51 protein-coding genes and 1 tRNA gene (2 of these 52 cut by a window edge) are annotated in these 57671 nt (G+C 64.1%); 25 read left to right on the top strand and 27 right to left on the bottom strand.

From position 1 onward, the window contains the following. On the top strand, positions 1-132 hold the end of the coding sequence (locus RS897_RS04790; protein ID WP_315835451.1) for a hypothetical protein. Its footprint begins 159 nt before the window's first position; 132 of the gene's 291 nt are visible here — the last part of the coding sequence; the start codon falls outside the window, past its left edge; its stop codon occupies positions 130-132. 172 nt (positions 133-304) lie between these two features. Here RS897_RS04790 and RS897_RS04795 read toward each other — a convergent pair whose 3' ends face one another. Further along, positions 305-2020 (bottom strand): acyl-CoA dehydrogenase family protein, encoded by a 1716-nt coding sequence (locus RS897_RS04795; RefSeq protein ID WP_315835452.1) that lies wholly within the window; start codon positions 2018-2020, stop codon positions 305-307. A 243-nt stretch (positions 2021-2263) separates the two neighbouring features. Here RS897_RS04795 and RS897_RS04800 point away from each other — a divergent pair, with 243 nt between their 5' ends. Both RS897_RS04800 and RS897_RS04805 read left to right on the top strand, forming a co-directional pair. Beyond that, on the top strand, positions 2264-3172 hold the full coding sequence (locus RS897_RS04800; RefSeq protein ID WP_315835453.1) for a LysR substrate-binding domain-containing protein: 909 nt from the start codon (positions 2264-2266) through the stop codon (positions 3170-3172). A gap of 341 nt (positions 3173-3513) precedes the next feature. Further along, entirely contained in the window at positions 3514-3834 is a 321-nt protein-coding gene (locus tag RS897_RS04805; RefSeq protein WP_315835454.1) for a hypothetical protein, read from the top strand. Between the two features lie 4 nt (positions 3835-3838). On the opposite strand, the gene RS897_RS04810 is transcribed toward RS897_RS04805, so the two are convergent. The 4 genes from RS897_RS04810 to RS897_RS04825 all read right to left on the bottom strand — a co-directional run bounded on the left by RS897_RS04810 (position 3839) and on the right by RS897_RS04825 (position 9505). Further along, positions 3839-5167 carry a cytochrome-c peroxidase gene (locus RS897_RS04810; protein ID WP_315835455.1) on the bottom strand — a complete coding sequence of 443 codons (1329 nt, stop codon included), beginning with the start codon at positions 5165-5167 and terminating at the stop codon, positions 3839-3841. A gap of 16 nt (positions 5168-5183) precedes the next feature. Then, on the bottom strand, positions 5184-6908 hold the full coding sequence (locus RS897_RS04815; protein WP_315835456.1) for a phospholipase C: 1725 nt from the start codon (positions 6906-6908) through the stop codon (positions 5184-5186). Between the two features lie 123 nt (positions 6909-7031). Next, on the bottom strand, positions 7032-8609 hold the full coding sequence (locus RS897_RS04820; protein WP_315835457.1) for a gamma-glutamyltransferase family protein: 1578 nt from the start codon (positions 8607-8609) through the stop codon (positions 7032-7034). 56 nt (positions 8610-8665) lie between these two features. After that, on the bottom strand, positions 8666-9505 hold the full coding sequence (locus RS897_RS04825; protein ID WP_315838522.1) for an aldo/keto reductase: 840 nt from the start codon (positions 9503-9505) through the stop codon (positions 8666-8668). A gap of 246 nt (positions 9506-9751) precedes the next feature. Here RS897_RS04825 and hydA point away from each other — a divergent pair, with 246 nt between their 5' ends. From hydA to RS897_RS04845, 4 genes are all read left to right on the top strand, one after another. Next, positions 9752-11206, top strand: coding sequence for a dihydropyrimidinase (gene hydA, locus RS897_RS04830; RefSeq protein WP_315835458.1), 1455 nt, complete (start codon positions 9752-9754; stop codon positions 11204-11206). A 421-nt stretch (positions 11207-11627) separates the two neighbouring features. After that, on the top strand, positions 11628-12260 hold the full coding sequence (locus RS897_RS04835) for a class I SAM-dependent methyltransferase (protein WP_315835459.1): 633 nt from the start codon (positions 11628-11630) through the stop codon (positions 12258-12260). 91 nt (positions 12261-12351) lie between these two features. Beyond that, positions 12352-12987: a TetR family transcriptional regulator gene (locus RS897_RS04840; protein ID WP_315835460.1), complete on the top strand. Its 636-nt coding sequence runs from the start codon at positions 12352-12354 to the stop codon at positions 12985-12987. A gap of 156 nt (positions 12988-13143) precedes the next feature. After that, complete coding sequence (locus RS897_RS04845) at positions 13144-13638, top strand: LysR substrate-binding domain-containing protein (protein WP_315838523.1); 495 nt, start codon at positions 13144-13146, stop codon at positions 13636-13638. 24 nt (positions 13639-13662) lie between these two features. Here the strand turns inward: RS897_RS04845 and RS897_RS04850 are convergent, their stop codons facing one another. The 4 genes from RS897_RS04850 to RS897_RS04865 all read right to left on the bottom strand — a co-directional run bounded on the left by RS897_RS04850 (position 13663) and on the right by RS897_RS04865 (position 17053). Further along, positions 13663-14682: a glycosyltransferase family 4 protein gene (locus tag RS897_RS04850; RefSeq protein WP_315835461.1), complete on the bottom strand. Its 1020-nt coding sequence runs from the start codon at positions 14680-14682 to the stop codon at positions 13663-13665. Next, positions 14682-15500 carry a UDP-2,3-diacylglucosamine diphosphatase gene (locus RS897_RS04855; protein WP_315838524.1) on the bottom strand — a complete coding sequence of 273 codons (819 nt, stop codon included), beginning with the start codon at positions 15498-15500 and terminating at the stop codon, positions 14682-14684. The genes RS897_RS04850 and RS897_RS04855 overlap by 1 nt, the downstream gene beginning before the upstream one ends. A 332-nt stretch (positions 15501-15832) precedes the next feature. Next, positions 15833-16465: a DedA family protein gene (locus RS897_RS04860; RefSeq protein ID WP_315835462.1), complete on the bottom strand. Its 633-nt coding sequence runs from the start codon at positions 16463-16465 to the stop codon at positions 15833-15835. 6 nt (positions 16466-16471) lie between these two features. Then, entirely contained in the window at positions 16472-17053 is a 582-nt protein-coding gene (locus tag RS897_RS04865) for a class I SAM-dependent methyltransferase (protein WP_315835463.1), read from the bottom strand. 208 nt (positions 17054-17261) lie between these two features. On the opposite strand from RS897_RS04865, the gene RS897_RS04870 reads away from it, so the two are divergent. From RS897_RS04870 to RS897_RS04880, 3 genes are read left to right on the top strand one after another with little or no spacing between them, the layout of a single operon-like run. After that, entirely contained in the window at positions 17262-17936 is a 675-nt protein-coding gene (locus tag RS897_RS04870; protein WP_315835464.1) for a response regulator transcription factor, read from the top strand. 5 nt (positions 17937-17941) lie between these two features. Continuing rightward, entirely contained in the window at positions 17942-19339 is a 1398-nt protein-coding gene (locus RS897_RS04875; protein WP_407654529.1) for a sensor histidine kinase, read from the top strand. A 16-nt stretch (positions 19340-19355) separates the two neighbouring features. Next, positions 19356-19487, top strand: coding sequence for a hypothetical protein (locus tag RS897_RS04880; protein ID WP_315835466.1), 132 nt, complete (start codon positions 19356-19358; stop codon positions 19485-19487). A 140-nt stretch (positions 19488-19627) separates the two neighbouring features. Here the strand turns inward: RS897_RS04880 and RS897_RS04885 are convergent. Then, positions 19628-19702 (bottom strand) — tRNA-Val (locus RS897_RS04885). 134 nt (positions 19703-19836) lie between these two features. Next, positions 19837-20196 (bottom strand): cell cycle two-component system response regulator CpdR, encoded by a 360-nt coding sequence (cpdR, locus tag RS897_RS04890; protein ID WP_044410648.1) that lies wholly within the window; start codon positions 20194-20196, stop codon positions 19837-19839. Positions 20197-20432: 236 nt separating this feature from the next. Between cpdR and RS897_RS04895 the strand changes: the two genes are divergently transcribed. Beyond that, the gene (locus RS897_RS04895) at positions 20433-21320 is read left to right on the top strand and encodes an N-formylglutamate amidohydrolase (protein ID WP_315835467.1); all 888 of its coding nucleotides are present in this window, start codon (positions 20433-20435) and stop codon (positions 21318-21320) included. Positions 21321-21914: 594 nt separating this feature from the next. Beyond that, positions 21915-22697: a histidinol-phosphatase gene (gene hisN, locus RS897_RS04900; protein WP_315835468.1), complete on the top strand. Its 783-nt coding sequence runs from the start codon at positions 21915-21917 to the stop codon at positions 22695-22697. A 20-nt stretch (positions 22698-22717) separates the two neighbouring features. Here hisN and RS897_RS04905 read toward each other — a convergent pair whose 3' ends face one another. Both RS897_RS04905 and RS897_RS04910 read right to left on the bottom strand, forming a co-directional pair. Further along, entirely contained in the window at positions 22718-23596 is an 879-nt protein-coding gene (locus RS897_RS04905) for an NAD(P)-dependent oxidoreductase (RefSeq protein WP_315835469.1), read from the bottom strand. Positions 23597-23731: 135 nt separating this feature from the next. After that, positions 23732-24625: a LysR family transcriptional regulator gene (locus RS897_RS04910; protein WP_315835470.1), complete on the bottom strand. Its 894-nt coding sequence runs from the start codon at positions 24623-24625 to the stop codon at positions 23732-23734. Positions 24626-24823: 198 nt separating this feature from the next. On the opposite strand from RS897_RS04910, the gene RS897_RS04915 reads away from it, so the two are divergent. Beyond that, positions 24824-25582, top strand: coding sequence for a sulfite exporter TauE/SafE family protein (locus RS897_RS04915; protein WP_315835471.1), 759 nt, complete (start codon positions 24824-24826; stop codon positions 25580-25582). Positions 25583-25702: 120 nt separating this feature from the next. On the opposite strand, the gene RS897_RS04920 is transcribed toward RS897_RS04915, so the two are convergent. Both RS897_RS04920 and RS897_RS04925 read right to left on the bottom strand, forming a co-directional pair. Further along, positions 25703-26341, bottom strand: coding sequence for a LysE family translocator (locus RS897_RS04920; protein WP_315835472.1), 639 nt, complete (start codon positions 26339-26341; stop codon positions 25703-25705). A 42-nt stretch (positions 26342-26383) separates the two neighbouring features. Next, complete coding sequence (locus RS897_RS04925; protein WP_315835473.1) at positions 26384-27331, bottom strand: alpha/beta fold hydrolase; 948 nt, start codon at positions 27329-27331, stop codon at positions 26384-26386. A gap of 195 nt (positions 27332-27526) precedes the next feature. Between RS897_RS04925 and RS897_RS04930 the strand changes: the two genes are divergently transcribed. After that, the gene (locus RS897_RS04930) at positions 27527-27991 is read left to right on the top strand and encodes an Hsp20 family protein (RefSeq protein ID WP_315835474.1); all 465 of its coding nucleotides are present in this window, start codon (positions 27527-27529) and stop codon (positions 27989-27991) included. Between the two features lie 82 nt (positions 27992-28073). On the opposite strand, the gene RS897_RS04935 is transcribed toward RS897_RS04930, so the two are convergent. Continuing rightward, positions 28074-28805, bottom strand: a complete 732-nt coding sequence (locus RS897_RS04935; RefSeq protein ID WP_315835475.1) for a hypothetical protein — start codon at positions 28803-28805, stop codon at positions 28074-28076. Between the two features lie 458 nt (positions 28806-29263). Between RS897_RS04935 and gltB the strand changes: the two genes are divergently transcribed. The 3 genes from gltB to RS897_RS04950 all read left to right on the top strand — a co-directional run bounded on the left by gltB (position 29264) and on the right by RS897_RS04950 (position 36325). Beyond that, positions 29264-33997, top strand: a complete 4734-nt coding sequence (gltB, locus tag RS897_RS04940; protein ID WP_315835476.1) for a glutamate synthase large subunit — start codon at positions 29264-29266, stop codon at positions 33995-33997. A gap of 21 nt (positions 33998-34018) precedes the next feature. Then, positions 34019-35470: a glutamate synthase subunit beta gene (locus RS897_RS04945; RefSeq protein ID WP_315835477.1), complete on the top strand. Its 1452-nt coding sequence runs from the start codon at positions 34019-34021 to the stop codon at positions 35468-35470. A 99-nt stretch (positions 35471-35569) separates the two neighbouring features. Beyond that, positions 35570-36325 (top strand): COG3904 family protein, encoded by a 756-nt coding sequence (locus RS897_RS04950; RefSeq protein WP_315835478.1) that lies wholly within the window; start codon positions 35570-35572, stop codon positions 36323-36325. Positions 36326-36381: 56 nt separating this feature from the next. Here RS897_RS04950 and RS897_RS04955 read toward each other — a convergent pair whose 3' ends face one another. The 5 genes from RS897_RS04955 to RS897_RS04975 all read right to left on the bottom strand — a co-directional run bounded on the left by RS897_RS04955 (position 36382) and on the right by RS897_RS04975 (position 42545). Then, a complete protein-coding gene (locus RS897_RS04955) occupies positions 36382-37386 on the bottom strand; it encodes a phosphotransferase enzyme family protein (protein WP_315835479.1) in 1005 nt (334 codons plus the stop codon). A 256-nt stretch (positions 37387-37642) separates the two neighbouring features. Then, the gene (locus RS897_RS04960; RefSeq protein WP_315835480.1) at positions 37643-38530 is read right to left on the bottom strand and encodes a TauD/TfdA dioxygenase family protein; all 888 of its coding nucleotides are present in this window, start codon (positions 38528-38530) and stop codon (positions 37643-37645) included. 209 nt (positions 38531-38739) lie between these two features. Then, positions 38740-39126: a DUF1236 domain-containing protein gene (locus RS897_RS04965; protein WP_315835481.1), complete on the bottom strand. Its 387-nt coding sequence runs from the start codon at positions 39124-39126 to the stop codon at positions 38740-38742. 133 nt (positions 39127-39259) lie between these two features. Next, positions 39260-40612: a sulfatase-like hydrolase/transferase gene (locus RS897_RS04970; RefSeq protein ID WP_315835482.1), complete on the bottom strand. Its 1353-nt coding sequence runs from the start codon at positions 40610-40612 to the stop codon at positions 39260-39262. Positions 40613-40838: 226 nt separating this feature from the next. After that, a complete protein-coding gene (locus RS897_RS04975) occupies positions 40839-42545 on the bottom strand; it encodes an SGNH/GDSL hydrolase family protein (RefSeq protein WP_407654436.1) in 1707 nt (568 codons plus the stop codon). A 253-nt stretch (positions 42546-42798) separates the two neighbouring features. Here RS897_RS04975 and RS897_RS04980 point away from each other — a divergent pair, with 253 nt between their 5' ends. Then, positions 42799-43935, top strand: a complete 1137-nt coding sequence (locus RS897_RS04980; protein ID WP_315835483.1) for a threonine synthase — start codon at positions 42799-42801, stop codon at positions 43933-43935. A gap of 30 nt (positions 43936-43965) precedes the next feature. Here RS897_RS04980 and RS897_RS04985 read toward each other — a convergent pair whose 3' ends face one another. Together RS897_RS04985 and RS897_RS04990 are read right to left on the bottom strand one after the other, a co-directional pair. Next, a complete protein-coding gene (locus tag RS897_RS04985) occupies positions 43966-45435 on the bottom strand; it encodes a lytic murein transglycosylase (RefSeq protein ID WP_315835484.1) in 1470 nt (489 codons plus the stop codon). 212 nt (positions 45436-45647) lie between these two features. Continuing rightward, a complete protein-coding gene (locus RS897_RS04990; protein WP_315835485.1) occupies positions 45648-46676 on the bottom strand; it encodes an aldo/keto reductase in 1029 nt (342 codons plus the stop codon). Positions 46677-47020: 344 nt separating this feature from the next. Between RS897_RS04990 and galU the strand changes: the two genes are divergently transcribed. After that, on the top strand, positions 47021-47893 hold the full coding sequence (galU, locus tag RS897_RS04995; RefSeq protein WP_315835486.1) for a UTP--glucose-1-phosphate uridylyltransferase GalU: 873 nt from the start codon (positions 47021-47023) through the stop codon (positions 47891-47893). Positions 47894-48003: 110 nt separating this feature from the next. Here galU and RS897_RS05000 read toward each other — a convergent pair whose 3' ends face one another. Continuing rightward, positions 48004-49503 (bottom strand): sensor domain-containing diguanylate cyclase, encoded by a 1500-nt coding sequence (locus RS897_RS05000; protein WP_315835487.1) that lies wholly within the window; start codon positions 49501-49503, stop codon positions 48004-48006. 56 nt (positions 49504-49559) lie between these two features. On the opposite strand from RS897_RS05000, the gene RS897_RS05005 reads away from it, so the two are divergent. Beyond that, entirely contained in the window at positions 49560-49778 is a 219-nt protein-coding gene (locus RS897_RS05005) for a hypothetical protein (protein WP_315835488.1), read from the top strand. A gap of 75 nt (positions 49779-49853) precedes the next feature. Then, entirely contained in the window at positions 49854-50123 is a 270-nt protein-coding gene (locus RS897_RS05010) for a hypothetical protein (RefSeq protein WP_315835489.1), read from the top strand. Positions 50124-50144: 21 nt separating this feature from the next. On the opposite strand, the gene RS897_RS05015 is transcribed toward RS897_RS05010, so the two are convergent. Then, positions 50145-51905 (bottom strand): outer membrane beta-barrel protein, encoded by a 1761-nt coding sequence (locus tag RS897_RS05015; RefSeq protein ID WP_315835490.1) that lies wholly within the window; start codon positions 51903-51905, stop codon positions 50145-50147. A 230-nt stretch (positions 51906-52135) separates the two neighbouring features. Between RS897_RS05015 and RS897_RS05020 the strand changes: the two genes are divergently transcribed. Beyond that, positions 52136-53149 carry a KpsF/GutQ family sugar-phosphate isomerase gene (locus tag RS897_RS05020; RefSeq protein WP_315835491.1) on the top strand — a complete coding sequence of 338 codons (1014 nt, stop codon included), beginning with the start codon at positions 52136-52138 and terminating at the stop codon, positions 53147-53149. A 105-nt stretch (positions 53150-53254) separates the two neighbouring features. On the opposite strand, the gene ubiA is transcribed toward RS897_RS05020, so the two are convergent. Beyond that, positions 53255-54193: a 4-hydroxybenzoate octaprenyltransferase gene (gene ubiA, locus RS897_RS05025; protein WP_315835492.1), complete on the bottom strand. Its 939-nt coding sequence runs from the start codon at positions 54191-54193 to the stop codon at positions 53255-53257. A gap of 10 nt (positions 54194-54203) precedes the next feature. Then, positions 54204-54881, bottom strand: coding sequence for a hypothetical protein (locus RS897_RS05030; RefSeq protein WP_315838527.1), 678 nt, complete (start codon positions 54879-54881; stop codon positions 54204-54206). 349 nt (positions 54882-55230) lie between these two features. Here RS897_RS05030 and RS897_RS05035 point away from each other — a divergent pair, with 349 nt between their 5' ends. From RS897_RS05035 to hisG, 3 genes are all read left to right on the top strand, one after another. Further along, the gene (locus RS897_RS05035) at positions 55231-55980 is read left to right on the top strand and encodes a 16S rRNA (uracil(1498)-N(3))-methyltransferase (RefSeq protein WP_315835493.1); all 750 of its coding nucleotides are present in this window, start codon (positions 55231-55233) and stop codon (positions 55978-55980) included. A gap of 212 nt (positions 55981-56192) precedes the next feature. Continuing rightward, a complete protein-coding gene (locus RS897_RS05040; protein ID WP_315835494.1) occupies positions 56193-57344 on the top strand; it encodes an ATP phosphoribosyltransferase regulatory subunit in 1152 nt (383 codons plus the stop codon). Then, a protein-coding gene (gene hisG, locus RS897_RS05045; protein ID WP_315835495.1) for an ATP phosphoribosyltransferase crosses the window boundary here: on the top strand, positions 57341-57671 show its beginning. It continues 647 nt past the right edge of the window; 331 of the gene's 978 nt are visible here — the first part of the coding sequence; it begins with the start codon at positions 57341-57343; the stop codon falls past the right edge of the window. The genes RS897_RS05040 and hisG overlap by 4 nt, the downstream gene beginning before the upstream one ends.

The following is a 57671-nucleotide window of genomic DNA, read 5'->3' on the forward strand; positions in this document are numbered from 1 at the left end:
GCGGCCGCCGCATACAAGGCGACGCAGGCCGGCCTGCCGGCTGCCCCGCTTCACGCCAGGACACCGCCCGTGACGGCGGAGAAACCGTGGACTGGGGTTTATGTCGGCGTCAATGCGGGGGCCGCCAAATAATTCATCGATGTCGCGCGACCGAGCCTGAACACTTGAAGCTTTTGTTTCCGATAGAATCGGAACGAAAACTTCAGCTCGTAGCCCGGATGAGCGGAGCGATATCCGGGTTTGACGTCTGACGATAGTCCCGGATGTCGCTTCGCTCATCCGGGCTACGGCTCTCAACGCGGAGTTAGCCCGCCAGCACGCTGTCGATATCAGCCCCATCGTCCGCGCCGCTAAGCGGATCGCGCTGTAACAGCCGGTGTGTCAGGACCATCCGCGCCAACGCCAGGCGATGCGGAGCGGCAATCTTCGTCGCTTCGCGGGCGAGCCCGATCGCTGACGTGATGTGATAAAGGCCGGACGCGGCCTGCCGCGCCAAGACATCGGATCTCCCGGCGGCGACCTCCGCCGCAAAGCTGCAGGCGCGATCGAGCGTCGATGCAAACAGCGCATGGGCCGGCGCGTCCAGCGCGGCCTCGCGCAACAACTCTTCATTCCATGCCTTCAGCGCCGGCAACGCATCGTCACGCGCAATCGCACGCGAGACATCGAGCGCGACGATGTTGGAGGTGCCCTCCCAGATCGAGCCGAGATGGGAATCGCGCAAGAGCCGCGCATCCGCCCATTCCTCGATGTAGCCGCAGCCGCCGCGCACCTCCATGGCGTCGCCGGTCACCTTGCGAGCGTCGCGGCAGGCGCGGAATTTCATCAGCGGCGTCATGATGCGGGCGAGCTTGAGACCGGTGGGATCGTTGCGGTTGGCGCGGTCCAGCGCGTCCGATGTCAGGAACATCATGCTGCGGGCCTGCTCCGTCCACACCAGCATCTTGGCCAACTGGCGGCGCATCAGCGGCAGCTCGATCAGCCGTTTGCCGAAGGCTTGGCGGCGGCGGGCAATGAACAGCGCTTCGGTGACCGCGCGGCGCATCATGCCGGCGGCGCGCACGCCGTTCGACAGCCTGGAGCTGTTGACCATGTCGGCGATCTGATGGAAGCCGCGTCCGCGCTCGCCGACCAGATAGGCCTCCGCCCCCTCGATGCGGATTTCGCCACTCGCCATCGAGCGGGTGCCGAGCTTGTCCTTCAGCCGCAGGATCCGGTACTCGTTCGGCAGGCCGTCACCCCTGACCTTGGGCATCAGGAACAGTGAAATCCCCTTCATGCCGGGATTGTCCTCGCTGCGCGCCAGCACGAAGGCGAGATCCGCATCGGCATTCGAGCAGAACCATTTATCCCCGGTCAGCTTCCAGATACCGTCCGGCTGCAGCGCGGCGCGGGTCGAGGTGGCGGCGACATCGGAGCCCGCGCCCTGCTCGGTCATGAACATGGCGCCCTGGGTCAGGTCGTCGAAATCGAGCGTGGTCAGCCGCTCAATGAAACGGCCGACCAGATTGGGATCGCCATAACGCTTCAATGTGCGGGTCAGCGAGTCCGTCATGTTGACGGGGCACAGCAGGCCAAACTCGGCCTGCACGAACAGATAGGTCAGCGCATACTTCGCAACCGGCGGCATCGGCTCCGACCAGCCCAGTGCGCCGCGATGCGAGATCGCAGCGAGCCCGAGTTCGGAAAACGCCAGCCGCTCCATCTCCACATAGGCGGGATGTTTCTCCACCACATTGCAATCCTCGCCGGTGCGCCGGCGCACGGAGAGAACAGGCGGATTGTGGTCGGCGATCCCTGCGAGTTCGTCCAGCCGGCCGCCGGCGAGACCCCCGAGCCGGTCGAAGGTCGGCGCCAAGTGGCGAAACAGCGCGTCGGGCAGATAGTGGGCGAACAGCGCCGCGGCGTCGCGGTCGGCGCGATACAGGTTGATCCCGCGGGAGTCGGGGATGGAGCTCGTGTGCTGAACGCGAAGTTCCCCTGCGGGTGCGGCAAGCTCTTTCGGGAACTTCGCGTTCATAAAGCACACGAGAAATATGAAGTGGCTAGTGTCCTTATCGCTTCGCAAGTTCGTACGGAGATTGCTGAAAATGCAGCGAACTTGCGAAGCGGGACACTAGCGAGATCGATATCAGCCTTCATGGCATGGCCTCGGATGAGCGGAATAGACCGCCATCGTCGCCCATCCCATTGATACCGTCCAATATTAAGTCCTGATCGATCAATATATGATATGTATCGATCCGTTTTCCGGAGCCACACCATGGACCTTCGCAAGCTGCGTTATTTCTCCGTGCTGGCCGAGGAAAAGCATTTCGGCCGCGCCGCGCAACGGCTGGCGTTGTCGCAGCCGCCGCTGAGCCTCGCCATCCGCCAACTCGAGGAGGAGATCGGCGCCAAACTGTTCGATCGCACCAGCCGCAATGTCGACCTCACCGCGGCTGGGGTCGCACTGCAGCGCGAAGCGCAGGTGCTGCTGCGCCGGGCCGAGGAAACCCGTGCCCTGGTGAGGGCGGTCGCCGAGGGCAAGGGTGGCCGGCTGCGCGTTGGATTTGCCGGTTCGATGCTCTATCGCGGTCTGCCGAAGATCCTTGATGCGTTTCGTGCCGCCTCGTCCGACATCACGCTCACACTGCAGGAGCTGAACTCAACCGAACAGGTCGAGGCGCTGCATCGCGACGAGATCGACCTCGGCTTCATCCACGGCCGCGGCACGCCGGAGCATCTCGACGGCTTCCGTTATCACGCCGAACCTTTCGTGGCCTGCGTGCCGGCGAACCATCCCTGCGCCAGCGCACGGACATTGCGGCTGTCCCGGCTCGCCCACGAAGACTTCGTGCTGTTCTCCCGCAATGTCTCGCCGGACTATTTCCAATCGATCATCGCGACCTGCCTCGCTGCTGGCTTCATGCCGACCGTGCGCCATGAAGTGCGGCACTGGCTCAGTGTGGTGTCGTTTGTCGCCAATGGGCTCGGCGTCGCACTGGTGCCGCGCACGCTGAAATCATCTGACATGGCCGGCGCCGCGTTCGTGCCGATCCAGCAATCGAACATCCTGTCGGAGACCTGGTGCGTGTGGAAACCTGGCAAGACGCAACGACCCGCGCTCGACAAGCTGATCGAGGTCGCGCAAACACAGTCTCGCGCAACGAGCCGATCAGGCCGAGGCTGACAACATACAACAGCAGATGAGTCGCGCGAAGCCGCTCGCACTGGATGCCGGGCGCCGATGATGGCGAACTCGTGGCTTTTCCGGAACTGACTCTTTTTCATGCAGCGGCTGCAAGCTGTCAGAGCATGACGCGAGACTGCGGATCGCATGAACAGCAAATTTGAATCCGATCTTCCGGAAACCACGCCCAAATACAACGACAAGCGAAGATTGTGATCACGGCTCCGACAACCAGAGATCAACAACGCTGTGCAAAACCCGCAGGGCTGATCAGCAGCGGCGGCCCAAGACCAGTGATTGGCATGATTGCTGCTTAGCATCGACCTCAAGGAGGTGATGTGATGCGCTCAATCATTTTCTTGTTGCTGATCGGACTGAGTGTTCCCCGCATGGCGCTCGCGCACGACGCCGCGGGCCGGCCGAACTGGATCGCGGAAGGTTCCTACAAGGGCAAGGACGGGGTGCACTGCTGCGGCCCTGCCGATTGCGAGATGCTGGATTCCGCCGAAGTGCAGGTGCGTCCCGACGGCGTCTGGCTCACCCGCTTCAAGGAGCTGGTGCCCTTCGATCAGGCCACGCCAAGCGAAGACGGCAAGGTCTGGCGCTGCCACGCCATGAGCGGCGAGCGGCGCTGCTTCTTCATGGGGTACGGGACCATGTAGCCTCTCATCGCTCCGGCTGGTAACCGTCCGTCAACGTCTGCAGGAAGGCGATGATGTCGGCTTCGTCCTGCGCCGTCATCGCCGGCGTATCGCCTGGATGGCGATCGAAGGGAGGATCGATGACGTCGACGTTGGCGTGATACGTCGCCGGCAGGTCGTCGTATTTCCGCACCGTTCCGTCCGCTGCGCGCGGATAGACCTTCTCGGGATTCGTATCGCGGAAATTGTAGAAATCGAGCACCTGCTGCAGGCTGCTGAAGGCGCCGTTGTGGAAGAACGCGCGGCGGGTCGCCGTGTTGCGCAAGGTCGGCGTCTGGAACATGCCACAGTATTGCGTCTGCTCGGCAATGTCGGTGCGTTGCGGACCACAGGCGCCAAGGTCGAAGTAACCGGGGTCGCGATTGCCAGCGAGCGCGACATTGCGCGGCGCGCCGAGCGCCTCGTACTGGTGGTCGGTGAAGAGCGGCGGCAGACCATCGCGAGTCGGCGCCGCCGGATGGCAGCCGCCGCAATTGGCCTTGTCGGGGTCGTTGAACACTTGCAGGCCGTGCAACTCGCTCTCGCTCAGCCGCGCCTTGCCTTCCAGCCAATAGTCATACTTGCTGGTGTAGGGATGGAAGCTCGGCTCTTCCACCTGATAACGCGCGACCGCGAACATCGCCTCCGCGACCAGCAGTCGTCGATTGTCGAAGACGCCACCGCCGAACAGCTCGGCGAACCGCTGGGCATAGGGCGCGTGGCGCAGCTTATCCGCCACCACGTCGACGCTGCCGCCATCCATCTCGTTGGGGTCAAGCAGTGGAAAAATCGCCTGCTCCTGCAGCGTGTCGGCGCGGCCGTCCCAGAACAGGCCGCCCTGGGGCACGATATTCGCCGCCGACGCGGCGCTTCCGGCGGCCTTCCGCGCACGCGCGGTCTGCTGGCCGAGCGCGGCCATCTGCGCGAGATCAATGACGTTGTCGTCGTCGCCCTTGTCGGGGCCGATGCTGAAGTTCGGCTGGCGTTCGAGATAGGTCAGCGACGGGACGGAGCGCGCGCCCGGCCGCGACACGGAGGGACCGCCGAGCATGACCGGGCCATCATTGGGCGGCCCGTAAGCGTGGTCCGGGCTGTGACAGGACGCGCATGACAGCGCTCCGGACGATGAAAGCGATGCGTCGTAGAAAATCTGCCGGCCGAGTTGCGCCATGGCGGAGAGCGGCGCGACGCGCGGGCGCACGAGCTTGATCGGGTGCAAATTGGCTCCCGGAAGTTCCTGCACCTCGACGGCGGAAACGGCGCCGGCCATGCAGAGCAGGCCGGCGCCGAGGAGCCACACAATGCGGCTGTTCATTTGGTGTCCGGTGATCTTAGTGGTGGTGGCCGTCCGGCGCGCCGGCGACGACCGTGCCAGCGTCCGGATCGAGGAACAGCGCGTCCCGCCGATCGTCGTAGCCGTGATCGTGGTCATGATCGAAATCGAACAGGTCCATGATCGATCCCGCGCTCTCGTCGAACGAGCCGCCGCCCAGACGCTGGCCGTGCAGCCAGTTGTCTTCGATGAAGCGCACCACGGAGGCCTGCGAAATGCGCGTGTGGCTGACGAAGTTCGTCCTGGCAAAGGGCGAGATGACCAGGAACGGGATGCGTGTGCCCGGGCCGCAGCGGCCGTTTACCGGCTGGCCGTCGAGGCCCTTCGGTTGCGGCTGCCTGGCGACGCCCGCGCCGCACAAGCCGGGGCCGTTGACCTGATCAGCGGTCGCATCGTAGGAGGCGCTGGTCGGTCTGGCATAAGCGTGGTCATACCAGCCGTCGGAGTCGTCATAGGTGACGATGACCGCGGTCTCCCGCCACTCCGGCTGCTTCTGCAGGAAGTTGATGAGCTCGACGTTGCCCACCTGCTCGTCGAGCGGGTCGGAATTGCCGGCATGACCGTCCTGATAGGCCGGCATCTTGATGTAGGAGACGGCCGGGAAATTGCCGGCCTTCACCGCCGCATAGAAATCCTCGAGATCGTAGGCGTGGTTGGCAGGATCCACGGTCCTGCTGTTTTTCACGAAGGTGTGGCCAACGGCCTCGATCGAGCTGGGACGCGCATGGGTCGGGTTCGCGGTCGACTTGTAGTACTGGAACCAGGCGTGATGCGGGATGTAGTCCACGATGGTGCCGTTCACGTTGCTCGAAAAGGTGCTGCGCGCGCAGTTGGTGGTGCCGTTGGCGTTCTTGAGCGTGAGGTCGAAGCCGCCCATGAAGCTGCCCCAGCTGATCTGCTCGGCATTGAGCATGTCGCCGATGTTCTTGCCCGACATCAACATCGTGCTTGTCGTGCTCGAGCACTGGTCGTAGCCCGGGTCGGTGTCGCCGATCAGCGTCAGACCGCCGTGGCCGTCAGCGACAGACGATGAGGTGCCGATGATGTTCTGCACGCCATTGGTCTGGCCGGAGATCACCTCGATCGCGCCCGGCGTCGACGGCCCATAGGTGTCGGTATAAGCATTGTCGTTCATGGCGAAATGCTGGGCGTAATTCCACATCGCGGTGACGGTGTTGCCGTCGAAATAGCCCATCACCTGCCCGTTGGTGCCGAAGGCGCCGACGCCGCCGGCGGTGCCGCGGCCGGTGTAGAGCGGAAACAGGTCGGACTTGCCGTTGTCGTAGGCCTGCTGCTCAGGCGTGTAGGCGTGGTTCTGCGAACGCGTGTTGGCCTGGGTGCGGTCGAGGCGGAACGGGTTCGTCGCCCCGGTGCCGTTGGCCGGATTGGTATTCGGATTGTTGACCAAGAGATTGGCGTTGGCGAGGTTGTTCACCTCAGGCGTATGCGGCTTGGCAATGAAGCGAAGCGACCCCGGCGGATTGGCCGCGTTCGGATAGGTCGCGAAATAATGGTCGAACGAGCGGTTCTCGTTGAAGATGACCACGATATGCTTGATCGGCGTCTGCGTATGGGCGTGATGCGGATCGCGATGATCGCGGTCATGGTCGTGATCGCGATCGTCCTGACCGGCGAGGACCTGACCGCCGAAGATCTGTGTGCTACACACAAGTACCGTCGCGACCGCGAACATCGCGGCCGTAGCAAGAAGCCTGGCTTTCATTGATTGCCCCAGATTTATGACGTCGACGTGCGACAATTCGACGTACGACCATTAATCGTGGCAGATGACATGCCTGTGTCAGTTTGACGCGGCCACCAAGAGAAGATGACCGCGGACCTCGCCTTAGTATCCCAGCGCCATACCGTCCTTGCGGTGGTCGCTGGCGCCGAGCAGGACACCGCGGGCGTGATCGATATAGATCGCCTGACAGCCGCCGAGCGGGGCATCGACCCAGTCGAGCTTGTGGCCGCGCTGCGCCAGATCGTCGCCGAGCGCGCGACCAAAGGTCGGCTCCAGCTGCAGCGCACCGCCAAAGGCAAAAGACCGCGGCGCGTCGGATGCGGACTGGATGTCCATGCCGAGATCGAACACGTTGGACAGGAAATTGGCGTGGCCAGTGGCCTGATAGTGGCCGCCCATCACGCCGAACGGCATCACCGCGCGGCCACCCTTCATCACCAGGCCGGGAATGATGGTGTGCATGGGGCGTTTGCGCGGCGCCAGCGCATTGGGATGCGCCGCATCGAGCTGGAAACCCCAGCCGCGGTTGTGCAGCAACACGCCGGATTTCGGCGCATAGATCGCACTGCCGAAGGCGGCGAACAGCGAATTGATAAACGACACGGTGTTGAGATCGCGGTCGACCACGGTGAGATAGACCGTGTCGCGATGCTCGATCATGTCCCAGTCCACCGCCGCGGTGGCGCGCGGCAGCGTGATGTTGCCGCGCAGGCGCGCGATGTAATCATCGCCGGTGAAATGCGAGGCATCGAGCGGCCCGAATGCGGGATCGCAGAAATAGGCGTCGCGGGCGCGATAGGCCGCCTTGGTGGCCTCCGCCAGCACGTGGACGCGATCCGCATCCGACAGCGCCTTGATGTCATATCCCGCCAGCATCCGCAGGATCATCAGCGCCGCCAGCCCCTGCCCGTTCGGCGGACACTGATAGACGTCGTGATCGCGATAGGGTGCCGTGATCGGCGTCACCACCTCGCCACGATGGGCGGCGAAATCCTCGGCCGTATGGCTGCCGCCGAGCCGCTGCAATTCGCCGGCGATTTCCTGCGGTACCTCGCCTTCGTAGAAGGCGGAGCGCCCCTCGCGCGCGATCCGGCGCAGTGTCTTGCCGAGCGCCGGCTGCGACCGCAGTTCGCCAATCTCGGGGGCACGGCCACCGGGCAGGAATTGCGCCGCGGCGGCAGCATTGGTCTCCAGCTTGGTCTTGAAGCGGCCCCAGTCAAACGCGACGCGCGGCGTGACGCGAAAGCCGTTCTCGGCGGCATCGATCGCCGGCTGCAGAACCCGCTCCAGCGGCAGCGAGCCATGGGTCGCGTTGAGAAAACACCAGGCATCGATGGCGCCGGGGATGGTCACCGCAGTCGTCGAGGTCGGCGCGATCTGGGTCAACCCTTCGCGCTTGAGTTTGTCGAGATCGGTGCCGGCCGGCGCGCGGCCGGATCCATTATAGGCCACCGGCGCGCCACCCTTGGGCGAATACAGCACGAAACAATCGCCGCCGATCCCGGTCATCGCCGGTTCGACCACGCATTGCACCGCCACCGCGGCCAGCGCCGCATCCATGGCGTTGCCGCCGGCCTGCAGCACACCAAGCGCCGCCAGCGTTGCCTGCGGATGGGAGGTCGCGGCCATGCCGCGTTCGCCGACCGCCATCGACCGTCCCGGAACCATGAAATCGCGCATTGGAAGTGTCTCGCTTTCTTGTTGTTCTTGAGTTGCTGTTTTTGAGTTCTGTGCTGTCAGAGCATCGGCAGATGGCGCGGTTTTGGGCCGCGTGGAAATGCCTTGTCGAGCTCGGCGATATCTTCAGCGCTCAGCGTCAGCCGGCCGGCGCCGGCATTGTCGGCGGCGTGATCGGCGGAGGACGCCTTCGGAATCGGAAACACCTGGGGGCGTCGCGCCAGGAACGCGAGCGCCACCTGCCGCGGCGTGGCGCCGTGACGCGATGCGATCCCGGCCAGCACTTTGCCGCCAGCGGAGCGCGCCTCCGGAAACTCGTTATGACCGAACGGCGAATAGGCGACCACGGCCACCTTGTGGCGCTCGCACCAGGGAATCACCGCGTGCTCGATGGCGCGCTCCTGCAGATGGTACAGCACCTGATTGCAGGCGATGCGGCCCTCGCCCGCCACCGCAAGCAGCTCATCGAGATCGTCGACATCGAAATTGCTGACGCCCCAGGAACGGAGTTTTCCGGCGCTCATCAGTTGCTCGAACGCGGCGACGGTGTCCTCCAGCGCAAAGCCGCCACGCCAGTGCAACAGGTAACAATCCAGCCGGTCCGTCCCGAGCCGCTTGAGCGAACGCTCGCAGGCGGTGATGGTGCCGCGCCGCGAGGCGTTGCTCGGCAACACCTTGGATACCAGGAAGCAGTCGTCGCGCCGACCGGCGATCGCCTCCGCCACCACCAGTTCGGCGTCGCCATACATCTCGGCGGTGTCGATGTGGGTCATACCGAGATCGAGCCCGCGCTGCAGGCTCGCCACCGCCCGCTTGCGATCGCCATGGTCGATGTACCAGGTGCCCTGCCCGATCACGGACACGTCATGTCCTGTGGGACCAAACGGACGTTGCATCATCTGGGTCATGAGCATTCACTCGCGGGCACGCTGGATCGCCTTATCGGCCCCCCATTCGTGGGAACCCATGGCGGAGTTTGACAGGCAGCTTCGCGATGTATCGCATGGACGGGGACGTTCACAAGGAATCTTCAGCCGGCCGATTGTTTTTCTGAATTTGCCGCCTTTTCTGCCCGTTCTTCCCGCAATAATGGCCTGCAATTTGCCTTGTACTTGCTCAAAAACCGTCCTTCTCAGGAGTTTGTGATGGCAACCCTCATCCGCGGCGGCACCGTCGTCAACCATGATCATTCCCGCCGGGCCGACGTGCTCATCGATGGTGAAACCATCGTCGCCATCAGTCCCAGGCTCGAAACACCCACCGGCGCCGAGATCATCGACGCCGGCGGCTGTTATGTGCTGCCGGGCGGCATCGATCCGCACACCCATCTGGAATTCTCATTCATGGGCACGGTCACGGCCGATGATTTCGAGTGGGGCACCAGGGCGGCCGTGAGTGGCGGCACCACCATGGTGGTGGATCACTGCATTCCCGAACCGGGACAGTCGATGCTCGCCGCCTATCAGGACTGGCGGCGCAAGTCCGAGAAGGCCGTGACCGACTACGGCTTCCACATGGCGGTGACCTCCTGGTCGAAACAGGTGTTCGACGAGATGGAAACCGTGGTGAAGACCTACGGCATCAACACCTTCAAGCATTTCCTCGCCTACAAGGGCGCGCTGATGGTGAATGACGACGAGATGTACAACTCGTTCGCGCGCTGCGCCCATCTCGGCGCCATGCCGCTGGTCCATGCGGAGAACGGCGACGTGATCGCCCGCATGCAGGAGGCGATCCTGGCGCGCGGCGTCACCGGCCCCGAGGGCCACGCCTATTCGCGCCCGCCGGAGGTGGAGGGCGAAGCCACCAACCGCGCCATCATGATCGCCGACATGACGGGCGCGCCGCTCTATGTGGTGCACACCTCGAGCCGCGAAGCCCATGAGGCGATCGCCCGCGCCCGCGCCGCCGGCCAGCGTGTCTATGGCGAACCGCTGATCCAGCATCTGACGCTGGACGCGCAGGAATACGCGAACGCGGACTGGAATCATGCCGCGCAGCGCGTGATGTCGCCGCCGTTCCGCGCCAAGGCGCACCAGGACAGCCTGTGGGCCGGGCTGCAATCGGGATCGCTGCAGGTGGTCGCGACCGATCACTGCGCGTTCACCACGGCGCAGAAACGATTGGGTATCGACGATTTCCGCAAGATCCCGAATGGCACCGGCGGGCTGGAAGACCGTTTGCCGGTGCTGTGGACCGCCGGTGTGACGACGGGGCGGCTCACGAAGGAGGAATTCGTCGCGGTGACCTCGGCGAATATCGCGCGCATCCTCAACATCTATCCGCGCAAGGGCGCGGTCGCCGTCGGCTCGGACGCCGATCTCGTGGTGTGGGATCCGGCCGCGACCAAAACCATCTCGGCCAAGACGCAAACCAGCCGCATCGACTACAATGTGTTCGAAGGCTACGCCTGCACCGGCTTGCCCGCGGCGACGCTGTCCCGCGGCAAACTGGTGTGGAGCCGTGGCGACCTGCGCGCGGAGGCCGGCGACGGACATTATGTCGAACGCCCGCCGTTTCCCTCGGTGCACATCGCCAACGCCACCTGGAAAGAGCTGACTGCGCCGCAGGGCGTGCCGCGAGGTGCGGTGACGCCCTGAGGTAGATCAGCTTGCGGAGCGGCCGATGCAGGGATGGCCGCACGTCAGCCCTGGCTGTGCGTGCGCGCTCGACATCAGGATGATCAGATCAGGACGCGCTCGAATACGTTTTCGCTGTCACCTCTTGTGTCGCCACCTGTCGCTCCGCGTGGCGCGCGCCCATCGCGCGTCACACCGATCCGCGGATTCGAACGCCGCCGGTATCTCGCATCGCGGGCCGCCCTGACCCACGCCACCTGAAAGCAGATCCCGTAGAGCCCTCGTGAGGTCATCTCCTGCGACACACTCGCGCGCGCCCGGTCGTTCGTAGTTTCACCATCCATGCTTCGGCTCCCTGATCATCCGCCGCCAGCCCTTGCTTTCGCATCCCCAATGGCTATATCTGCACTTAGTGCAATATTGCAATGGGTCCGGAGCAAAAATGACTGCGGCTGAATGTGCGTCTTCCGACTTCTTCCAGTTCTTCCGCTCATGGATCAGCGATCCGTTGCGGGTGGCGGCCATTGCGCCGTCCGGCGAGTCGCTGGCGCGGGTGATGACCCAGGCGATCGGTCCGTCTGACGGGCCGGTCCTCGAGCTCGGCGCCGGCACCGGCGCCTTCACCAAGGCGCTGCTCGCCCGCGGCGTGCGCGAGAACGACATGACACTGGTGGAATACGGCTCGGACTTCATGCGGATGCTGCAGTTCCGCTATCCGCACGCGCGGGTGCTGTGGATGGATGCATCGCAGCTCGCACAACACGAGCTGTTCGACGGCGCGCCGGTCGGCGCCGTGGTCAGCGGCCTGCCGCTGCTGTCGATGTCGCCGCGCAAGGTGATGGCGATCCTGTCCGGCGCGTTCAAATATCTGCGCGCCGGCGGCGCCTTCTATCAGTTCACCTATGGGCCGCGCTGTCCGGTGCCGCGTCCGATCCTCGATCGGCTCGGTCTCAAGGCCGTCCGTGTCGGCGGCACGGTGCGCAACCTGCCGCCGGCGTCGGTGTACCGGATCACCCGCCGTCCTCCGATCGGGCGATCACGCCCCCTCTCCGAAACCAGTGATGAGCCCTCCTGACCCCACAGCAATCCGGCGACAAAAGCGCTTGCCTCGGCCGGCGGTGGATGATGTATCTGCAGCAGATGCACATTTGCACCCGGTCGACACGATGCCCAGCGCGAAACCGAAAGACAGCAAGACGCCGGAGGGGCTGCGCGCGCGCAAGCGCCGGCAGACCCGCGAGCGGATTTCGAAGGCGGCGATGACGCTGTTTCTGGAACGCGGTTTTGAGGCGACCACCGTCGACGACATCGCAACGCTCGCGGATGTCTCCAAGCGCGGCTTCTTCGATTATTTTCCGACCAAGGAAGATGTGGTCGCCGCCTGGCAGGACGAGTTCAGCGAGCGGCTCGCCACAGCCGTCGCGGCCCGCCCGGCCAAGGAACCGATGACCAAGGTGGTCGAGGAGGCTTTGACCGCCACCATCCTCGGCGCGGTGAGCCCGCAATCGCTCGCCATCGGCCAGCTCATTCACACCACGCCGGCGTTGCGGGCGCGGGACCAGCTCAAATACGCCAAGCTTGAGCAGAAGCTCGCGGACGCGCTTACGGCCCGCGCAAAGGGAAAAGCCGATCCGTTGCGCATTCGCCTGCTGGCGATGACCGCGATCGGCGCACTACGTGTCGCGAGCCAGGTGTGGAGCGTCGACCAGCTCGGCAAACGCCCGGAAGTCATGGTCAGGAAAATCGCCCACTCGCTGTGGGCGGCGCTGCGCGAATTCGGCGACGCCGGCAGCGAGTCGTAGGCGGATTCAGGGCTAACGCTGCTCCGCCACCGGCAAGCCGCGGCGCGCTTTCACAATCGTCCGCTATCAGCGCCGCCGCTCGACAGACCGATATCCGGCGCAGCCGCCACCAGCTCCGCAGCCCGGACTGCTTGCAGCATCCGCCGTCTCGCCAGCATCACCCGCGGCGTCTACGCCAGCCCATCATTTCTCGCGCGCAATGACGTTCCCGAGAATGTCGACGACTTCGCGCGATTCGACTGCGTCGTCACTGGGCATCAGCGCGCCGAGGGCGTGTGGAATTTTCGCAGCAGCCATAGCGCCAACAGTCCTGGCGCCAACAGCCACGGCGCCAAACTCATCGACGTGACCGGCCGCATCACCGTCAATCACATCGGGGTTGCGCGCGAACTGGTGATCGGCGGCGTCGGCCTTGGCATCCTGCCGAATATCATGTGCCAGAACGATATCAGGGCGAAACGGCTGGTGCGGGTGCTGACCGATTGGGAAAGCCCGTCGCTGCAGGTCAGCGCCACGTTCCTCGGCAAGCGCAAGGAGTCGCAGCGGCTGCGCGCGTTTCTCGATTTCATGGAGCGGCATCTGAAGATCGAGGGAGCCCCCGGGCGTCCGCTTGCGGCGGCGTCGCACATCTCTGCGACCGGGAAAATCTGACGCATATTCGTCTGCGGCGATTTGTCAGGCACCGGCGCGTACGCTGGGCGACGCCGTTGCAACGTTGTCAAGAAACTGCCGTACGCTGTGCTGCCAGCTGAACGTCAGGGCGTGGGCGCGGCACCTGTCGCGGGGAATGCACAGAGCCTGGAGCGCGGCACGACGCAGATCCCGGTCAAGACAGCCGCATTCCGATTCGCCAATCACGTCGCGCGGCCCCATCACCGGAAATGCGGCGATCGGCAGTCCGCAAGCCAAGGCTTCAAGAAGCACGATCCCGAAGGTATCGGTCAGGCTTGGAAACACGAACACGTCGGCCGATGCATAGACATCGGCCAGCGCCGCCCCGGTCCGCACGCCGAGAAAATGCACATCCGGGAATTTCGCAGTGAGAGCCCCGCGCAGCGGCCCGTCACCGACGACAACTTTCGACCCCGGCAGATCAAGCCGCAGGAAACTTTCGAGATTCTTTTCGACCGCGAGACGCCCGACAAACAGGAATACCGGGTTGGAAAACGCAAGCGGCCGATCGGGGCGAGGACAGAACACGTTGGCGTCGACGCCGCGCGTCCATGGCAGCAGATTGCGGAAACCATGCGCCTTCAGATCCCGTTCCAGCGTCGGTGAACTGACCATAGTCCCCATCCCGCCATTGTGAAACCGGCGCAGCACGGCATAGCTCCAGCTCAGCGGGACCGGAAACCGGGCTGCCAGATATTCGGGAAAGCGCGTGTGGTAGCTCGTCGTAAACGGGTAGCTTTCATCGCGGCAGACACGCCGCGTGATCCATCCAATCGGACCTTCGGTCGCGATGTGCACCGCATCGGGTCTCACGCGCGCGATCGCCCGCCTGACCGCGGCGGGCCGGGCCAGCGCAAGCCGAATTTCCCGGTATCCCGGCAACGGCATCGTCCGGAAGTCGTTCGGCGAGAGGAAGACCACCTCTGCGCCGAGCGACGGCGCCTCGCGGGCAAGGTGCTCCAGAGAGCGCACGACCCCGTTGATCTGCGGGTGCCAGGCGTCGGTCGCGATCAGCACACGCATCAGGCGGCCGCCTCGGCCAGCGGCCGCTGCGTTTCGACTGGCGCCGGCCGCGACCGCGCGCCCATCCACTGGATCAGTTCGAATCGGCCATCGTAGTGCTCGACCACGCCGGAGCAGGATTCCACCCAATCGCCGGTGTTGATGTAGCGCACCCCGAAATCGTCGTGCATGATCGCGTGGTGAATGTGGCCGCAGATCACACCCTGAACGTCGTAACGCTTCGCTTCGTCGGACAGCACCTCCTCGAAACAACCGATGTGATTGACGGCCCTCTTGACGCCCGATTTTGCCCACGCCGAGAACGACCAGTAGGCTAGCCCCAGTCGCCGTCGAATGCCGTTGAGGCCGGCGTTGGACATGAGCGCGGCTCGATAGGCCAGGTCGCCAACCAGAGCAAGCCAGCGGGCATGGCGCACCACCACATCGAAATGGTCTCCGTGAATGATCAGATAATCGCGTCCGTCAATGCCGGTATGGATCGCGCGATCCACCACCTCCACGCCGCCGACATACGAAGCCGCATAGCTGCGGAGACATTCGTCGTGATTGCCGGCCACATAGACCAGGCGTTTGCCGCTGCGCGCCTGATGCACCAGTTCCAACACAACGTCATTGTGATCCTTCGGCCAATACCAGCCCGAATTCAGGCGCCATCCGTCGATGATGTCGCCGACCAGGAATAGCGTTTCCGCGTCGTGACAACGCAGGAACTCGAGTAACCGCTCTGCCTGGCATCCTCTGGTTCCCAGATGTGCGTCGGAAATGAAGAGGGTTTTCACCTTGACGACATCGCTTTGCGGCGCCACGGATGCCTGCATTTGATCACCGCGGATTTGCTTTGAATGTCCGCCCGCAGAGCGCTCTGGAGCGACCGTATCGCGCTTGAGCAGCATCGCCGCCATGACCGCGAAGCCGGCAACAGCCTGAGTCGCGTCGCGGCCGGCTCGCCGTCTGACGACGGAACGCTGCCAATAGATGGTCGCGACAAAAATCAGAAACGCGATCGCCGTGCCGCGACGATCCCCCGCGGTGACCGATGCTCCAAACTGGATACTGGAAACAAGGATGATCGCGGCCGTCGCGGTCTGCTCGATAACACCGACGTTGCGTTTAAGGCGGGACAACAGGACCCTCATGCGAACTCCAGCTTTCAATGATGATTGCCTGCAATCGCGCGGGTCGACTGCGAGATGAATTTCCGCCAGAATCGAAGCCCGACCAGCAGTGCGAGCTCCGCGCCGACGAGCGCCATCGCCACCCAGAAGCCGACGCCAACCGGATCGTGGCCGCTGTCGCGCAGTGCGTATCCCAGACTGAGGAACGGCATGTTCCAGATCAGCGTGCCCAGGGATGTCGCCGCCAGAAACGCCCACGGCTCGAGCCTGAGCACCCCGGCGGGCAGAGCCAGATACACGCGCGCGGTCGGCAACGTCTGGCCGATCAGCGTGACCCAGAAATGATTGTTGCGGTAGGCGTTGACCAACCGGGCATACAGCGACGGTCGAAGGAAGACATACTTTCCGAAACGCGCGACCAGATCCTCGATTCGCCGCGACCCCAGCATGCTGCCGAGACCGTACCAACCAAGAGCTCCGATGACGGAGCCGGCCGTGGTCGCCAGGATCGTCAGGATGAGCGTCACGCCATCGGGCACTGCCATGCCAAGACACATCAGCAGCACATAGGACGGGATCAGCGGCACGAACTTCTCGACGATGGCCAGACAGCCGATGCCGACGAGGCCGAAACTCAACAGGATCGTGATGGTGTTCGACGTTTCCATGCGCCCTCACCCCACCGCCGGCTTGCGCCGGGCAATGCGGTACACCGATGCCGGAGGCACGTTGCGGAACGTCTGTCCTATGCGAACGGCTTCAAGATCAAGGCGCTCAAGGATCGCGTCCGGGACCGGGCAGCGCGGACCATAGGTGATCTGGTAGAATGCAGCCCCGGGACGCAGATAATCGAACGCTGCCTTGAGAATTGCGAAGACCTTGGGGTGCGGCATCGTGAGCATCCCGAGCCCGCTGATCACTGCGCCAACCGAAGCCTCCTCGAACAACTGGTATCTGCCGAGCCACGCCGCATCCATCCAGAGCACGCGGGCCCGCGGAAACCGCGTTTGCAGCAGCGGCAGGAAATCCGAACCGTATTCGACCAACGTCAGATCCTGCTCGCGCACCCCGCGCTCCAGCAGCGCGGTGGTGAAAGGCCCCGTTCCCGGACCAAGCTCGATGACAGGACCGGTTCGCGCGCTGATCTCCTGGGTCATCAGGGCCGAAACAGCTGGCCCCGACGGCGCAACCGCCGCGACACCCAGCGGACTGCGCACCCAGGCAAAGAAGAACGGCAAGACGTCGGCGAGAGGCATATCGATTGGTCCCCGATGACAGGAGCGGATCTGAGTTGCGAGCAGACACGGTGTCCCACGCGTAACTTGCGCGAAGTTGTCGTGAACGAGCGCCTCGCAGATAATAATCGTCCACTCGTCGGCGAGCGTCGCCGCAAGGCTGCCGCAATGAAGTGCGGATAGATCAATGAAGGCAAAACTGTGCACGACAGAAATGGGGAGACGATCGATGCGGATATTGCTGGTGGAGGATCAGCCGGACATGGCCTCAGCGCTGCGGGTCGCCCTCACCCACCACGACATGATCATCGACCACGCCCCCGATCTGTCCGAGGCGGAAATCATCGCTGCAGACGGCAATTATGATGCCGTTGTGCTCGACCGCCGGCTGCCGGACGGCGACGGCCTGTCCATCATTCCCAAGCTGCGCGCCAGCGGCAATACCGTGCCGATCCTGGTGCTCACTGCGCGCGGCGATCTGGAAGATCGAATCGCCGGCCTCAACAGCGGCGCCGACGATTACCTCGCGAAGCCATTTTCCTTCGAGGAATTGCTGGCCAGGCTGCGCGCCATCTTGCGCCGCCCGGCCAGTGTCCAATCCGACATCGTCCGGATCGGACGTCTCTCATTCGACCTGACCCATCGCGAAGCCAGCGTCGATGGCAAGCCTCTGGAATTCCCGCGCCGCGAATTGCTGGTGCTGGAAACGCTGATACGCCGCATGGGGCGCATGGTGCAGCGCTCATCCATGATGGAAGCGGTCTATGGCATCGACGACGACGTCCAGCCCAACGCCCTGGACACGCATGTCTCGCGGTTGCGTCGCAAGCTTGCGGAGGCTGAAGCCGGCGTGACCATCAATGGCGTCCGCGGGCTCGGATATCTGTTGCGTGAAACACCGTGAGCTTGCTGCAACCGCGCTCGCTGAAGTGGCGCCTCGTCGGACGACTGGCAAGCCTGCAGGCGATCATTCTGACGCTGCTCATTCTGCTGGTTATCCTGATTGCAGCGGGGTTGTGGCGAAGCGGCTTGCTGGTCGATGATTATGAGGGCAGCACCCTTGATGTTCTCAGAGACGCAATCGAGCGCGATGCAGGAGGCGGGCTGGCCCTGCGCCAGACACCAGAGCTTTCGAGCCTGCGATCGGAGTTCTCCGATCTCTGGTTCGTGATCCGGGACCAGCAAGGACATCATCTGTCGGAAGGCGCGGTACCGCCGGACTTTGTGCCGATCGCAGCGGCGCTCGACCACATCAGCGACGCCCGGCTCGGGTGGAAGGCGGGAGAAGCTTCGCCACCCGCCGGGCTTGTCAAATGGGTCGATACCGCCGCAGGGAAGGTCCAGATCCTGACCGGCACACAAGGGCGGATGTCTGTGCGCAAGGTCATCGCCACCGCGCCGCTGCTGTTTCTCAATGTGATTCTGCCGATCGTCGTGTTGATGACCCTTGCTACTCTGGTCGCGACACCATTCGTTGTTCGCCGGACCTTGGCGGGGCTTGGGCAAACCGCGGCGCAGGCGGAGCGGATCGATATCGACCGGCGTGGCGTGCAATTGTCGATCGAACAGGTTCCGGTCGAAATCGTCCCCCTGGTCAAGGCGATCAATGACGCCCTCGCTCGGCTCGATAAGGGCTATGAGCGCCACAAGCGCTTTCTGGCCGATGCAGCGCACGAGCTTCGGACACCGATCGCCATTCTGTCGACCCGTGTCGCCTCACTTCAACCGGGGCCCGAGAAAACGCGCCTGCTGGAAGACGCCACCCGTCTGTCGGTCATGACCGGCCAACTTCTCGACCTGCAGCGCCTCGAGCAGAAAACCGACCAGTTCGTTCCGATCGATCTCGTCGGCATCGCACGGCGGGTCGTCCTTGACCTTGCTCCCCTGGCCTTCGCCGCGGGCTACGAGATGTCCTTCGAACCGGGCGATGAGGAGATTGTCGTGAATGGCGACCAGATGTCGCTGGAACGCGCGTTGACCAATCTCGTTCAGAACGCCATCGATCATGGCGGTCGCCGCGGCACGATCTCGGTTCGCGTGGAGCACGCCGGTTCGATCGAGGTTTGCGACGAAGGCGACGGCATTCCGCTCGAACAACGCGAACAGGTGTTCGAGCCCTTCTATCGGCTTCATCAGGGCGGCCAGGGTGCGGGTCTCGGCCTTGATCTCGTGCAGAAGATCATGCACGTGCATACCGGCACTATCGAGGTCCGCAGCGGCCCCTCTGGGGGCGCCTGCCTGAAAATGATATTCCCGCGGCGCTCAGCGCCACCGGTCACAGCTCCACACCAGCCCACACCGGTATGAATGCGATGGCACGCTCATGAAAATCAAACGGATCGCCCTGCTGTGTCTGCTGATGGCTTTGGCTTTCATAGGCCTGCCACCGCCCAGCATAACGCGGATCAAGCCCAACCAGCAGCAACAGGAACAGACGCTGGAGAAGACAAGCTAGTGTCCACACGCTGAGGAGCCGCCAATCCGGCTGGGTCGCCGGCCAGACCCTTGCGTCCGGCCTGGTCATGGAAGCGATTGCGGAACCCGGTGAATCCACCCGACCCGTCCACGGTAATGTGACAAAGAGACGGGAATGAATGGTGGGCGCGACAGGGATCGAACCTGTGACCCCTACGATGTCAACGTAGTGCTCTCCCGCTGAGCTACGCGCCCGGAACCGCAAATTGGGGTTGCGTCCCTATATCGGCTCAAGCCGGCGCAGGCAAGGACGCCCTGGAGCTTTTTCCGTTCCGATTTTGAGGCCTTTTGGGCCTGTTCCGGCAATGTTTCGCGGAAAACCGCCCCGATCAGGCCGCCAGCATCTTGTTCACTTCGCTCACCAGCTCGCGCAGGTGGACCGGCTTCGACAGCACCTTGGCGTTTTTCGGGGCTTCCGAATCGGAATTCAGCGCCACCGCGGCAAAACCCGTGATGAACATGATCTTGATGTCCGGATCGAGCTCCGAGGCGCGCCGCGCCAGTTCGATCCCGTCCATTTCCGGCATCACGATGTCGGTTAGAAGCATTTCAAAAGGCTCTTCGCGCAGCCTCTGGTAGGCTGACAGGCCGTTGTCGTAGGACGAGACCTGAAAACCCGCGTTTTCCAGGGCCTTGACCAAAAACCGGCGCATATCGTTGTCATCTTCGGCGAGGAGAATCTTGTGCATGGCGCTGGTCATGGGATCCCGAAAAGAGTTCGATTCACTCGCTCTATTAGCCAGCCAGACGGTAAATTTCGGGTGAAGGTAACGCTTCGGCAAGTGGCGGGACAGCAAACAATCGCCGCTGTTCCGAATAAAACATGCAACTTTCTCGCCGAAATATGCTGTCATCGGCTCAGCGGAGGGTTCGAAGAATCCCCAACGAATGTGGAAACGAGCAAGCACGAGAGCGGCGCAGCGTCATGACCCGGCTTGACGACGAACTGTCGTCCCCCTTCGAGATCGTCGAGCCCGCAAGCTGGCGGGCACCGATCATTTTCAATTCGCCGCACTCCGGCGCCGTGTATCCGCGCGAGTTCCTGAGCGCCTCGCGAATCGATCTTGTTGCGCTGCGGCGCTCGGAAGATTCGTTCATGGACGACATGATCGAAAATCTGAGCGGGGACGGTTTCGCCGTGGTGCGCGTGAATTTTCCGCGCTCCTATGTGGACGTCAACCGTGAACCCTACGAGCTCGATCCGCGCATGTTCAATGGACGGCTGCCGAGCTTCGCCAACACCCGCTCGATGCGGGTCGCGGGCGGCCTCGGCACCATCCCGCGTGTGGTCGGCGACGGGCAGGAGATCTACCGGGAACGCCTGAGTGTCGAGGACGGCCTGAGCCGGATCGAAGCGCTGTACAAGCCCTATCACCGCGCGCTGCGCCGGCTGATCGGCAAGGTGCATGAAACCTTCGGCACGGCGATCCTGGTCGATTGCCATTCGATGCCGTCGGTCGGCATCTCGCGCGACGAACCCCGCCGCCCGGATGTGGTGATCGGCGATCGTTACGGCACCAGTTGCGCCTCCCAGCTCCCCAATGTGGTGGAGGATACGCTGGTGGCGCTCGGTTATTCTGTCGGGCGCAACAAGCCCTATGCGGGCGGCTTCATCACCGAGCACTACGGCAATCCGGCAAGCGGGCTGCACACCATCCAGATCGAACTCAATCGCGCGATCTACATGGATGAGCGCAAGCGCGAACGCAGCGAACGCTTCGCCCAGGTCGCCGCTGACTTCACCACACTGGCCCATGCTCTTGCCGCCGTGCCGATCGGCAATCTCGGACCGTTCGAAGCCGCAGCCGAATAACGGCGCCGCCTGCGCTGCGATCACACATCAAGCTCACACGCGAGAGCGTCGAGCAAAATCAAGACAAGAAAAAAGGGCCACCTGCGAAAGCAAGCGGCCCAAGTCTAGGGAGGAAACGCCCAAGGAGGGCAGCGATAACGCGAAGCGCTATCGCACCGCAACAATATGCAGCTGCGACGCACAAAACGCAAGTGTAATCGAAAGATTACTTATGCTTTGTCCGCATATCTGATCTGTTGCGACGGCAACTAATGTCATAAATGTCTTCAAGTAATTTCAAATACTTATCCCGGAACCGCTCTCGCCATGGGATGCAAAATCGGCAGAAGCGGCCGCCAAGAAATGAATTTTAATATCAATCCTTAGTGCTCGCGACTTCAAAGATGTGAATTCTTCCTCCCGATATCGCGGTGTGCAGCTTCATATCTTGGGATGAAATCTGCACACAGGTCGGCATGCACGCTGGTCTTTTCCGCGATCCCCCAACCACCCCACGATCAAATCCTAAAGAACGTGGTGCCGGCAGTTGCCCGACAGCGCGGGGTGGGATACGGCCAAGCCCTGTGCGCCCGTTCGTAACGTCGAGGATGACACGTGACAGTTATCGACTTCACCGCCTTCCTCGATCGTCTCGCCTCCGCATCCGGCGAAACCATTCTTCCGTTCTTCCGCACCTCGCTGGGCATCGAGAACAAGAACGCCGGACACGATCTCGATCCCGTCACGGAGGCCGACCGCGCCGCGGAAGCGGTGATGCGGCGGCTGATCAAGGCCAATTTCCCCCAGCATGGCATTGTCGGCGAGGAATTCGGCGACGAGCGTGCTGACGCGGAATATGTCTGGGTGCTCGATCCGATCGACGGCACCAAATCTTTCATTTCGGGGTTGCCGATCTGGGGCACCCTTATCGCCCTGATGCGCCATGGCGTGCCGGCATTCGGCATGATGCACCAGCCGTATATCGGCGAGCGGTTTACCGGCGATGGTGGGGCGGCGACCTACACCGGCCCGTCCGGCAAACGCAAGCTGGCGGTTCGCCGCTGCGCGTCGCTGGCCGACGCGACGCTGTTCACCACCAGCCCGCGGCTGATGAACGCAAGCGATCGCGCCCTCTTTGAAAGCGTGGAAGCGACCACCCGGCTCTCGCGTTATGGCGGCGACTGCTATGCCTATTGCATGCTGGCAGCTGGACATCTCGATCTGGTGGTCGAAACCGAGCTGAAATCATACGATATCGCTGCCCTGATCCCGATCATCACCGGCGCCGGCGGCATCGTCACCACCTGGGACGGCAAGCCCGCCCAGAGCGGCGGACGCATCGTGGCCGCCGGCGATCGCCGCGTTCATGACGCCGCGCTGAAACTGCTCAATCCCTGACGCCAAGAGTTATCTAAAGATTATCCAAGGCTCGCCGTGCGTCGCTCGATCGCGCGAATCACGGCGATCATGTCGTCGCGTCCGAGGCCGAGCGACAGCGTCTCTCCGAACAGCGCATGGCAGACGTCGAGCAATGGCGAGGCGATCTCGGCCTGCCGCGCCGCATCGGCAATCAGCTGATTGTTCTTGAGCACATCGGCGATCGACGCCTGCATGCTGAAATCCTGTGTCGCAAGCTTGGCCAGCTTCATCCGCGAGACATTGCTGGCCATCGGGCCGGCATCGAGCACCGCCGCGAACACATCCCTCTCAAGACCGTGCCTGTCGGCGAAATGGGCCGCCTCGGCAAGCCCCGTGACCATGGTGATCAGGAACAGGTTGACCGCGAGTTTCATCACCAGCGCGCCCGGCACCGCTCCACACATGAAGGTGTCCTTGCAGACCGGCTGCAGCAGCGGGCGAACCTCCGCGACCGCCGACGGCTCGCCGGCCAGCATGCCCACCAGTTGCCCGGCTTCCGCGGGCTTGCGCGAGCCGGAGACGGGCGCTTCGACATAGCGGCCGCCGGCCAGCCGAATCTCGGCCTCGAGCCGGCGCGAATAGTCAGGCGAAGACGTCCCCATATGGACGACGAGATGCCACGCGACATTGGCCGCGAACTGCTGCGTTCCCCGCTCCAGCACCGCATCGAGCGCGGCGTCATCGACCAGCATCAGGATGACGATGCGGGTTTGCGCGAAAACATCGCGGGCTGAGCCTGCAACCCGGGCACCCGCCGCGCGCAGCAGCTCCGCCTTGTCCGCCGAGCGATTCCAGACCACCAGCGGCGCACCCGCACGAGCCATGTTGAGTGCCATGGGCTGCCCCATGACCCCGAGACCAATAAAACCGATATCCACCAGGCTCCTCCGGCTGATGCGCCTGCGCGCGGTGGCCGGAAGCTAAGCGGCGCCGGCGCCCAGCGTCTTGAACGATCGTGCAGGCCGCTTCGCCGTGGCGGCTCTTGCTTCAGACCCTTACTTCAGACCCTTGCGTCAGATCGAGGCGCTGGCGCGCAGATGCTGCACCAGCTGCTGGGCCGGCCGCGGCAGGGCCTTGAAGCTGCGCATGCAGACCACGAGCTGGCGCTGGGTCCAGGCATCGCGGATCCGCACCAGCCCGACCTTCATGGTCTTCATGGCCCGCCGCGCGGCGACCTCCGGCATCATCGCCACGCCGACGCCCGCCTCCACCATCTGGCACACCGCGTCGAACGTCCGCACCCGCGCCCGCAGCCGGATCCGCTTTCCCTGCCGCGCGGCATGGCTGGCGATATGGTCCTGCAACGCGCTGCCTTCCGACAGGCCGACGAAATCGCGGTCCAGCACCTCGCGATAATCGATCTGGCGGCGGCCGTTGAATGGATCGGCCGGCGGTGTCACCAGGATCAGGCGGTCGTCGCAAAACGCGAAGCGCTCCAGATTGTCCGGCACCACGTGCCCGGCGGCGAGCCCGATGTCGGCAACGCCGGAGGCGATTGCCTGGCCGATATGCGGGCTCTCGCGCTCCTCCACATTGATGCTGATGTTGGGGTTCTGGACCAGATACGCCGAGAGCACCTTGGGCAGGTGCTCCGACATGCCGGCGGTGTTGGACAGCATGTGGATGTGGGCCTTCATCCCGCGCGCATAGGCGGCGAGGTCGCCCTGCAGGGCCTCGATATCGTGCAACACGATGCGGGCGTGATCGAGCAGGCTCTCGCCGGCCGCGGTGAGCTCGACGCCGCGCCGTTCCCGCTTCAGCAGCGGCACGCCGAGCGCCACCTCCATGCCCTTGATCCGGGCGCTCGCCGAGGCCAGCGCCAGCGCCGACCGCTCGGCGCCATGGGTGATGCTGCGCGCTTCCGCCACCGCCACGAACAGCCTGAGATCGACCAGATCAAACCGCATGAAGACCTCCCGCACCTGGTTATTCGTATCAGCTAGCCTTCGGCTAAACCGAAGGTAACTTCCATAACCTCCAGATTGTGCCCTCGGCAGCGTTGGGTCAATGTGCGGCCTAGTTTTTGTCTTGACGCGTTTTCCTCACGCGAACCGGTATCCACTTCGCTCGAAAACGCTTTGTGCTGCCAGGAACACGTCCCAGCCATGTCCATCTCGCTGCTCGCTGCCGTCGTTGTCGTTTTCATGCTTGCCGGCTTCGTCAAGGGCGTGATCGGCCTTGGCCTGCCGACGGTGGCGATGGGGCTGCTGGCGACGCGGATGCCGCCGGCGCACGCACTCGCCATCGTCATCGTGCCGGCCATCGTCACCAATATCTGGCAGACCTTTGTCGGCCCCTATCTGCGCGACATCGTGCGGCGGCTGTGGCCGCTGATGATCGGCACGTGTCTCGGCATCTGGTCCGGCTCGGGGCTGATGACCGGCCCCTATGCGCGGTTCGGCACCATCATCCTCGGCATATTGCTGGTGATCTACGCCATCATCGGCCTGAGCAAGGTCCGCTTCAGCGTGGCCCGCCCGCATGAAAAATGGGTCGGCGGCATTGTCGGCGTGCTGACCGGCCTCGTCTCCGCGGCCACCGGCGTGCAGGTGATTCCTTCAATGCCGTTCATGCAGGCCATCGGCATGGAGAAGGACGAACTGGTGCAGGCGCTCGGCGTGTTCTTCACCACGGCGACCGTGGCGCTGACGTTCAACCTGAACGAAGCGGGCCTGATGACGGCTTCGATCATCGTGCCGGCGGCGCTTGCGATGGTCGCGGCCTTCCTCGGCATGTATATCGGCCAATCCATCCGCTCGCGGATGGACGCAGATTCGTTCCGCCGCTGGTTCCTGGTGGCGATGCTGCTGCTCGGCGTGTACCTCGCGGGAAACACCCTGATGCAGCTGCACACCGCGACATAAGCGAGAGGCGTCTGCAGCAGCGCGTAGCCCGGATGAGCGCAAAGCGCGATATCCGGGGCCCCGCGATACCTCCCCCGCATATCGCTATCGCTCATGCGGGCTACGGGCGAATACCTCAGATCAGCGCTGCTGCAGCATCGCGACCCGCGCGCCGAGATAGATGAACAGGCTGCCGAGCGCTCGGTTGATCCAGACCATGATCCGTTGCGACTGCTTGACCCGGCCGGCTGCGCGCGCAGCAGCCACCGCCATGCCGAAATTCCAGACCGTCCCGGTGGCGTTGAACAGCAGACCGAGCACCAGAAAGGCCAGTGGCTTGGACGGCGATGCCATGTCGACGAACTGCGGCAGGAAGGCAAGAAAGAACAGCGCCACCTTCGGATTGAGCGCGTTGGTCAGCGCGCCCTGCCAGAACACCTGTCGCAGACCGTTGGCCGCCGGCGCAGCATCGACCGGTGCGGCCCCACTGTTCGCCCGGGTCAGCACCATCCGAATGCCGATGTAACAGAGATAGACCGCACCGATCAGCTTGATCAGCGCGAACGCGGCCGACGAGGCCGCCAGCACGGCCGACAGGCCGACCGCGGCGGCGGCGATGTGCACCAGACAACCCACACCGATGCCAAGGGCAGCGGCCACGCCACCGCGCCAGCCGAGTTGAAGGCTGCGGCCGACGACATAAGCGGTGTCGGGGCCGGGAGTGATGTTCAGCAGCAGCCCCGCGGCGGCGAACAGCCAGAAATCATGAATGCCGAACACGTACGATTCTCCCTGTGCGTCTGCGATCGGATGCGACCGGCCTTATTTGAACAGCGGCGTGCCCGGCACGAAGGCATCGAACGCGGCCCAGAACTGCGCGCGATAACGATCCTGCTCCTGCAGGATTTCGTGCTTGGAGCCGGCGATCACCAGATGCGAGCCGGCGCGCAGATGATAGGCGAACTCCTCGATGGCCGCGGTCGAGACGATGGTGTCATGGCTCGCCGCCAGCATCAGGATCGGCTGGCGGATTTTCGAGGGATAATCCATCGCCCGAAAGCCGTGCATGGCGCGGATGGCGGTATCGGCCCAGGCGATGGTCGGCGCCGCGATGCCCAGTGTCGGGTCTTCTTCCAGGATCGCGGCATTGCGGGCGTAACGCACCGGATCGCTGGTGACCGGATTGCCCACGAAGGAACCGGTGCCGACGATATCATCGTTGCCGCCCGGCACATAACGGCCGCCCAGCCCGGCAAAACGCAGGGTGCGCAGCAGCGTGCGCACCGGAAACGAGGTGCTGCGGCCGGGCAGGTCGATCATCGGCGCCGACAGCACGACGCGGTCGAACCAGCGCTTGCCAGCATAGGCCAGGCGCAGCATCACCGCGCCGCCCATCGAATGGGCCAGCGCGAAATACGGCGGCGGACAATCCGGCAGCACCACCTGCTGCACGAAGGTTTCGACATCGATCTCGTAGTCGGAGAAGCGACGCACATAGCCTTTGCGCGGATTGCTCAGTAACCGCACCGAATGCCCCTGACCGCGCCAGTCGATCACCGCCACCGCAAACCCGCGGTCGCGCAGGTCGCGCACGGTTTCGAAGTATTTTTCGATGGTCTCGCCGCGCCCGGGGAAAACGCAGACGGTGCCCCGGCGATTGGCCGGAGGCGCCCAGCGCGCAAAGCGCAGCTCAGCGCCGTCGGGCGTCTTGATGGTGCCGCTGACGACATCATCGGGAACGGGATTGGCGGGAATCGAAACGAGCGTCATGCGGGCGGCCGGAACCGGGAAATTACTGAAAATCAGGGAATTTAACGCCTGGAACCAGGAGCCGGGCGGTCCCCTTGAACACGACGAACACCCTCCCATATCACCTTCGTGCAGGCCTCTCTAGGCTGCACGACAGATGAAAGCCCGGCCATCTGGCGGGCTCACCGCAACTCGCTCAATCGAGGAGAACTGCCTATGCGTACGTTTGATTTGGCCCCGTTTTATCGCTCCACCATCGGCTTCGACCGGCTGTTCAACCTGCTGGACCAGACCACCGCCGACGGTGCCCCGGGCTATCCCCCTTACAACATCGAGCGGACCGGCGAGAACGCGTATCGCATCAGCGTTGCCGTCTCCGGCTTCTCGCAGGATGAATTGTCCATCGTCGCGAAGGAAAACACGCTGACGATCAAGGGCGAGAAATCCGCCTCCGAAACCAAGGACCGATCCGAAGTGCTTTACCGCGGCATCGCCGCGCGTGCCTTCGAGCGCGTGTTCCAGCTTGCCGACTATGTGCAGGTGAGAAACGCCTCGCTCGAGCACGGCTTGCTCCATGTCGACCTGGTCCGCGAGATTCCCGAGGCCAAGAAGCCCCGGACGATCGCGATCAGCAACGGCAGCAAGGCCGTCGAGGCGCAGCTGGAGAAGGTCGCCGCGTAACGGCGCCTGAATTCGGCTCTGAATGCGGAAAGCGCCCCGGTACCCCCGGGGCGCTTTTTTCATCGTCGTGCCTGCTGAAAGATCAATCCAATCCCTGGACCGGCGGCATCTCCTGCGTCGGCAGGAGCTGCACCGACGGCTTGGCCTGGACGGACCTGGTATCAGCCGGCTTGGCATCAAGGACTTTGGCCTCGGCTGTTTTCGGCTGGGCCGGCGGCGCGGCACCGGCCGTGCGGGCCTCGGGTGTTGTGGTCGCGGTCACGGCCGGAGCCTCGGCTGGCTGCACAGGGGCCGGCGGCGTCGGAGACTGGTTCGGTGGCGTGCGGCTTGCCACCCGCGGGGCCGGCAACGGCGGCGATACGCGCGCATCGGCCTTGGGTGGTTCCTTGGGTGCTTCCTTGGGCGGCTGAGGCGATGCGGCAACCGGTGCCCCACCGGGCTCGGCACCACCTGCCGTCGTCGGCGCGAAACGCATCATCCGGCCGGTGTACGCATCCACCACCACGCGACCCTCTTGACCCTCCCGGCTGACGGCGGAAACCGTGTAGACTCTGCGCTGCCGCACGGCCGGACCGAGCGGCTTGAACCCCAGCGAGCGGACCATTTTGACCACCTCGCGCGACGGAACCGCGTCGTCATAGGCCTCGTCATCGAGGTATCCCCCGCGTACCGGCCCCGGCGGTAACGCGCCGTAAGGGCCGCGCCGCATGATCACGGCGTCGTCCGGATATCCCCATGTTTGTACTTGAATGGTCTGCGCCTGGACCGCGGTCGCGGCCAGAACGACCACCGATGCAGCAACCCACCCCGCCATCAAACGGCTCATCGCCTTGCTCCTGTGATGCCTCCCGGTGTCCCCGGTGTTATCCAGAGAAAGTCGCGGCTAATTCCGGCGGAGCTTGGGCCGGATCACGGCGCAACCGCCTAAATCCGGGGGCAAACTGGGCACTGTCCTTGCATAACCATGCATGGGAGCGAGGACTCTCATGCGCTTGTGTGATAGAAAAAAATTTGGCAAGGTCAAGGCTAGGACAGCACGGCTGTCCTTTTTTCCGGGAAACCGGCACAACGTCGACGACGCGGCGACGATGTGGATCGGCAGATGTCGGGCCAGCAACGGCCGGCGTCGAAAAAGCGTCTCCTGAAATGGCTCGCCCGGTGCGATGCGGTATCAAATGGTGCCGCCGCGCCGAAGCCGCGCCGAGATATACAGCAATACCGGCGTCTTGAAGGCGCTGTATGAAGAGACTTGTCGGGGGTGCGAGGGTGGACATGAGCGGATCAGGGTTCGAGCGCGACGAAATCAGTGCACAGGCGCTGTCGGCGGACTGCAATCCGGAAACGTCAGAACCCAAAACCCGTGAACACAACTGGCGTCCGCCGGCGGAAGGTCTCTACGACCCAAGCCTGGAGAAGGATTCCTGCGGCGTCGGCTTCATCGCCAACATCAAGGGCAAGAAGTCGCATCAGATCGTTTCCGATGCGCTGTCCATCCTGTGCAATCTCGAGCATCGTGGCGCCGTCGGCGCCGACCCGCGCGCCGGTGACGGCGCCGGCATCCTGGTGCAGATTCCACACGCCTTCTTCGCCCGCAAGACCCAGGAGCTCGGCTTCACGCTGCCGGGCCCCGGCCAGTACGCCGTCGGCGCCCTGTTCATGCCGCGCGAAAAGCCCTGGCGCGAGGTGATCAAGAGCATCGTCACCGACAAGATCAAGTCGGAAGGGCTCACGCTGCTCGGCTGGCGCGAGGTGCCGACCGACAATTCCTCGCTCGGCGAGACCGTGAAGCCGACCGAGCCCGCCAACATGCAGGTGTTCATCAGCTGCGGCGACTGCGCCTCGGAGGAGGATTTCGAGCGCCGCCTCTACATCCTGCGCAAGGCGATTTCCAACGCGATCTACCAGCGCCGCGAGCGCTCGCTTGCCGGCTACTATCCGGTATCGATGTCGTGCCGCACCGTAGTCTACAAGGGCATGTTCCTGGCCGACCAGCTCGGCAAGTACTATCCCGACCTGCACGAGCCGGATTTCGAATCCGCGCTGGCGCTGGTGCATCAGCGCTTCTCGACCAACACCTTCCCGGCCTGGTCGCTGGCGCATCCCTACCGCATGATCGCGCACAATGGCGAGATCAATACGCTGCGTGGCAACGTCAACTGGATGGCGGCGCGGCAGGCCTCGGTCTCGTCCGAGCTGTTCGGCGACGACATCGAGAAGCTCTGGCCGATCTCCTATGAAGGCCAGTCCGACACCGCCTGCTTCGACAACGGTCTCGAATTCCTGGTGCAGGGTGGTTACTCGCTGCCGCACGCCGTGATGATGATGATTCCGGAAGCGTGGGCCGGCAACCCGCTGATGGATGAGCAGCGCCGCGCCTTCTACGAATATCACGCAGCCCTGATGGAGCCGTGGGACGGCCCGGCCGCGATCGCCTTCACGGACGGACGCCAGATCGGCGCTACGCTGGACCGCAACGGCCTGCGGCCGGCGCGCTATCTGGTCACCAAGGACGACCGCATCCTGATGGCGTCCGAAATGGGCGTGCTGAAGATTCCGGAAGACCAGATCATCACCAAGTGGCGGCTGCAGCCAGGCAAGATGCTGCTGGTCGACATGGAGCAGGGTCGCCTCATTCCCGACGACGAGATCAAGGCGTCGCTGGCCAAGAGCCATCCCTATCGCGAGTGGCTCGACCGCACCCAGATCGTGCTGGAAGAGCTGAAGGATGCGCCGGGCAAGGGCGCGCGCTCCAACCTGCCGCTGCTCGATCGGCAGCAGGCATTCGGCTACACCCAGGAAGACATCAACATTCTGCTCAACCCGATGGCCTCGCTCGGCGAGGAAGCCACCGGATCGATGGGCACGGATACGCCGATCTCGGCGCTGTCGGACCGGCCGAAGCAGCTGTTCACTTACTTCAAGCAGAACTTCGCCCAGGTCACCAATCCGCCGATCGACCCGATCCGGGAAGAGATCGTGATGAGCCTGGTGTCGTTCATCGGCCCGCGGCCGAACCTGTTCGACCTCGAAGGCATGTCGCGCTCCAAGCGCCTTGAAGTGCGCCAGCCGATCCTGACCGACGCGGATCTGGAAAAGATCCGCTCGATCTCGGAGATCGCCGAATCGCATTTCATGTCGCGCACGCTCGACACCACCTTCCACGCCGGCTTCGGCGCCGCGGGGATGGAGCAGGTGCTGGACGAGCTGTGTGGCCGCGCGGAAGCAGCCGTCCGCGAGGGCGTCAACATCATCATCCTGTCGGATCGCATGACCGGCACCGACCGGATTCCGATCCCGTCGCTGCTCGCCTGCGCCGCCGTGCATCATCACCTGATCCGCACCGGATTGCGCACCTCGGTCGGCCTCGTGGTCGAATCCGGCGAGCCGCGTGAAGTGCATCATTTCGCGTGCCTGGCCGGCTACGGTGCGGAAGCGATCAATCCTTATCTCGCCTTCGAAACGCTGATCGCGATGAAGGACAAGCTTCCCGCCAAGCTCGACGACAAGGAAATCGTCAAGCGCTACATCAAGGCGATCGGCAAGGGCCTGATGAAGGTGATGTCCAAGATGGGCATCTCGACCTACCAGTCTTATTGCGGCGCGCAGATCTTCGACGCCGTCGGCCTGAAGGCGGACTTCGTCGCCAAGTACTTTGTCGGCACCCACACCCGGATCGAGGGCGTCGGCCTCGCCGAAATCGCCGAGGAAACCGCCGCTCGCCATGAAGAGGCGTTCGGCGACTCGCCGGTGTTCAAGAACGCGCTCGATGTCGGCGGCGAATACGCCTTCCGCACCCGCGGCGAGGACCACGCCTGGACCGCTGAGTCGGTGGCGGCGCTGCAGCATGCGGCGCGCGGCAACTCGCTGGATCGCTACAAGGCATTCGCCAAGATTCTCAACGAGCAGACCGAGCGGCTTTTGACCGTCCGCGGCCTGTTCCGCATCAAGAGCGCCGAGGAAGACAAGCGCAAGCCGGTGCCGCTGGCCGAAGTCGAACCCGCCAAGGACATCGTCAAGCGCTTCGCCACCGGCGCCATGTCGTTCGGCTCGATCTCGCGCGAGGCCCATACCACGCTCGCGATCGCGATGAACCGCATCGGCGGCAAGTCCAACACCGGCGAAGGCGGCGAGGAAGCGGACCGCTTCAAGCCGCTGCCGAACGGCGATTCGATGCGCTCGGCGATCAAGCAGGTGGCCTCCGGTCGCTTCGGCGTGACGACGGAATATCTCGTCAACTCCGACATGATGCAGATCAAGATGGCGCAGGGCGCCAAGCCCGGCGAAGGCGGCCAGCTGCCCGGCCACAAGGTCGACGCCACCATCGCCAAGGTGCGCCATTCGACGCCCGGCGTCGGCCTGATCTCGCCGCCGCCGCACCACGACATCTATTCGATCGAAGATCTCGCGCAGCTGATCTACGACCTGAAGAACGTCAATCCGGACGCCATGGTCTCGGTCAAGCTGGTGTCCGAAATCGGCGTCGGCACCGTGGCCGCGGGCGTCGCCAAGGCCCGCGCCGACCACGTCACCATTTCCGGCTACGAAGGCGGCACCGGCGCGAGCCCGCTGACCTCGATCAAGCATGCCGGCAGCCCTTGGGAAATCGGCCTCGCCGAGACCCATCAGACACTGGTGCGCGAGCGGCTGCGCAGCCGCATCGTGGTCCAGGTCGACGGCGGCTTCCGCACCGGCCGCGACGTGGTGATCGGCGCCCTGCTCGGCGCCGACGAATTCGGCTTCGCCACCGCGCCGCTGATCGCGGCGGGCTGCATCATGATGCGCAAGTGCCATCTCAACACCTGCCCGGTCGGCGTCGCAACCCAGGATCCGGTGCTGCGCGCGCGTTTCACCGGCCAGCCCGAGCATGTCATCAACTACTTCTTCTTCGTCGCGGAGGAAGTACGCGAGATCATGGCCTCGCTCGGCTTCCGCACCATCAACGAGATGATCGGCCAGAGCCAGTTGCTGGACCAGAATGCGCTGGTCGCGCACTGGAAGGCGAAGGGGCTCGACTTCTCCAAGCTGTTCTTCAAGCAGAAGGCCGCGCCCGGGGTGAAGATCTATCGCTCCGAACAGCAGGACCACCATCTCGACAAGGTGCTCGACCGCAGCCTGATCGCCGAGGCCCAGGTTGCGCTGGACCGTGGCGCACCGGTGAAGATCAATGCGGAGATCAACAACACCGACCGCAGTGCCGGCGCAATGCTGTCGGGCACCGTGGCCAAGCGGTTCGGCCATGAGGGCCTGCCGCTCGACACCATTCATGTGAAGCTGAAAGGCACCGCAGGACAAGCGTTCGGCGCCTGGCTCGCCCGCGGCGTCACCTTCGAACTCGAAGGCGAAGGCAACGACTATGTCGGCAAGGGCCTGTCTGGCGGCCGTATCATCGTCAAGCCGCCGGCCAACTCCGGCGTGGTGCCCGAGGAATCGATCATCGTCGGCAACACCGTGATGTACGGCGCCATCGAGGGCGACTGCTACTTCCGCGGCATTGCAGGCGAGCGTTTTGCCGTCCGCAACTCCGGCGCCATCGCCGTGGTCGAGGGCGCCGGCGATCATTGCTGCGAATACATGACCGGCGGCGTGGTGGTGGTGCTCGGCAAGACCGGGCGCAACTTCGCGGCCGGCATGTCCGGCGGTGTGGCTTACGTGCTCGACGAGGACGGCAGCTTCCCGAAACTGTGCAACATGGCGATGGTCGAACTCGAACCGCTGCTCTCGGAAGAAATGGTCGCCGAGAACAACTTCCACCAGAGCGGCGATCTCGAAGCGCACGGCAAGGTCGACGTGCTGGCCAACCTGACCGGCTTCGACGTCGAACGGCTGCACGTGCTGATCACACGTCACGCCAAGCTGACGGGCTCGGCCCGCGCCGCCGACATCCTCGCGAGCTGGAAGGCCTACCTGCCCAAGTTCCGCAAGGTGATGCCGGTGGAATTCCGCCGCGCGCTCAACGAAATGAAGAAGCGCGAATCCGAAGAACCGAAGATCGCGATCGGCGCGTAAGAGTCTGGGGCATACGTTTCTATGGGCAAGATTACAGGCTTCCTCGAAATCGACCGCAACGACCGCATCTACGCGCCCGTCGCCGAGCGGCTGAAGGACTATCGCGAGTTCGTCGTTCCCCTCGGCGAGAAGGACCTGCGCGACCAGGCCGCGCGCTGCATGAACTGCGGCATCCCCTACTGCCATGGCACCGGTTCGGTGGCGCCGGGCACGCCGGGCTGCCCGGTCAACAACCAGATCCCGGACTGGAACGACCTCGTCTACAACGGCAACTGGGAGGAGGCGTCGCGCACGCTGCACTCCACCAACAATTTCCCGGAGTTCACCGGCCGGATCTGCCCGGCGCCATGCGAAGCGTCCTGCACGCTGAACATCGACGACACCCCGGTCACCATCAAGACCATCGAGTGCGCCATCGTCGATCGCGCCTGGGACAATGGCTGGCTGACGCCGGAGATCGCACCGGAAAAGACCGGGAAGAAGATCGCCGTGGTCGGATCGGGCCCGGCGGGCCTCGCCTGCGCACAGCAGCTCGCGCGCGCCGGCCACGACGTCCATGTCTATGAGAAGTTCGCCAAAGCCGGCGGCCTGCTGCGTTACGGCATTCCCGACTTCAAGATGGAGAAGGGCATCATCGACCGCCGCGTGGCGCAGATGGAAGCCGAGGGCGTGACCTTCCACTACGGCAAGGCGGTGGGCGGTGCCGACGGCATCGACCCGCAGGATTTGCTGCGACTCTATGATGCGATCGCTCTCACCGGCGGCGCCGAAGCACCGCGCGACCTGCCGGTGCCCGGCCGCGACCTCGACGGCGTTCATTTCGCAATGGATTTCCTGCCGCAGCAGAACCGTCGCGTCAGCAACGAACCGCTCGGCGACATCACGGAAATCCTCGCCACCGGCAAGGACGTCATCGTGATCGGCGGCGGCGACACCGGCTCCGACTGCATTGGCACCTCGAACCGCCACGGCGCCAAGTCCGTGACCCAGCTCGAGATCATGCCGCAGCCTCCGGAGCGGGAAAACAAGGCGCTGACCTGGCCGAACTGGCCGCTAAAGATGCGGACGTCGTCGAGCCATCAGGAAGGCGCGACTCGTGACTTTGCGGTTCTCACCCAGAAGTTCTCCGGCGAAAACGGCAAGGTGACCAGCCTGCATTGCGTCAAGGTCGACGCCAAGATGCAGCCGATCCCTGGTTCCGAGTTCGAGTTGAAGGCCGATCTGGTGCTGCTGGCGATGGGCTTCGTCCATCCGGTGCACGAGGGCCTGTTGAAGACGCTTGGCATCGATCTCGACCCGCGCGGCAACGTGCGTGCCTCGACCAACGACTACCGGACCTCGGTGTCGAAGGTGTTCTCATCCGGCGACATGCGCAGGGGACAATCGCTGGTGGTCTGGGCGATCCGCGAAGGCCGCCAGTGCGCCGCCTCGATCGACCAGTTCCTGATGGGATCGACCACCCTGCCGCGCTAGAGTCTGTTTCAATTGAGCTGAAACAGACTGGGCCTCTCTGAATTTCGGGTGGGGAACTCACCCGATAGTTCACAGGGACCGCATAGCCAGGGGTAAGCGATGAGTTCGGAGAACAACCCCAACGAGCCGGCGCGGCCGTGGGGGGCTCCTCGGCCCGATCAGTCCCAGCCGCCAGCGCCACGGACGGCAGGCCGCATTCCGCTGCTGTCCATTCTCTTCTTCGTCCTGATGCTCGTGCTGGTGGGCGCCCGTGCCTACCGCGACCTGTCGACACCGCAGGCCTGGGCCTACTGGAAAGATCAATTTATCTCGCCGAGCCTCTCGGCATCGATCGTCAGAGGCAGTCCCGATCAGCGCCCTGCCCTGGCCATCCATGGCAGGATCGGTCCCGCTGCCGCGGGATGGTTCCGCGACAGGCTCGACGAGGCCAAGCTCAGGCCGGGGGACAGCGTGGTCTTTTCGTCGCCGGGAGGAGACGTCGATCAGGCCATCATTATCGGTGAAGTCATTCGCGCGCGCGGGCTAACAACGGCCGTCGGGACCTTCGACGCTGACGATCGCCTGCGCCCCTCCTATTGTGCCAGCGCGTGCGTTTTCGCTTACGCCGGCGGCAAGGTCCGCCAGGGTGTCCAGGGATCGCGGCTGGGGGTTCATCGCTTCACCACCGAGGGCGCCGGCCGCGACGCCGTCGCCGACACGCAGCGGACTGCGGGCTTGATCCTGGGCTATATGACACGGATGGGCGTCTCGCCGTCCCTGGTGGAGGCGATGTCGGCGACCGACGAGATTCGCTGGCTCGACGCCAGGGAAGCCCTCGACATGCGGCTTGTGACCGACCCGCAGCAACGACGTTGATCCGGCGGCGCAACCGTGAATGCTCTGGGATCGCACGCGCAGAGAATGCCGATAGGTCAAAGCAACCCGGGCAACAGCTTTTCCTTTTCCCACGACAGCATGAAATCCAGCTGCGCGGCGATCCAATCGGCGGGCACGGCTTGCTTGCCCCATTCGGGGACGCGACTGGCATACTCCCCCACGAACCACAGATGGCGAATGGGAACGAAGAGATGCGCGGCTTCAAAATCCGCATGGGGCAATTCGCGGATCGTCCGATAGCCCTCAATGAAGGCGTGCCAGAATGCGTGGTTTTTTCGCTCGAACAGCACGCAGCAATGGAGAAATACCGCGATATCGTAAGCCAGATATCCGGGGCCGCCCTCGTCGAAATCGAAGAACACCGCTTGTCCGGCTTGAGGTCCCTGCTGTGCGATATTGGCGTTGTAGCCGTGGCAATCACCGTGGCAGCGTGTCCAGGACAGTCCGTCCTGTTCTGCCAACGCTCCGGACAGTCGCCCTGTCAAATCAACCAACCCTGTGCGCACGGAATCGCTGAGATCCTCAATCGCCAATATCCAGGATAAAGGCCTGTGCAGCAGATGGTCGCAGTCGAGCCGGTAGCGGCCCTTGTCGCCCGCAGCGAAGCCATCGGCGACATCGTGAATCCGCGCCAGGGTCACCCCGTTTGCTGTTGCGTCGGCGGCGTTTGCCTGCGATGGGCGTCCTTCTGCATAACGGAACAGCACGACGGGACGCGGACCTTCCGGGAAAAAAGCCGATGTAAAAAGCGAGCCGTCACGCGTCGGAGTTGCGGCAGCCACCGGAACGCCCTCCCCGTCCAGATAAGCCAGAAACGCGGTTTCCGATGCGACATCCGCGTCGCCGCGTGCGCGCCGCTTTGAAATGCGAAAGATAAACCGCTCCGCGTCCTTGGTCCGAATCTCGAAGGTATCGTTCCAGCCGCGGCGCAACAGCTTGCACTCAAGCGGTCCGGGCAGGTCGTAGTGGGTTGAGACAAAGTCCGCCACCGCCTCTGCGAGCGGAATTGAATAGAAAACCGGAATGGAAGCTGGATCCACCTGATCGCTCCTTGCCATGAATAAACTCGTCGGGTCCATTCAGCGATGGACCGGCGGCGCGTCTTGGCTCAGAACTCGGAAATAACCCTGATCAACATCGGGAAATCCTGGGTGGAAGACCGACCTTAGCATGCTGCCATAGGCCTGTCCAAGCTTGCGAAGAGACAACGATCCGGCCTTCATTCGGTTCGCATCAATCCGATCTTGGCTGCCTGTTGTGAGGCCATGCCCTCGACCGAATGAGAGCCACTCCGGTCTACTCCGCCGCTTGCTGCGCCACCGTGGGCACGTCGCCTGCCACGGTGGCGCGGCGCATGTCGCGTGGCTGGCTCTCGTCATAACGCCGCACACGATGCATGGTCTGGCGATTGTCCCAGATCACCAGGTCATGCAGCGCCCATTTGTGCACATAGACGAACTGCGGCTGGGTGGCGTGTTCGTTGAGATCGCGCAGCAGCACGCGCGCTTCCGGCATCGGCAGACCGACGATGCCGCCGGCATGGGATGACAGATAGAGCGATTTCCGGCCGGTCACCGGATGGGTTCGCACCAGCCGCTGCAACACCGGCCTGAACATCGCCTTCTCCTCTTCGCTGTAATCGAGGAAGCCCAGCGCACCGCGCGAATACATCAATGAGTGCTCGCACACCATGTCCTCGATCTCACGCCGCGTATCGTCGTCGAGCGCGTCATAGGCCGCGCGCATGTCGGCAAATTCGGTGTTGCCGCCCTTCGGATTGACGGTGCGGGCCGACAGCATCGAGTACTTGGCGGGAATGACGCGAAACGAACTGTCGGAATGCCACAGGCAGTTGCCGAGGTTGAACAGCCGCTGGCGGCTGTCGCGCGCCAGCGGTTGACCGTCCTTGCCGAGATTGGACACATCCGCCATGCCCGACTTCAGACGCGCATCTTCCGGCTTGGTAACGCTGCCGCCGCGGGTGTTTTCCGGCTCGCCGAAATTCCGGCAGAACGCCATCTGCTGCTCGTCGGTGAAGGCCTGATCGTGGAACACCAACACGGCATAACGATCCATGCCGGCTTCGATCGCGACCACATCCTCGCGCGCGAGCGGTTTGGTGAGATCGACACCGGAGACTTCGCCCACGAAAACAGGATGCAGCGATCGGATGACAACAGGCATGGCGGTTGCTCCCAGCGATTCGATCCGTTCTTGCTGCGGCCATTCGAGACCGCCACGAAATGCTCCGCCACCTCATCCCTGGAGTCAACGCGGGTATCGATGCACATGACACAGACAAGCCCTGCGTTTTGCAAAGCTCGTCACCAGGCCAAGGCAAAGAAAAGCCCCGCCACGAGGCGGGGCTCTTCGATGCGACATATCCGCCCGCGCTATTCGATGACGCGGATCACGCGGCGCGTCCGTGGCTCCACGATCACGCGACGATCATTGACGACGGCGTAGCTGTAATCGCGATAGCGCGGAACCGGGCGCACCTCGACGTACTCCGGCAGCGGTTCGCCGACGACGACCCGCTCGCGCACCACCACGGACGGCTCGCGAATGCCTGTCACCGAGCCGATCACGGCTGCTGGAATATCGATCGCCGCTCCAACAGCGGCGCCAACGGTTCCGCCGACAGCGGCACCGACCGGCCCCGCCACGGCACCACCGGTCGCCGCGCCATCCCGCGCCGTGTCGACGGTCACACCTTGGGCAAGTGCAAGAGTGGGAGTCAGCGCAAGCGCTGCAACAGCAAGTGTGGTTGTGAGCTTCATCATCGTCCTCCGTATTATGTCAGAGGCCGATCAACTCGTGCGATCCGGTGCCGTTCCCGCGGGAACTGCCGGAACATTGTGCGCCGAGTTCCAATATGGCGGTCTTATGGTCGCGGCGTCGGTTTGCACGTACTCAGCGCGGCGTCAGACGATACCAGGCAACTTTTCCCGGCATGAACTGGCCACGCCCGCGCTTGGACCACAATGGCGGAGCGTGATCGCCAACGATGAGAATCTCAGCCGGGCCGATCGCGGGCTCAAGCGCCAGCCGCGCGATCGAGCCAAACAAATCGTGCCAGAGCTCCGCCATCCGGCAGACATGGACCGTTCCGAAATCGTCGGGCTTCAGCTCGCAATCGTAGTTGGTCAGCGCATCTCCGGGTCCAACCGGAATATGCGTATTCAGTGTCAGCCAATAGATGAACCGGGGCGAATTGACGTAAGCCGCCTCCTTCGCGATCACCGGCGCAAGGTCGGCGTCGCAGACGCTGCGAAACGCACTTCCACATCGGCGCGTCACACGCGACAGCAAGCTCTCTCCGAACACAGCCTTGTCGAAACCAATTTCCGGATACCATTCGCGGCGCTCGAACATGTCCTGGGAAAAGCCATGAACCGCGAGCGTGGAGTATCCGAGACGATGCAGCTTGCTCGGCAGACAGTCCGTACCGGATTCCCGCGCGAAGTCCGCGTAGCGGGCGCGCGTGCTGCACAGCTCGCGCATTTCGCCCGACGTCGTGGAGCCGTAATATTGCGCCGTCCCCGACGTCACGACATATTTGTCGGTGACGCGTGGCTTATTCAGCGGTGCCGCGATGCGGGCCCGGGCGAGCGGGTTGTTGAAGTAACCCAGGCTTTCGACGACGACCACCACGACATTGCGGCCATTGACGCCCGCCACCGTCCTGAAACCGGATACCTCGGAGGCAGAAACGATCGGCTTGTCGCGCCCGAACATCGTATTGAAATCGAAGTGGGCCGAGGTGTTGGAAACCAGGTCGGCCACCACAAGCACGAGCGTCGCAGCAAACAGCATCACGGCATTGCCACGAACCACGTCTTCGCGGCGCGCCAGCAACATCAGGCTGGCGGCCGTGGTCAGGGCGATCGAGACGATCATCCCGACATAAAGCGGCGAGGCCAGCATGTTGATGCGGCGCGCATGCTCCAGCGCCACCATCAGTTCGGTGGGGGCGAGCCCGAACATCAGCGAGATCGTCCCAACCAGGTCGAACGCCAGGATGCCGAGAAACAATGCCACCGTCATCGCAAACGGGATCTTCCGCGCGCTGATGGCAAGGACGCAGTAAAGCATCATCGCGGCCGGACGCGGAGGCAGACCAACGTCGACGAGCGACATGAGCGTCGCCAGGGATAGGGCGTTGGGAAGCAGCAGACCCGCGATCAGCAATTTGATCGAGGGATCGATATCAAAACGTCGCAACACCCGCGCCTGAACCGCGCGCGCCCGCTCCGTTTCGCCCAATGAGTCCTCTGCCAGCCCCATGACCGGACGGCATACCGTCAAAACTTCAATCTTCGGTTGAACAGTTCCACATAAAAACAAGTTTGCGCGATTATGATTTGTTTACGATAAGTTTGCGCCGCCTATTATTTACCAAACAAGCCAATGAGATTGCGCGGTTTTTCGTCCGCCGCGCCCGGTCGCGGCGCGCCGAAATACCAACTGGCTAGGTATTATTCAGCCCGCATCAGCGCGTGAACAGACCATCGGGAGCAGAGGCGGATCGTCCGACACCCGCTGGCGGACGCGGCACGCCATCGCGCGGACGCGGCGGCCGAAGCTGTTGCGGCGGGGGCGAAGGCCGCGTGTCGAAACCGAAAAATCCAGGCGACGCTCCAGGCGAGGAGAAGGCCGGCGGCGCACGCTTTTTCTTCGGCGGCTGAGCGGGAGCCACAGCAGCGGCGGATGCCGCACCGTCAGGCGGTGCGACCGCCGCGACAGGTGGCGTTTCCGCTTTGGCCGGCGTTGCCGCAATCGGGACGTCCTTGCCTGGCTCTAGTCGCCCGACGTCGCGGCGCGGCCAGGAAAAATCGTCAGCACGGCCGGCTGGCGCCGCCAACGCCTCGCCCTTCACCATGGTGCGCGCGGCAAGCGCGTCGACCGACGCGGGCCGGGTGCCGGGACCGCCGAGCAATTCGTCAGTGCCGACCGAGGACACCACCAGAGGAACGATCGGCCCCGCCAGCGGACGCGGCGCGGGTCCACCCGGGCGGGCATTGACATCGGGAATCGCCGGTTCGCTCGGCAGTGCTACCGGCGTGGTCCGCGCCGCCAGCAGCCGGGTGATTTCGCGCTCGACATAGTGCGCGAGCTTGCGCGCGCCGGCCTTGGTGAAGAACACGCCATCCGCACTGCGCAGCCGGCGAATCTGGCCTTCGAAATCAGGACCCTGCGGCATGAATCGGCCGGCTTCATCGACGAAGCCGTCCCAGACGTCGACATAGGTGATGCCGGCCTTGCCCGCGCCATCCCGATACAGCGCATCGAGGAACAGCATGTCCGAGGTGGCCTTCTGGCCACGCACCGCCGGAAGCCCGACCCAGACCACCGGCACGCCCTTGCTCTTGAGCACCGCGATCATCTCTTCGATCTTCTTGGCGTAGAGCTCGACCCAGCGGTCTTCGCGAAAATCCGTCGAGCCGCCCGTCGAGCGTGCGCTTTTCTCCGGCGCGATGATGGACGGCGTATCGCTGTCGGCGGCCTGGTCGTCGGCGCCTGCATCCGCATCCGGGGACTTGTCGTCCGGTTTGGCACCCTTCTTGGTGTCCGCTTTCTTGTCCGCCGGCGCCTTGTCCGTAGAAGCCTTGGGATCTGTCTTCTCGCTGCTCTCCCGGATGGGAACGCGGTCGTTCAGGCCGAGCATGACCACGATCGCATCGGGGCGCTCGGTGGCAAGAATGCCCTTGGCGGCCGCAGCCCAATCGGCGGGATCACCCTTCGGCTGATAACGGAGCAAACCCGACACGGTCTTGTGCTTGCGGATCACGCCGATATCGGGCTGCTCGGAAAACGCATCCTCCAGGCCGTAGGCCAGCCAATCCGCCATGGCATCGCCGAGCACCAGTACGTTGCGCTCGGCCGGTGTCTCACGCTTTTCCGCTGATGGCGCGCGCGAATAATCGACTGCGCGCTGTTGCTGCTGGGGCGGCGGAGAATTCGGGAAAATCTGCTGGAACGGCGCGAAAAAGCCGCCACCGAAACCCCCGCGCTGCTGTGGAATATCCCGCTGCGGCCGCGGCGGCGGGCGGCCGCCGAAACCGAAATCGAACAGACCTTGCGCCGGGGCCGGCCCCGCAATGCCGAACAGAATCGCCGCAGCCACGGTGACCGCAATCAGCGGCCCGGCTTCGGACAGAATACGTCGCAACGGTGTTGGTCTCGATATTCGTTTCATGGGCCAGGAAATCTGGGGCGCAAAAACTCGTGACGTCAAAATACTAGCAGATTCAGGCCGTACGCGGGCAATATTCGCCCCGCAGGGTGAACCCCGGTCGCAGTCCAATATCTTGAATCCTCAATAAAAACATCCCTTTCTCGGCCGGCTCGGGTCTTGAAGGCATCGAATTGTGGTTTAATCCCCGTCATCCGCCCTCGCCGGCCGCCATTCCACTGACCCGCGTGGCCCACCGCCCCACCAGGTTCCCAGCATGTCCATGAATGCCCACTATATCGACCCCGTCACCGGTCAGTCTTTTCCCCTGACCAGGCCGCTGTGGCGCTCGCCCGAGGGCAATGCCCTGATGGTATCGCCGCTGCCGGGCATCGGACGCGATGGCATCGACACGACGACACGCTCGATCTGGCGCTATCGCGCGTCCCTGCCGCTGCCGATTGAAAAGCCGGTCAGTCTGGGCGAGGGCCTGACGCCGCTGGTCGAGGGACGGCTGCCGTCCGGACAGGTCCACTTCAAGCTGGAGTGGTTCGCGCCGACCGGCAGCTTCAAGGACCGCGGCGCCTCGGTGATGCTGTCCTATCTGCGCCAGGTCGGCGTCGACGGAATTCTGGAGGACAGTTCCGGCAACGGCGGCGCGGCGATGGCCGCCTATGGCGCCGCCGCGGGGATGCGGGTGCGCATCCTCACGCCAGCCACGACACAGCCTGCCAAGCTCGCCCAGATGCGGGCCTTCGGCGCCGAGGTCCAGCTTGTGCCGGGGCCGCGCGAAGAGTCCGAACACGAGGCGATCCGCCAGTCGGAACAGATCTTTTATGCCAGCCACAACTGGCAGGCGTTCTTCCTGCAGGGCACCAAGCTGATCGCCTACGAACTGTGGGAGGATCACGGTTTTTCCGTTCCCGACAACATCGTGATTCCGGCAGGCGCCGGCAGCAATGTGCTGGGATGCGACATCGGTTTCAGTGAATTGCTGCGCGCCGGGCACATCAAAAAACTGCCGCGGCTGTTCGCGGCCCAACCGCAGAACTGTTCACCTGTCCATGCCGCCTTTGTCGCAGGCGCCGACGATCTGGTGCCGGTCACCACGGCGCCGACCATCGCCGAAGGCACCGCGATCAAGCGTCCAGTGCGATTCAAACAGGTGCTGGAGGCCATCCGCCGCTCCAACGGCGGCACGGTCGCAGTGCCCGAACAGGATATCGCCGAGGCCGTGGCCACCCTGGCCCGGATGGGGCTTTATGCCGAGCCGACGTCGGCAATGGCCGCCGCCGCCGCAGAGCAGTTGCTGGCGACCGGCCGGATCTCGCCGTCCGAGCGCACGGTCGTGCTGCTGACCGGAAGCGGACTCAAGGCCTCCGCATTCATGACCGAGCTGTTCGGCAAGGCCTGATCACATTCAGCTCCAGCGCAAGTCGCACCGTCAGCGCGCGCGCAGCCGGTCCAGCATTTCGGAGGTCGCGAAGCCGTCCGCAGCCGTGCCAACCGAGGCCTGGAAACTGCGGAGCGCCTTGCGGGTTTCGCCGCCGAGCTGGCCGTCCGGTTCACCGCGATAGAAGCCGCGCTGCGCCAGTAGCTGCTGCAGTTCGAGCCGCTCGGCGCGACTCAACACCCGCTCCTGCCGTGGCCAGGCCTGCACGAACGGCGTGCCGCCGCGCAGGCGATCGGCGAAATGGCCGATGGCCAGCGCGTAGGCCTCGGCCGGGTTGTAGCGCAGGATGGTGCGGAAATTCTGCAGCATCAGGAAGCCAGGCCCTTCGCTGCCGGCCGGCGCCAGCAGGAACGCCTTGTCGCTGGTGCGCGCGAACGGCTTGCCGCCCGGGCGCTTGACGCCGAGCTGCTCCCACTGCGCAAGCGTCATCTGCTTGGCGCGATCGGCCAGCATGTAGTTGAAGCCCCGCGGCACCTCGACCTCGTAGCCCCAGGTCTGCCCGCTCTGCCAGCCGTCCTTTTTCAGGTTGTTGGCGGTAGAGGCGATCAGGTCGGTGACATTGTCGACCACATCGCGCCGGCCGTCCTGATCGAAATCGACAGCGAAACGCTTGAACGCGGTCGGCATGAACTGGGTCGGGCCGAACGCGCCGGCCCACGATCCCTTCATCTGCTCGGGGCGCAGGTCGCCGTGATGCAGGATTTCCAGGGTGACGAGAAACTCGTTGCGGAAATAAGCCTGGCGGCGGCCGATGCAGGACAGCGTCGCAGTGGACCGCAGCACGCTGCGGTCGCCGCCCAGGGTAGAGTAGTTCGATTCGACGCCCCAGATCGACGCGATCACATAACGGTCGACGCCATAGGCCTTCTCCACCGCATCGAAGGTGGTCTTGTATTGCGCCAGGACTTCGCGTCCCCGCTTCATGCGCGTGTCGTTCACCAGGATGTCGAGATAGTCCCAGATCGCCTTGGTGAATTCCGGCTGCGAATCCATCAGGTCCATGATGCGCAGGTCCGGCGTCAGTCCCTGTGTGAAGCGCTGGAAACTCTCCTGCGAGATGCCGCGGCGTGCGGCGTCTGGCCACATCCCGGCGACGCAACTGTCGAAATTCGCCGCGGCCTGACGAATCGCCTGCGCGGTCATCAGCGGATGGCCGGAAGCACCGTCCTCGCCGCTCCACTCCTTGGCGCCGCCGGATCCCGGGCTCGGCGTCGCGGGCTGGCTTTGCGGCGAAAAGATCGAGGGAAAATTGAATGTGGGAAACGTCGACTGCGCCGTGGTGCGCTGGACGTCTCCGGTCGGGCGTACAGGCCGCGATGGCTGGGTGATCGAACCGGTATAGGCGCTGTCCAGCACCACCGGACCGCCCCCGTTCGCGCTCTGCGCCTGTGCGATGCCGGACAGCGCTGCAAATGCCGTCAGTGTCGCAAAAATCCGTCCAGCCGCTCGCGCCGTCGCCATTCCCGTCCATCCCGATCCGTGAAAACCCTGCCCAATGCCTAAAAGGGCCCGGACAGGGTTTCCATCAGCTTAACAGCAGGGCAAATTTTCACGAAACGAACGCGCTTCGGAGAAGCCGAAGCAACGCATTAACCTTTTATTTCGACGAGACTTTTTACGCCTATACGAGCCCGCTCGGCTCGACATTGCCGACGGCCATCCATCATGCCGCATCACACCGGCGGCGGGTTGCGCTCGCCGAATGTGCCGTGCTGATGCCAGTAGGGATAGGCGGGGGTGACCTTGCTGGCGGCATCGAGCTTCGCCACCTGGTCTTTTGTCAGGTTCCAGCCGACCGCACCGAGATTCTGGCGCAACTGCTCTTCGTTGCGGGCGCCGATGATCAAGGTGGAGACCGTGGGACGCTGCAGCAGCCAGTTCAGCGCGATCTGCGGCACGCTCTTGCCGGTCTCCTTCGCCACCTCATCGAGTGCATCGACCACCCGGAACAGGTGCTCATCGGCCACCGGCGGACCACGATCGGCGGTCTGCGGCAGCCGGCTGGTTTCCGGCAGCGGTTGTCCCCTGCGGATCTTGCCGGTGAGCCGGCCCCAGCCAAGCGGGCTCCAGACCACGGCGCCGAGCCCCTGGTCGAGGCCGAGCGGCATCAGCTCCCATTCATAGTCACGGCCGATCAGCGAATAGTAGGTCTGGTTGGCGACAAAGCGCGGATAGCCGTACGTCTCGGCAACGTTGAGCGACTTCATGATGTGCCAGCCGGAGAAATTCGAAACGCCGACATAACGGATCTTGCCAGCGCGCACGAGGGTATCGAGTGTCGACATCACCTCTTCCGCCGGCGTCATCGCATCGAAGGCATGCAGCTGGAACAGGTCGATATAGTCGGTGCCGAGCCGCTGGAGCGCGGCGTCCACCGCCGCGAGCAGATGGAAGCGTGACGAGCCGACATCGTTCGGTGCATCGCTGAAGCGGAACGTCGCCTTGGTGGAAATCAGCACCTTGTCGCGGCGACCCTTGATGGCGGCGCCCAGCACGGCCTCCGATTCGCCCTTCGAATAACCGTCGGCGGTGTCGAACATGGTGACGCCGGCATCGAGGCAGATGTCGAGCAGACGGCGCGCCTGCGTCGCATCCGTATTGCCCCATGCAGCAAAGAAATCGCCCTTGCCGCCGAAGGTGCCGGCTCCGAAACTGAGCACGGGAACTGTGAGGCCGGAGGCCCCGAGACGCCGGTATTCCATCAATTGTCTCCCTGAAGCTTTTATGACTGTTGCACGTCCGCGGGAAAACCGCGCGCCGCGCACGCGGGAAAATCGCCCTGCTCACATAGGGCGGACCATGCCGTCGCGCCAGTTTGCCGGACGGCCTTCGACAACGCTCAGTCAGCGGCTGTCGCTGATCCGGTCCAACGGGAGTCATGCCCAGATTTCGCTCATCGGGTGCAGCTAAAAGCCGCCGCATGGCCGCCGCAAAAGCCCCGAAATCTGCTACGACATGGAGGGTGCGTCCGGGGATCCTGATCCCTTTCCTGATCCCTTGGGCGTTCCCGCCTTGCACCGTGTCCTGTTCATACCGAAGAGACATCATGAAAATCCGCAAAGCCGTGTTTCCCGTCGCCGGTCTCGGTACCCGCTTTCTGCCCGCCACCAAGGCAATGCCGAAGGAAATGCTCACGGTGGTCGACCGCCCGCTAATCCAGCATGTGGTGGACGAAGCCCTGGAAGCCGGAATCGAACACCTTGTGTTTGTCACCGGCCGGAACAAGGGCGTGATCGAGGATCACTTCGATCGTCCCTATGAGCTCGAGGACACGCTGAAAGAGCGCGCCAAGACCAAGGAGATGGAACTGCTGATGCGCGACCAGCCGCAAGCCGGCGCGACCTCCTTCACCCGCCAGCAACAGCCGCTCGGCCTGGGACACGCGGTGTGGTGCGCGCGCGACATCATCGGCAATGAGCCGTTCGCGGTGCTGCTGCCGGACGTGCTGGTCAAGCACAAGCCGAGCGGCCTGAAGCAGATGATCGACGCGGCCAATGCCGCCGGCGCGGAGAAGGTCAACATCATCGCGGTCGAGGAAGTGCCGATGGAAAGCGTGCACATGTACGGCGTGGTCGGCGTCGGCAAGCAGAAGGGCGACCTGTTCGAACTCGACGGCATGGTGGAAAAGCCGAAGCGCGAGCAGGCGCCGTCGAATCTCTCGATCACCGGGCGTTACATCCTGCAGCCGGAAATCTTCAAGATTCTCGAAACCCAGGAACGCGGCGCCGGCGGCGAAATCCAGCTCACCGACGCCATGCTCGGCCTTGCCAAATCTCAGGCGTTCTACGGCTTCAAATTCAAGGGCAAGAGCTATGACTGCGGCTCGAAAGCCGGCTTCCTCGCCGCCAACATCGCCTATGCGATGGACCGCGACGACCTGCGCGACGGCCTGCGGGAAGAGATGAAGCAGTATATGTGAACTGTAGCCCGGGTGAGCGAAAGCGAACCCCGGGGCGACGCCAACAAGATCCCGGATGTCGCGCTACGCGCTCATCCGGGCTACACACAAACACTCTCGATGATCTGAGATTACGCCACCAGCGACAGCTGCGGCGCCTGGGCGACAAACGACTGGTTGCGGCCGCGGGACTTCGCTTCATACAGCGCCTTGTCGGCGGCCTCGATCAACAGCGCCGGCGTGGTCGCCGCGGTCGGCACCACGGCGGCGACGCCGATGCTGATCGTGGTCGCCCATTTGTCTGCGGACAGCCGCTCCACTCTGGCGCGGAGGTTTTCCGCAACCACAAGCGCCGCATCCGCGGCAAGCCCGGGCAGCAGCACGGCGAACTCCTCGCCGCCGTAGCGCGCAGCACAATCGCCGGCGCGCATCACGGCCTCGGTGATGCAGCCCGCAATCCGCACCAGCACCTGGTCGCCGGCCTGATGGCCGAACATGTCGTTGAAGGTCTTGAAGTGATCCGCATCGATCATCAGCAGCGCCAGCGGTTCATCATGCCGCAGCGCGCGACGCCATTCCTGCGCCAGCACGAGGTCGAATTTGCGCCGGTTGCGCAACTGCGTCAGCGGATCGGTGGTGGCGAGCTCCTCCAGCCGGTCTTCCGCCCGCGCACGCCGCTTGATTTCCCGCGCCAGAACCAGCGTCGCCCCGATCACCAGCACAATCAGCGTCAGCATGACCGCGCCGATCCGCTGGGCTTCGTGCCGCCACAGGCTGAAGATGGTCTCCCAGGACTTGCCGACCACCACCACCAGCGGATGACCGCGGTCACGCCAGACATAGAGCCGTTCCAGCTGGTCGACCACGCTCGGCCGCGTGTAGAAGCCGCTCGGCTCGGTCAGCGACCGCAGCACCCCCGGCACGTTACTCAGATCCTTGCCAATGATATCGAGATCGAAGGGCGTGCGCATGATCACGACGCCGTCGCGGCGGAACACGGTAATGGTGTCGTCGGGCTGCAACTGCAGCCGACCGAACAAATCGTGGAAATAACTGAACCGCAGCGAACCGACCACAACCCCGAGGAAAGCCCCGTCCTTGCCGGTGATCCTGCGGCTCAGCACCACGGAATACGTGCTGCGGTGCAGGCCGGGACGACTGATGTAGAGGCCACGGTCTGCGCTGTCGCGGTGCACCTCGAAATAATCTTCGTCGGCGCGGTTCTCCGGTTTCGGCCGCAAGGACGAGGAGTCCAGCAGGAGATCGCCATGGGCGTCGAACACCTGGATTGCGCCAAAATGCTTTGCGGTGGCGGCATGATCGAACAGGATCATATGCAGCAACGGCTTGCTGACGCTCGTCACCTCAGGCTCGATCATGTTGGTGGCGACCGCGCGCAGCGACAGATCATAGAGTTCGATGTTGCGGCCGATATCGGCGTCGATGGTCGCGACCAGGTTTTCCATGGTCTGGCGCGCCAGCGCTTCCTCGCCCCGGCGCATGTCGAGCATGACGCTGCCGCACACGGCGGAGAAACCCAGCAGGGTGACGACGCAGAACGACATCAGCAACCAGGCCGAGATGCGCCAAGATCTGAAATCCGACCCGAGGTCTCCGTTGTCTCGCCGCATAACCATACCGTCCTTCACGATACGGGATGCGCTCAATTGATTGCTGCAGTCTTTAGATGATCCCGCTGATGTGCACCGCAGTTAATAAGAGGTTTCATCGAACCGCGGCATTTCGCGAGGAACTGCGGGCCGCACGGATCGTATTGGTCAAAATCTCCGCCGGCATCCCCATGCAGATCGCGATCAGCGCGGGCGGCATCCTGGCCATGGTCGCCACGGCAACACTGCTGAGCTGGATTGCGGTGGGCAGCAAGCAGCGGCCGGGGCTGTTCTGAGGCTCGGCAGCGCATCAGACTTGACCCGACCGTGCTTCATCTCCCAAAGAGGATGCAAAGGACCGAGGATTCCCTGTGAGCGACTACGACCCGCTGCGCGATCATCTGAAGAAGCAGACCCGGGACGACTTCGTCCTGACCATGGACGAGATCGAGGAAATTCTCGGCTTCGGCCTGTCGCGCGCCTCGCACCGCGCCTCCTGGTGGGAGACCGCACGCAGCCCGCAAGTGGCGGCGCCGCAGCGCGTCGCGGTGTCCGAGGGCGGCTTCATCGCCACCCGCCTCGCCGATGGCAGCGGCGTGCGTTTCCAGCGGATCGGGACCATCAAGGCCTGGCGCCGCTGAGCGCAGCATCAGCGCAGACCGTTACTGCTGCACGCGCACGCCCAGCGTCATCACCGTGGCCTGGGTGCTGGCGCCGGGGATGCTGCTGTCGACCCAGTCGTGGCGCAGCGAACCCTTGATCTGGAAGTTGCGATTGAGCTTGTAGACGAGATCGCCCGACACCGTGTAGCGGTTGTCGTTGCGTGCGAGCCCCTCATAATCCGCGGTGCCGTAGCCGAAGCGCGCGGTGGCGACCAGCCAGCGCTGCAGCGCGTGTTCGACCTCCCAGGTATAATTGCGCGTCTTTACGCCGGAGACGAACGGCAACGGGCTTTCGTCAATCGACGACGTCGCGATGAATTTCGCTGTCGTCAGTGGCGTGACTGTCCAGATCAGCGAGGCGCTGGTGAGCAGCCCGCTGATGGGCGCCAGCCGCCCATCCTGATAGCTGCGGGTCAGCCAACCGACCGAGGCCTCGCCGGTGATCAGGCGCGTGAGTTCGAAGCTGGAACCGGCCTTGATATAGCCGCCGTTGGAATCGCGCAGGAAGCCGAAATCGTCGATGGTGTTGTCATGCACGCGGGTGTCGGCCTGGACCTCGACAAACGGCTTGACGCCCGGTTGCCAATCATAACTCACGCGCGCGATGCCGCCATACTGGGTGAAATCGCGGCCGTCGTTCGAGACGCTCGCTCCACTGGCGAGCTTGGACCATTGATAGGAGGTGTGGTCGACGGTGCCAGTGAGCGACACATTGAGCCGGTTGAAATCGTGGTCGACGCCGAGCGAGGTGCCGTAGGTGGCGAATACCGGATAACGTGCAAGCCCGTCCGCGATGTTCGGGCTGCCGGGATTGTCGGTCGCGATCCGCAGCCGCAGTTCGCTGTTGATGCGGGTCTCTCTGTCGACGTCGATGCGGCCAACGATGCGGCCGTTGAAGTCGGGCCGGTCGAGCGTGGTCGGCACGCCGCTCGATGCGCTGATGTCGCCCGGAAACGTCGAGCCGTAGCCGGTGAACGAACCGCGCAGATCGGCACTCAACGAATGCCGCTCCCAGTTCGAAGCGATCACCAGTTCGGGCGAGATCATCCAGAACGCCGAGCCTTTCGCGGGCGTCACGCGTGCAGGATTGGTGTCATAACCACCGGAGAGCTCGATCGCGCCCTTGGACAGGAAGGCGCCGTAATAGCTGCCGACCGCACCGAACGGATCGTCATCGACCCTGAGCCGCCGCCGCGGCGGCTGGCCGTCGATCGTGCCGGCAAGCGACTGTGGCACGCGGATGCCATTGGCGGTGACGGATGGTGGCGGCGTAATTTTCGGCGGCGCCGATGGCACCGGGCCGGTACGCACCGGCGGCAGCGTTGCATTGCCGGTGAGGGGTGCGGAGCCGCGCAGGCCAGGGACGACGCGTGCGCCGGCAGCCGCACCGGAGAGCGTCCCCGCCTTGGCCTTGGTCGCCGCCTTCTTTTTGCGTCCCAGCGAATCGTAACCGGTGGCGGCGGTGCCGGCACCGGAGGCCGCAGGCGTGCCCCAGGTCGGGGGCTTGCCCAGACGCGACGGCGCGGGCGGCGCTGGAGGCGGCTCGTCAGCAGTCTGCGATCCGGTATCGCCCGGCGTGGTCTGTGCGGTCCTGCGCAGGTTCGAGTTTTTGGGCGCGAAGCCGTCGCGCTGGGGATTGAACAGATCGCTGTTGACGGTCTGCGCCCCAGCCGGTGGAAACAGCGCGATCAGGGCGGCAAGGCAAAGCGGCAGCGCGCGCGCAAGATGCACGCACGTGCGGCGGCCCGTGTCCGGGGCCATTACCCGCCAGCCTCTTCCCACAAATAACTCCAATAAATCATACGCTTAACGAAACGTCGTCGCGGCGGCGCGCCGCAAAACGTCGTTAATGGAGTTAAAACAATTATGGTTAATGGGCCGTTGAGGGATCGGCGGGCGCCGTCGCCTCCCGCCAGCGAACGTGTTAGACAGCGCCCAATTGCGGCGCCAGGCGCCGACACGCCTTGCCTTGGATTGTTTTTGGATTGTTCATGACCCGACCAAAACCGCGAGCCGCAGCGCTTGGGACTGACGACGCATCCGCCATCGCCTCGGCCCTGCGCACGCTCGACGCCGAAGGTAGCGGCATCACGGCCCTCGCCGCCGCCCTGCAGAACGGTCTCGGCGCGCCGTTCGCCGCCGCCGTCGCGCTGATCCGCAAGGCCTCCGGCCGCGTCATCGTGTCCGGCCTCGGCAAATCCGGGCACATCGGCCGCAAGATCGCGGCGACCTTCGCCTCCACCGGCACGCCGGCGTTCTTCGTGCACGCGGCTGAGGCCAGCCACGGCGACATGGGCATGATCACCGCCGACGATGTCATCATCGCGCTGTCGTGGTCGGGCGAAACCGCCGAACTGAAGAACCTGATCAACTACTCGCGCCGTTTCCGCATCGGCCTGATCGCGGTGACAGCCGAGGCCGATTCCACCCTCGGCAAGGCCGCCGATGTCTGCCTGACGCTGCCGAAGGCCCGCGAGGCCTGTCCGCACAACCTGGCGCCCACCACCTCTTCGCTGATGCAGCTGGCGCTCGGCGACGCCTTGGCGGTGGCGTTGCTGGAAAGCCGCGGTTTCACCCCGGTGGATTTCAGCGTGCTGCATCCCGGCGGCAAACTCGGCGCGATGCTGAAATTCGTCCGCGACCTGATGCACACCGGCGATGCGATCCCGCTCAAGCCGCTCGGCACCAAGATGTCGGATGCGCTGGTGGAGATGACCTCGAAGGGTTTCGGTTGCGTCGGCATCGTCGATATCAGCGGCAACCTGTGCGGCATCATCACCGACGGCGACCTGCGCCGGAACATGCGCGCCGACCTGATGACGGTCAGTGTCGACGAGGTGATGACGAAGAATCCAAGAACAATCTCGCCCGATACGCTGGCCGGCGAAATGCTCGATACGCTGAATTCATCGAAGCCCGCCGTCACCGTGCTGATCGTGGCCGAAGGCAAGAAGCCGGTCGGCATCGTGCATGTGCACGACGTGCTGCGCGCCGGCGTGGCCTGACGGATCGTCTCAGATCGTAGCCCGGATGAGCGCAGCGACATCCGGGAATGAGCTCAGCCGCGCGTGACCCCGGATATCGCTGCGCTCATCCGGGCTACAAGAAGATCAGACGGCAGCGCGCAATGCGGCGTCCACGACCAGGCTGGCAAACAGGATCAGCCCGGCGTCGCGATTCGACCTGAACAGCTTCAGGCACAGCGCGGAATCGCGGATATCGATGCGCAGGATCTGCCGGGCGAGATGCGCTGCGAACATCGCAAGGCCGACGAAGGCCGCAAGGCCCGCTCCGGCCAGCACAAAGGCGAGCCCGAGCAGCGCCACCGCGAGCCCATAGAACATCACTAGGGCCGGCTTGGTGCGCTCGCCGAACAACAGCGCCGTCGACTTGATGCCGATCAGCGCGTCGTCCTCGCGATCCTGGTGAGCATAGATGGTGTCGTAGCCGATCACCCAGGCGATCGATCCGGCATAAAGCACCAGGGCGGCCGCATCGATCCGCGCCAGGATCACCGCAAAGCCCATCAGCGCGCCCCAGGAGAACGCCAGGCCCAGCACCACCTGAGGCCAGTAGGTGATCCGTTTCATGAACGGATAAACAGCGACAATCACCAGCGAGGCGATCCCGGTCAAAATCGCAAAACGATTGAACTGCAGCAGCACGATCAGTCCAATCAGTGCCTGGCAGACGAGAAACGCCACCGCCTGGCTGATCGTCACCTGGCCCGATGGAATCGGCCGCGAGCGGGTGCGCTCCACCCTGCCGTCAAGATTGCGATCGGTGATGTCGTTCCAGGTGCAGCCGGCGCCGCGCATCACGAACGCGCCGATGAAAAACAGCACCACAGTGCCGGGAAGCTGGCGCAGGTCGCCGGCGACACCGGCGGCCAACGCTGCCGACCACCAGCACGGCATCAGCAGCAGCCAGGATCCGATCGGCCGGTCGAACCGCGACAGCCGCAGATAGGGGCGCGACCATACCGGCGCGCGGGTGTCGACCCAGTTATTGTGGGTCGCATCCGCAACGCGGGCTGTCGCGTCGATCATGGAAAAGCCGTCACCGCGCCAGCGCGTTGCCGTTGAGGGTCTCGAACGTCGCGCCGCCGCGCTTGGCGGCCCGTGCTTCGGGCAGTGCCGCGCTGGTTCCCAGCGCCTCGCTCAGGCTCGGCGCTGCCGGACCGCCACCACCGCCCGCGGCGCGCTGCGCGGCCACGTTGCAAACGGTGGTCTTCATTTTCTCGGTGTTGGCGTGGCCGTCCCGCATCTGCTTGCCGATTTCCGGCGGGATGCCGCACTTCTTGGCATTGGTATCGATGAAGCTGATCATCTTGACTTCAGCGCCGGCGAAACTGGAGATCAGCTTGCAGGCCTCGTCCGGCGGCGCCTTGCGCGCACCGGCGGCCTTGATCAGCGCCGCTTTCTTCTCGGCATCCTGCCGCAGCGGCAGGAAGTGTTTCATGCAGTCCTCACCACCGGGCGGACCTGCCTGTTGCTGGGGACCGGGCGCACCGCCGAAAGCACCGGGACCGCCGAACACCGGCGAGGCTCCAGCCGGGGGAAACGCCGAGCCGCCGTTGACCGGTGGGAAAGGCGATGATGACGGATTGGCCGCGGCCGAGTTGACCGGCGGGAACGGCGACGCATTGGCCGGCGCTGCCTGGGATTGCGACGGCAACGGGGCCGGGAACGCACCCTGCGCATGGACATCGGCGATCGGCAGCACGAGGCTCGCCATGAAACCCGACACGGCCAGGGGCAAAACCAGCTTCGGCAAAATCAGCTTGGGCAAATGTGGGGCGATCACAGTTTCTCCTCCGGCAAGATCCAATGTCCCCCGATATCTCGCTTGCAGGCTTCTACGATTCTCGAAACCCCTTAACAACCCGTGGAATAGGGCGGCAGCGCGGCGCATTGCCGCCAATCCTGCTGGAAAGACCGGTTTCCTGCCTGGAGCACCGCTGCTGTCGCGCCGGAACAGGCGTTCGATTGCTGTTTTGACGCGTTTCCTGACGTGACCCGCTCTCCAGATCGCTCGAAATGTCGGCCGAAAACGCTATAGAACACGAAACCTTGATGGAAACCGCATGCCGCAAGTCGACTTTCGCAGCCCCCGTCTGTTCACCGATTCGCCGCTGGCGGCGGGCGGCACCGTTCCGCTCGACCGCAACCAGAGCAACTATCTCGGCAATGTGCTGCGGCTGGGCGCCGGTGACGGCGTGCTGGTGTTCAATGGCCGCGACGGGGAATGGCGGGCGCAGCTTGCCGGCCGCAAGCGTCCCGATCACCTGATCGTGGAGGCCCAGACCCGGCCGCAGGACCGCCTGCCCGATCTGACCTATGTGTTCGCGCCACTGAAGCACGCCCGCCTCGACTATATGGCGCAAAAGGCCGTGGAAATGGGCGCCGCGAGGCTTCAGCCGGTGGTGACGCGATTTACCCAGGCGAGCCGGGTCAATGTCGAGCGGATGCGCGCCAACGCGATCGAGGCGGCGGAGCAATGCGGCATTCTCAGCCTTGCTGAGGTCGCCGAGCCGGTCGCGCTAGCCCGCTATCTCGAGCAGCGCGCCGCCTCGCGCCTGCTGATCTTCTGCGACGAAAACGCTGAGGTCGCGGACCCGGTCGCGGCGCTGGGACAGCGCCGGCCCGCAGTCGGCGGCGTCGATCTGCTGATCGGCCCCGAGGGCGGCTTTGCCGAGGAGGAGCGTGTCTTGCTGCTTCGCCAGCCCGACGTGCTGACGCTGGCGCTGGGACCGCGGATCCTGCGGGCCGATACCGCGGCAGTGGCGGCCCTGGCCTTGGTGCAGGCCGTGCTCGGCGACTGGGCGACTTCATAGCGCGAATGCACGCATAGGTTGCGTCTCTCGCCCATGGCATCACTCGGTTAAGCCACTTTGCAGTCCCTTGGCGGATGATGGGCGAATGGTGGTCGAAACTCCTCGGGCGGCATGCTAAAGGGCGGCCCCGTTTCGACTTTTAGACACATGATCGTATCGGAAGCTAGCTACGCAGTTTCCCCGATCATGCCTTAGATGAATATGGACGACAGATGAGCCAGACCGCCGCCCCTGGTGCGACCGGATCCGCCGTACCGGCGGAGGCATTGCTGTCGTCGTTTGCGTTGGCCGGCTACACCAAGGCGGAACCGGCGATCCTGCAGCCGGCCGAGCCGTTTCTCGATCTCTCCGGCGAGGACATCCGCAAGAGCCTGTATCTGACCACCGACGCGCGGGGTGAGGAGCTGTGCCTGCGGCCGGATCTCACGATCCCCGTGGCCCGTGACTACCTGGCCTCCGCAGCCGCCGGACAGCCGGCCGGCTTCTGTTATCTCGGCCCGGTGTTTCGTTATCGCGACCAGCAGCCCAGCGAGTTCCTGCAGGCCGGCGTCGAATCGTTCGGGCGCACCGATCGCGCCGCGGCCGACGCGGAGATGCTGGCGCTGGGGCTGGACGCGCTGGCGGCGTTCAACGTCACCGATATCGATATCCGCACCGGCGACGTGGCGCTGTTCGCCGCCCTGATCGATGCACTCGATCTCGCGCCATCGTGGAAGCGGCGGCTGATCAAGGATTTCAACCGCAAGACCTCGCTGGCGCAGGACCTGGAGCGGTTGACGCTCTCCACCGACACCGTCCGCAAGGGGTATGAAGGCGTGCTGGCGGCGCTGGCCGGCTCCGATCGCAAGGCGGCGCACGCGCTGGTCACCGACCTGATGTCGATCGCCGGTGCCACCAATGTCGGCGGCCGGTCGGTGGCCGAAATCGCCGATCGCTTTCTCGAGCAATCGACGCTGACCGGCGGCGCCTTGCCGAAGGATATTCGCCTGCTGATCGAGCGCTTCCTGACCATCACCGGCGAGCCGGACGACGCGCTGGCCCAGCTGCGCACACTGGCGTCGGACGCAGGCCTCGATCTCGCGGCGGCGGTCGACCAGTTCGAAAGCCGGATCGGTTTCATGGCCGCACGCGGCATCGACATCGCGACGACGCGTTTTGCGACATCGTTCGGCCGCGGCATCGACTACTACACCGGTTTCGAATTCGAACTGCACCGCAAGGGCAACGGCGTCGAACCGCTGGTCGCCGGCGGACGCTATGACGGGCTGATGACGCGGCTCGGGTCGCCCAATCCGATCCCGGCGGTCGGTTTTTCGATCTGGATCGAAGCCCTCGCTGCCACATCCGCGAGGACCGTGCGATGACCGAGCCGTTCGTTCTCGCCGTTCCCTCCAAGGGCCGGCTGCAGGAAAACGCCGATGCGTTCTTCGCCCGCGCCGGCCTCGCGCTGGCAAAGCCGCGCGGCGCCCGTGATTATCGCGGCACCATCAGCGGCCTCGACAATGTCGAGATCGCTTATCTCTCGGCGAGCGAAATCGCAGCGAACCTGGCACGCGGCGGGGTGCATCTGGGCATCACCGGCGAGGACCTGATCCGCGAAAACATCACCGACGCCGACCGGAAGGTGGCGCTGATCGAATCGCTGGGCTTCGGCAGCGCTAATGTGGTGGTTGCGGTGCCGCAGGCGTGGA

This window comes from Bradyrhizobium prioriisuperbiae, assembly GCF_032397745.1.
GTDB classification, from domain to species: domain Bacteria; phylum Pseudomonadota; class Alphaproteobacteria; order Rhizobiales; family Xanthobacteraceae; genus Bradyrhizobium_A; species Bradyrhizobium_A prioriisuperbiae.

Coding starts and splice junctions, on each gene's coding strand:
- RS897_RS04795 (WP_315835452.1), bottom strand. CDS start 2,020: ATGAACGCGAAGTTCCCGAAAGAGCTTGCCGCACCCGCAGGGGAACTT.
- RS897_RS04860 (WP_315835462.1), bottom strand. CDS start 16,465: ATGGAAACGTCGAACACCATCACGATCCTGTTGAGTTTCGGCCTCGTC.
- RS897_RS04825 (WP_315838522.1), bottom strand. CDS start 9,505: ATGATGCAACGTCCGTTTGGTCCCACAGGACATGACGTGTCCGTGATC.
- RS897_RS04805 (WP_315835454.1), top strand. CDS start 3,514: ATGCGCTCAATCATTTTCTTGTTGCTGATCGGACTGAGTGTTCCCCGC.
- RS897_RS04935 (WP_315835475.1), bottom strand. CDS start 28,805: ATGGCGGGGTGGGTTGCTGCATCGGTGGTCGTTCTGGCCGCGACCGCG.
- hydA (WP_315835458.1), top strand. CDS start 9,752: ATGGCAACCCTCATCCGCGGCGGCACCGTCGTCAACCATGATCATTCC.
- RS897_RS05030 (WP_315838527.1), bottom strand. CDS start 54,881: ATGGCGAGCCTCGTGCTGCCGATCGCCGATGTCCATGCGCAGGGTGCG.
- RS897_RS04910 (WP_315835470.1), bottom strand. CDS start 24,625: ATGCGGTTTGATCTGGTCGATCTCAGGCTGTTCGTGGCGGTGGCGGAA.
- RS897_RS04855 (WP_315838524.1), bottom strand. CDS start 15,500: ATGCAGGCATCCGTGGCGCCGCAAAGCGATGTCGTCAAGGTGAAAACC.
- RS897_RS05000 (WP_315835487.1), bottom strand. CDS start 49,503: ATGCGGCGAGACAACGGAGACCTCGGGTCGGATTTCAGATCTTGGCGC.
- RS897_RS04975 (WP_407654436.1), bottom strand. CDS start 42,545: ATGAAACGAATATCGAGACCAACACCGTTGCGACGTATTCTGTCCGAA.
- cpdR (WP_044410648.1), bottom strand. CDS start 20,196: ATGCACAAGATTCTCCTCGCCGAAGATGACAACGATATGCGCCGGTTT.
- RS897_RS04930 (WP_315835474.1), top strand. CDS start 27,527: ATGCGTACGTTTGATTTGGCCCCGTTTTATCGCTCCACCATCGGCTTC.
- RS897_RS04990 (WP_315835485.1), bottom strand. CDS start 46,676: ATGGAATACCGGCGTCTCGGGGCCTCCGGCCTCACAGTTCCCGTGCTC.
- RS897_RS04950 (WP_315835478.1), top strand. CDS start 35,570: ATGAGTTCGGAGAACAACCCCAACGAGCCGGCGCGGCCGTGGGGGGCT.
- RS897_RS05040 (WP_315835494.1), top strand. CDS start 56,193: ATGAGCCAGACCGCCGCCCCTGGTGCGACCGGATCCGCCGTACCGGCG.
- RS897_RS04820 (WP_315835457.1), bottom strand. CDS start 8,609: ATGCGCGATTTCATGGTTCCGGGACGGTCGATGGCGGTCGGCGAACGC.
- RS897_RS05035 (WP_315835493.1), top strand. CDS start 55,231: ATGCCGCAAGTCGACTTTCGCAGCCCCCGTCTGTTCACCGATTCGCCG.
- galU (WP_315835486.1), top strand. CDS start 47,021: ATGAAAATCCGCAAAGCCGTGTTTCCCGTCGCCGGTCTCGGTACCCGC.
- RS897_RS05005 (WP_315835488.1), top strand. CDS start 49,560: ATGATCCCGCTGATGTGCACCGCAGTTAATAAGAGGTTTCATCGAACC.
- RS897_RS04810 (WP_315835455.1), bottom strand. CDS start 5,167: ATGAACAGCCGCATTGTGTGGCTCCTCGGCGCCGGCCTGCTCTGCATG.
- RS897_RS05015 (WP_315835490.1), bottom strand. CDS start 51,905: ATGGCCCCGGACACGGGCCGCCGCACGTGCGTGCATCTTGCGCGCGCG.
- RS897_RS04865 (WP_315835463.1), bottom strand. CDS start 17,053: ATGCCTCTCGCCGACGTCTTGCCGTTCTTCTTTGCCTGGGTGCGCAGT.
- RS897_RS04850 (WP_315835461.1), bottom strand. CDS start 14,682: ATGCGTGTGCTGATCGCGACCGACGCCTGGCACCCGCAGATCAACGGG.
- RS897_RS04945 (WP_315835477.1), top strand. CDS start 34,019: ATGGGCAAGATTACAGGCTTCCTCGAAATCGACCGCAACGACCGCATC.
- RS897_RS04915 (WP_315835471.1), top strand. CDS start 24,824: ATGTCCATCTCGCTGCTCGCTGCCGTCGTTGTCGTTTTCATGCTTGCC.
- RS897_RS04965 (WP_315835481.1), bottom strand. CDS start 39,126: ATGAAGCTCACAACCACACTTGCTGTTGCAGCGCTTGCGCTGACTCCC.
- RS897_RS04870 (WP_315835464.1), top strand. CDS start 17,262: ATGCGGATATTGCTGGTGGAGGATCAGCCGGACATGGCCTCAGCGCTG.
- RS897_RS04980 (WP_315835483.1), top strand. CDS start 42,799: ATGTCCATGAATGCCCACTATATCGACCCCGTCACCGGTCAGTCTTTT.
- RS897_RS04815 (WP_315835456.1), bottom strand. CDS start 6,908: ATGAAAGCCAGGCTTCTTGCTACGGCCGCGATGTTCGCGGTCGCGACG.
- RS897_RS04835 (WP_315835459.1), top strand. CDS start 11,628: ATGACTGCGGCTGAATGTGCGTCTTCCGACTTCTTCCAGTTCTTCCGC.
- RS897_RS04895 (WP_315835467.1), top strand. CDS start 20,433: ATGACCCGGCTTGACGACGAACTGTCGTCCCCCTTCGAGATCGTCGAG.
- RS897_RS04960 (WP_315835480.1), bottom strand. CDS start 38,530: ATGCCTGTTGTCATCCGATCGCTGCATCCTGTTTTCGTGGGCGAAGTC.
- RS897_RS04800 (WP_315835453.1), top strand. CDS start 2,264: ATGGACCTTCGCAAGCTGCGTTATTTCTCCGTGCTGGCCGAGGAAAAG.
- gltB (WP_315835476.1), top strand. CDS start 29,264: ATGAGCGGATCAGGGTTCGAGCGCGACGAAATCAGTGCACAGGCGCTG.
- RS897_RS04880 (WP_315835466.1), top strand. CDS start 19,356: ATGAAAATCAAACGGATCGCCCTGCTGTGTCTGCTGATGGCTTTGGCT.
- RS897_RS05020 (WP_315835491.1), top strand. CDS start 52,136: ATGACCCGACCAAAACCGCGAGCCGCAGCGCTTGGGACTGACGACGCA.
- ubiA (WP_315835492.1), bottom strand. CDS start 54,193: ATGATCGACGCGACAGCCCGCGTTGCGGATGCGACCCACAATAACTGG.
- RS897_RS04985 (WP_315835484.1), bottom strand. CDS start 45,435: ATGGCGACGGCGCGAGCGGCTGGACGGATTTTTGCGACACTGACGGCA.
- RS897_RS04840 (WP_315835460.1), top strand. CDS start 12,352: ATGCCCAGCGCGAAACCGAAAGACAGCAAGACGCCGGAGGGGCTGCGC.
- RS897_RS04925 (WP_315835473.1), bottom strand. CDS start 27,331: ATGACGCTCGTTTCGATTCCCGCCAATCCCGTTCCCGATGATGTCGTC.